Below are 55,031 nucleotides of genomic sequence, written 5' to 3'. Positions count from 1 at the left end.
CTGACGGGGCGCAGGGTCTGGTCGAATGCCGATCTGTTCGACGCGCAGACGCTGACGCTCGACATCGGACTGCGCTCCAGCTTCTGAGCGCCGGTGCTGGCCACGGCTGCCCAGCGTGCTAGGCTTTGCGGCAATCGACAAACAGGGACGAGGAAGAGCCGGAATGGCGCTGAAATATCTGCACACGATGGTCCGGGTGAAGGATCTCGAAAAGAGCATGGCCTTCTACGAGCTGCTTGGGCTCAGGGAGACGCACCGCAAGGAAAGCGAAGGGGGCCGCTTCACGCTCGTCTTCATGGCGCCTCCGGGTCAGGAGGAGTGCCCGGTCGAGCTGACCTGGAACTGGGATGGCGATGATGCGCTGCCCTCGGACAGCCGCCATTTCGGCCATCTCGCCTACCGCGTCGACGACATCTATGCCACCTGCCAGCACCTGCAGGACAATGGCGTGACCATCAACAGGCCCCCACGCGACGGGCACATGGCCTTCGTGCGCTCGCCCGACAACATCTCGATCGAGCTGCTGCAGGCCGGAGATGCCCTGCCCCCGCAGGAGCCGTGGTCCAGCATGGAGAACACCGGGCACTGGTAGGCCCGGACAGGATCCCGCCGCCCCTGCGCGGCGGGGTCAGTAGATGTAGCGGATCTGGTCGGTCCAGTAGCGTTCGATCCGGCGCAGCGACATGGTGATGTCATCGATGCCGGTCTGGTCGAGCACCCCGCGCGACAGCATGCCCGCGGCATGGCCCTCGAACAGCTTGTCGACGATGTCGCGGATGCGGCGGCCCTGATCGGTCAGCCGCACGCGGACCGAGCGCCGGTCGATCTGGCAACGCTGGTGGTGCATGTAGCCCGCCTCCACCAGCTTCTTGAGATTGTAGCTGACATTGCTGCCTTGGTAGTAGCCGCGCGATTTCAGCTCTCCGGCCGTCACCTCGTTGTCGCCGACGTTGAACAGCAAGAGCGCCTGCACGGCGTTGATCTCGATCACGCCGACGCGCTCGAACTCGTCCTTGATCACGTCGAGCAGGAGCCTGTGCAGCCGCTCCACCAGCGTCAGACTGTCGAGATAGCTCATCATGAAGGCCACGTCCCGCGCGCTGCGCGGTGCCAGCTCGAGAGAGGAATGCACACTCATTATAGGTCTCCGTTCTGTCCGCCCATCAGGCAGCAATGGGGCAGAATGACGAAGAAACCGTTAAATCGCGTGGATCTGCCTCAGCGGGGCCGCGTCACCCCGCGCGCCCCTTCGGCGATCTCGGCCACCAGCGCGCCATACGGCTCGGGGGGCTGCTTCGCCCCGGCGACCCAAGCATAGAGGTCGTGGTCGTTCTCGGACAGAAGCCGGTCGTAGAGCGCGAGATCGGCATCGCTCATATCTGCGAGACGGCGCTGGGCGAAATCCTGCAGGATCAGGTCCATCTCCTTGATGCCGCGCCGCATGGAGCGCATCCGCAGCCGCCGCACGCGGGTGTCGCGCGGCTCGTCGGCGGGGGCCGCGGGCTCGATCGGCAGCGCGCTCACGCGCCCGCCTCGAGGCTGCGCCGAAGCCGCTTTTCCAGCCGCGCCATGCGTTCGGCGGCCTGCATCATCTCGGTGCGCAGCACGCGCATCTCGGACAGGACATCCGACAGGTGCGGCGCCGTCTCGGCATGCGGCGCCTCGGGCCCGTCGCCGCGCCCGGTCAGCAACCAGCTCAGCGAGACGTTGAGCATGCCCGCCAGCATCTGCAGCCGGTTGGCGCGCGGCTCGTCCATGTCGTCCTCCCAGGCCTGCAGCGTGGAGATCTCGACGCCGAGCCGCGTCGCCAGCGCCTCCTGATCGAGCCCCGCGCCCTCGCGCGCGCCGGCGAGCCTGTCGCCGAAGGTGGCGGCCGTCTCGCTGTAGTAGCCTTCGTCCTGCATCGCGCATTCCTCCTGCCTGTGGCGGCCGCTTGATGACGGCCCGCCCCCGCCATATGACATGGGCGGCGCGTCGTTTCCAGAACGGGCGCGACCAGTCCCGCGCAGCCAGCGACATCCCGGAGCCCGTCATGCCGTTTCTCTCCGACACCCTCTCGCGGGTGCAGCCCTCGCCCACCATCGCCATGACCAACAAGGCCGCCGAGCTGAAGGCGCAGGGGCGCGACATCATCGGGCTGTCGGCTGGAGAGCCCGATTTCGACACGCCCGCCCATATCGCCGAGGCCGGGCGCCGCGCCATCGCGGAAGGCAAGACCCGCTACACCGCCGTCGACGGCATCCCCGAACTTAAGCACGCGATCTGCGCCAAGCTCAAACGCGACAACGGCCTCGACTACGCGCCTGCCGAGATCAGCGTCGGCACCGGGGGCAAGCAGGTGCTCTACAACGCGCTGATGGCGACGCTGAACCCCGGCGACGAGGTGATCATCCCCGCCCCCTACTGGGTCAGCTACCCTGACATGGTGCGCCTCGCGGGCGGCACGCCCGTCACCGTGGCCTGCGGGCTCGACACCGGCTTCAAGATTACGCCCGAACAGCTCGAGGCGGCGATCACGCCCGCGACCAAGTGGTTCGTGTTCAACTCCCCCTCGAACCCCACCGGGGCGGGCTATGCGTGGGAGGAGTTGGCGGCACTCACCGAGGTTCTGCTGCGCCATCCCCATGTCTGGGTGATGACCGACGACATGTACGAACACCTGACATTCGGGGATTTCCGCTTCTGTACGCCCGCGCAGGTCGAACCCGCGCTCAAGACGCGCACGCTGACCGTCAACGGCGTCTCCAAGGCCTATGCGATGACCGGCTGGCGGATCGGCTATGCCGCGGGGCCGGAGCCGCTCATTCGCGCCATGGCCAAGGTGCAGTCGCAATCGACCTCGAACCCCTCCTCGATCAGCCAATGGGCGGCGGTCGAGGCGCTCGACGGGCCGCAGGATTTCATCGCCGACAACAATGCCGTCTTCGCGCGGCGGCGCGATCTCGTGGTCGAGGGGCTGAACGCCTGTCCGGGCGTCACATGCCCGGTGCCCGACGGCGCCTTCTACGTCTATCCCGACATCTCGGGCTGCATCGGCAGGACGAGCGCGGGTGGGACCGCGATCGAGACGGACGAGGATTTCGCGACGGCGCTTCTGGAGGAGGAAGGCGTCGCGGTGGTGTTCGGCGCGGCCTTTGGTCTTTCGCCGAATTTCCGGGTGAGCTACGCTACATCCGACGCGGCGCTGAGCGAGGCCTGCGTCCGAATTCGCCGCTTTTGCGAGGGGCTGCGCTGAGCAAGGGATCCAGATGACCGACCTGTCCGGCTATTATTTCCGCGTAAAGGAAACGGGCGGCACCATGTACCGTATCGGCGACGAGACCCGCCACCGCCGGGTCGATCTCGAACAGGTCGCGGTGATCAACACCCGCAACGGCGACATCCGCGGCCCGGGCAACCGCCCCCTCGCGCCCGAGGATCAGGCCGCCGCCGAACGCTGGCTCGCGCAGCGCCGCGAGATCCTCGCCGCGCGGCAGATCGACGACATCCACCGCGCCATCGATCACATGAACCTCACCGCGCAATGGGTGCAAAGCCAGGCCGGGCCCGAGGATCTCGACGCGGTGACCGAGCCCTTGCTGCTGGCCATGCACGATCTGCGCACCATCCTCGTGCGCAAGAAGGCCGACCGGGTCGAGGCCGCGCGCAAGGAGGGCTGAGGTCAGTCGCGCGCCTTGCGGCCCTTGCCGCGGAACACCCGCCACAGATAGAGGCCGACGATCACCGCGATGACGCCGTTGGTCACCGGGTTGAGCCAGCCCTGCACCCGCTCGTATTGCGATTCCAGCAGGTAGCCCGCGCCGAACAGCGCGCCGACCCAGATCATGCTGCCCGCGGTGGTATAGACGAGGAACCGGCCCAGCGGCATGTGCTGCAGCCCCGCCGGCACCGAGATCAGCGTGCGCACCGTGGGGATCATGCGTCCGAAGAACACCGCCGCGGCACCATGCCGGTCGAACCAGTCCAGCGCCTGCTCGATGCTGTGCCGATCGAGGGTCAGCCAGCGCCCGTGCCGGTCGATCCAGTCCATGATGCGCTCGCGCCCCAGCCTGCGGCCGACCTCGTACCACAGCCAGGCCCCGGCGACCGAGCCCACGACCCCGCCGAGAAAGGTCAGCACCGGGCCGGAGGAGCCGGTCGCAGCGTTGTAGCCCGCAAGCGGCATCACCAGCTCGGACGGAATCGGCGGAAAGACGTTCTCGAGGAACATGAGGGCCGCGACGGCAAAGGCGCCACCGGCGGCGATCCAGGTGGTAATGAAATCGAACATGCCCTGCCAACCCCCCGGGGGGCGGGGCGGTTCCTAGGCCGCGCCGATCCGCACCGAGCGCGACCAGAAGCGCCACAGCAGCATGATCGCCGCAAGTCCGAGCCCCACCACGAGGCCGAGCCAGACCCCCGCCGCGCCGAGCCCGGCGGGAAAGCCCAGCAGGTAGCCCGCCGGCATGCCGATGAGCCAGTAGCTGATCGCGGCGAGCACCATCGGCACGCCGGTGTCCTGCACCCCGCGCAACAGGCCCAGCGCCATGACCTGCAGCGCATCCACGATCTGGAACAGCGCCGCCAGCATCAGCAGCGAAATGCCGGTGGCGACCACCGCCTCGCGCGCCGGATCCTCCGGATCGACGAAGGCCGCGACGAAAGGCTCGGGAATGGCGACGAACATCAGCCCGATCAGCCCGGCGGAGACGATCGAAAGCGTCACCCCCGATTGCCCGATCATCCGCAGCGCCGCCTCGTCGCGCCGGCCCAGCGCCCGGCCCGCACGCACCGTCGCCGCCTGGCTCAGACCGACCTGGATCATGAAGGCGACCGAGGTGACCTGCAGCGCGATGCCATGCGCGGCGAGCGGCACCGCGCCGATCCAGCCCACCATGATGCCGGTGGCGGTGAACAGCCCGCCTTCGGCAAGGCTGGTGAGCCCAATCGGCACACCCAGCCGCACCACCCGGCCCAGCACCTCCCAATCGGGCCGCCACAGCCGCCGCACGAGATCGTATTCCGGCAGCTTGCGCAGCGCATAGGCCACGAGCGCCACCGCCTGCAGCGCCGCCATGGAAAGCGAGGCGATGGCCGCGCCCTGGATGCCCAGCTCCGGCGCGCCCCAATTGCCGAAGATCAGCGCATAGTTCAGCACCGCGTTGCAGACCGCCATGCCGAGCGTGCTCCACAAAAGGATGCCCGTGTGCTCCAGTGCCGAGAGGAACGAGCGCATCACCATCGCCACGAGGCCCGGCACCATCGCCCAGGCCGCGATCCGCAGATAGGCCTCGCCCGCCGCCGCGACCTGCGGCTCCTGCCCCAGCGCGAGGAACAGGTCCTCGGCCCACATCAATGGTGGCACGAAGATGGCGGCATAGATCATGCCGACCCAGATCCCCATGCGCGTGACGCGCCGGACCATGACCGCATCCTCCGCCTCGGCCGCCGTCGCCACCACCGGCATCACCGCCCAGGCAAAGCCCGAGCCGACGATGAAGATCAGGAAATAGAGCGAGGTCGCCAGCGTCGCCGCCGCGAGCGCGGTCACGTCGTACCAGCCGAGCATCACCGTATCGGTGACGTTCATTGCCATCTGAGCGAGGTTGGAGCCGATCAGCGGCAGCGCCAGCACGAGAAGCTTGCGCCCGTGCTGGGCGCGGGTGAGGGCCTCGAAGGGCTTTGCCGGGGCGGTGATCTCTGCCTGTGTCATGCGATCTGCCTACGCCGCGCGGGACCCGCTCGTCCAGATCGCGATTGCCTCGCGCGGCATTCGCCGCCGCGGGGCACGAGCCGCGTGGTGCCATCCCCCTTGCGCCATTCCCCCGTCGTCATAGGGTGGGCGCAACCCGGAGGAGAGAGAATGACCAAGTACCTGCTGGCCGCCTGGGCGGCGCTGCTCGCCAGCCCCGCGCTGGCCGAAAACCGCATCGACCTCGTGCGTCCCGACGCGCCCGAGCTTGCCGCCCATGGCGATCATGTCGTCGGCGTCACCACCATGCGCTTCACCCGCGAGGGCGTGCCGGACGTGGCGCGCGCCACCGAGGAGGAGGTTCCGGAGTACGACCGCGAGATCACCGTCGAGGTCTGGTACCCGGCGGCCCAGGGCACCGAACCCGGCGGCAGCTACACCGCGCTCTTGCGCGACGGCGTAACCGAGGTGCAGCTTCAAGGCCGCGCCGCGCGCGACGCCGAGCCCGTGGCGGAGGGCGCGTTCCCGCTGGTGATCGTCTCGCACGGCTATCCGGGCAACCGTTTCCTGATGAGCCACCTCGCCGAGAACATCGCCACCAAGGGCTATGTCGTGGCCTCCGTCGATCACCCGGATTCGACCTATGACGACATGGGCGCCTTCGGCTCGACGCTGGTGAACCGCCCGCGCGACCAAGCCTTCGTGCTGGACCGGATGGCCGATCTCGACGATTCCATCGGCGCGATCACCGACGGCGACACGGCGGCCGTCATCGGCTACTCCATGGGCGGCTACGGCGCGCTGATCTTCTCGGGCGCAGGGCTGACCGAAGACTTCCGCAGCTCGCGCTACGCCCCGCCGCAAGAGCTTTTGGAGATCAACGCAATGGGCGCCAAAACCATGGCCGACCTGCCGGACGATCGGGTCAAGGCCGTCGTCGCCATCGGCCCATGGGGCCGCAACCGCGACGCTTGGGACGCCGAAGGGCTGTCGGAGATCGACACGCCCCTGATGCTGATCGCGGGCGGTGTCGACGACGTGTCGGGCTATGATGCGATCCGTTCGATCTTCGAGGAGACCAGCGGCACGGAGCGGCACCTGCTGACCTTCGACGATGCCAACCACAACGCCGCCGCGCCGATGCCTGCGCCGGACGAAAGCTGGGAGGTCTCCGAAACCCTGGGATACGCGCCCTTCGACCATTATGCCGACGCGGTCTGGGACACGACCCGGATGAACAATGTCACCCAGCATTTCGTCACCGCCTTTCTCGACCTGCACCTGAAGGGCGACGAGGCCAAGGCCGATTACCTCGACCTCGTGCCTAACAGCGCCGATGCGGTCTGGGACCGCGCCGAGGACGGCACGCCGAACGAGGGCGACAGCTACTGGGCCGGTTTCCCGAACCGCACCGCCAAGGGGCTGCGCTTCGAAACCCTGCCCGCCGGGGAATGACCCAAGCGCCGCGCGCCACGGCGCGCGGCCGCCACCGGAGAACCCGGCACAAAATGTGAACACCATCGCCGCGCCCCGGCGTTGCCCCCGGCCCCGCCTCCGGGTTATATGGCCGTCACCCCAGAACAAGAGCAGTGCCCATGCCCGACGATCTCCTCTCCGGCGCCGAGCCCGCCTATGACGCCTCCTCCATCGAAGTCCTCGAAGGGCTGGAGCCCGTCCGGAAGCGGCCCGGTATGTATATCGGCGGCACGGATGAGCGCGCGCTGCACCACCTCGTGGCCGAGGTGCTCGACAACTCCATGGACGAGGCCGTGGCCGGTCATGCCAACCGGATCGAGGTCGAGCTTCTGGCCGATTATTCGGTGGTGATCCGCGACAATGGCCGCGGCATTCCGATCGACCCGCATCCGAAGTTTCCGGGCAAGTCGGCGCTCGAGGTGATCCTCTGCACGCTGCACGCGGGCGGCAAGTTCTCGGGCAAGGCCTACCAGACCTCCGGCGGCCTGCACGGTGTCGGTGCCTCGGTGGTCAACGCGCTGTCGGACTCCATGGTCGTGCAGGTCGCGCGCAACCGCGAGCTCTACGAACAGAGCTTTTCGCGCGGCGTGCCGCAAGGCCCGGTGGCCAGGATCGGCGCCGCCCCCAACCGGCGCGGCACCACCGTCACCTTCCACGCCGACGAGGAGATCTTCGGCCATCACCGCTTCAAGCCCGCGCGGTTGATGAAGATGGTCCGTTCCAAGGCCTATCTCTTCTCGGGCGTCGAGATCCGCTGGAAGACCGAGATCGACGACGGCGAGACGCCCCGCGAGGCCACCTTCCACTTCCCCGGCGGCCTCGCCGACTATCTCGCCGAGACATTGGGCAAATCCTCGACCTATTCCGACAAGCCCTTCGCCGGCACGGTCGAGTTCTCGGAAAAGTTCAACGTGCCGGGCAAGGTCGAATGGGCCGTGAACTGGACGCCCTCGCGCGACGGCTTCACCCAGTCCTATTGCAACACCGTGCCCACGCCCGAGGGCGGCACGCATGAGGCGGGCTTCTGGGCCGCGATCCTCAAGGGCATCCGCGCTTACGGCGAACTCGTCAACAACAAGAAGGCGGGCCAGATCACCCGCGAGGATCTGACCACCGGCGGCTGCGCGCTGGTGTCGTGCTTCATCCGCGAGCCTGAGTTCGTGGGCCAGACCAAGGACCGGCTGGCCACCACCGAGGCGCAGCGCCTCGTGGAGAATTCGGTGCGCGACCATTTCGACAACTGGCTCGCCTCCGACACCAAGTCCGCGGGCGCTATCCTCGATTTCCTCGTGCTGCGCGCCGAGGAGCGGCTGCGCCGCAAGCAGGAGAAGGAAACCGCCCGCAAGACCGCGACCAAGAAGCTGCGCCTGCCCGGCAAGCTGGTCGATTGCTCGGCCAGCAACCGCTCGGGCACCGAGCTGTTCATCGTCGAGGGCGACTCGGCGGGCGGCTCGGCCAAGATGGCGCGCGACCGCAAGACGCAGGCGCTGCTGCCGCTCAGGGGCAAGATCCTCAACGTGCTGGGGGCGGCCTCATCGAAGCTCGGCTCCAACCAGGAGATCAACGATCTGACGCAGGCGCTGGGCGTCGGGCTCGGGCCGAAGTTCAATGTCGACGATCTGCGTTACGACAAGATCATCATCATGACCGACGCCGACGTCGACGGCGCGCATATCGCGGCGCTGCTGATGACCTTCTTCTTCAGCCAGATGCGCCCGATGATCGACCACGGTCACCTCTACCTCGCCTGCCCGCCGCTCTACCGGCTGACCCAGGGGCCCAAGCGCCTCTACGTCTCCGACGACGCCGAGAAGGAGCGGATGATGCAAAAGGGCCTTGGCGGCAAGGGCAAGATCGACGTGCAGCGCTTCAAGGGTCTGGGCGAGATGGACGCCAAGGACCTGAAGGAGACGACGATGGACCCCGGATCGCGCAAGCTGATCCGCGTGTCGATCAGCGACGACGAGCCGGGCGAGACGGCGGATCTGGTCGAGCGGCTGATGGGCAAGAAGGCGGAACTGCGGTTCCAGTACATTCAGGAGAATGCGCGGTTCGTGGAAGAGCTGGATGTGTGAGGTTAGAAGTGGGCTTTAGTATTGGAAAGTTTGTCTATGAGTGCCTCAAACACCACCCCGACCAAAAGCTGACTGCTCGAGAAATTGCGCAGTGGATAATGAAAGCGCACCCACTAGAGTGCGAAGAAAAGAAGCTTCGCAGTAAAGCACGCGTAACACCAATAGATACAGACGATGCACTGCTGCAGCAAATTGTGGCTGAGATTGGCTCTCAGCGTCCAAGGCTGCAGGCAGTCCATCCTGATGTGAAGACGACAGAGGGCCGCCCCCGCCGATACTACTCGACCAAGAAGAGTGATGCTGAGGAAGTCGCAATAGCAGAAGAAACCGGCTCAGAAGTCGAAACTAACGCCTCTACGTTACCGTTCACAGAAAACGATCTTTACCCCCTTCTATCGCAGTATCTTGCTACTGAACATGGTGTTTATACTAAGAGAATAGATGAGCGTCGTTCGTCGAACAGAAAAGGACAGAACGGGAATAGATGGCTTTATCCTGACCTAGTCGGCATGGAAGACTTGAGCAGAAAGTGGCATGCGGAAGTAAAGGATTGCGCAATAGAATACTTCGACAAAAAGACGAAGCTCTGGTCATTCGAGGTAAAAAAGCTACTAAATAGCAGCAATGTTCGGGAATGTTACTTTCAAGCCGTTAGCAATAGTTCATGGGCGAACCTTGGCTATTTGGTAGCAGCAGAGATCGAAGGTGCCGATACGGTTAGAGAACTACGGATGCTTTCTAGTCTCCATGGTATTGGCGTAATGAAACTAGATCGCGAAAACCCCTCAGAAAGCCAGATCTTTGTTCCAGCGAAGGAAAGGCCTGGGGTTGATTGGAACACTGCCAACCGCTTGGTTGAAGAGAACCCAGACTATCTAGAATTCGTAAGACTTGTTCGACAATTCTATCAAACCGGTGACCCTCGAAAACGCGATTGGGATTACTACGAGAAGCGGTAGTCTAATTACGCCACCACCCCGTGATCCATCCGGACCACCCGGTCCATCCGGCTCGCCAGCTCCAGGTTATGCGTCGCGATCAGCGCCGAAAGCTCCGTGCCGCGCACCAGCGCCATCAGCGCGCCGAAGACCCGATCGGAGGTATCGGGATCGAGGTTGCCGGTCGGCTCATCCGCCAGCAAGAGCCGCGGCGCGTTGGCCAGAGCGCGGCAGAAGGCCACGCGCTGCTGCTCGCCGCCTGACAGCGCCGCCGGCCGGTGATCGGCGCGGGGGGCGACGCCGACCTGATCGAGCAACTCGCGCGCGCACGCCTCGGCCTCGCGGCGCGGCGTGCCTGAGGCAAGCTGCGGCAGCACGATGTTTTCGAGCGCGGTGAACTCGGGCAGCAGGTGGTGGAACTGGTAGATGAAGCCGACATCGGCGCGGCGCACCTGCGTGCGGCGGCGATCCGAGAGCTTGGTCATCTCCCGCCCGCCGATAGCAACATGGCCCTCGTCCGGCGTGTCCAGAAGCCCCGCGATGTGCAGAAGCGTCGACTTGCCCGCGCCTGAGGGCGCGACGAGAGCCACGACTTCGCCCGGCTGGATCACCAGATCCGCGCCGCGCAGCACCTGTACCTCGGAGGGCTTGCCGCGGTTGTAGGTCTTGGTGAGGCCGGAGAGCTTCAGGATCGGATCACTCATAGCGCAGCGCCTCGACCGGGTTCATCCGCGCCGCGCGGCGGGCAGGAAACAGGGTGATGACCCATGACAGGGTGAGCGACAGGGCCACGGCGGAGAGCACGTCGCCCAGCTCCAGCTTGGCGGGCAGCGCGTAGATGCCGCGGATCGACGGATCCCAGACACCGCCGCCGGAGAGGTAGTTCACCGCCGCGAAGATCGGGTCGATCCAGATGGCAAACGCACAGCCCAGGATGACGCCCATGAGCGTACCGATGGTGCCGATGCCCGCGCCGCAGATGAAGAACACCCTGAGCACCGAGCCCTCGGTCAGCCCCATGGTGCGCAGGATGCCGATGTCGCGCCCCTTGTTCTTCACCAGCATGATCAGCCCGGAGATGATGTTCATCGAGGCGATCAGCACGAGGATCGACAGGATCACGAACATCACGTTGTCCTCGACCGTGAGCGCGCGCAGGAAGGCGCCCGCGCTATCGCGCCATGTCCACACGAAGGCCGTCGGCCCCGCCGCATCCATGATCTCGGGTACGAGATCCTGCACGTTGTCGGGGTCCTCGACCATCACCTCGATCTCGCCCGCCACGCCGTCGCGGTTGAAGAAGAGCTGCGCCTCCGACAGCGGCAGGTAGGCGCGCGTGCGGTCGATGTCGTAGCGCCCGGCGGTAAAGATGTAGGTCACCTCATAGGCCGAGACGCGCGGGCTCTGCCCCATCGGGGTCTGCGCACCGTTGGGCGACAGGATGCGCACCTTGTCGCCGATCACCGCGCCCAGCTCCCGCGCCACGCCGGAGCCCAGCGCGATCCCCTCGCCAAAGCGCGCGATGTCGCCGATGCCGGTCTCGGGATCGGCGATGCGCGGCAGGGAGGCGAGATCCTCGGCCCGGATGCCGTAGATCTCGACGCCCGCGTTGCCACTGTCGAAGCTCGCCATCACCTGCCCGCGCACCACAGGGGCCGCGCGAGTGACGCCGTCGATCTGCATGAGCCGCTCGGACAGCCCCTCGTAATCCTCGATCACCCGGCGGGTGATGTCGGTGCCCTCGATCACGCTGTCCTGGTAGACGGTGACATGGGCATTGGCGCCGAGGATCGTGTCGATGAACTCCTCGCGGAAGCCCGCGCGCACCGACAGCGTCGCGATCAGCGCAAAGACGGCGAGGGTGATGCCGACGAGGCTGATCCAGGTCATGACGCTGACCCCGCCCTCGGCGCGGCGGGCACGGATGTAGCGCCAGGCGATCATCCACTCGAAGGCGGAAAACGGGGCGGTGCGGTTGGCCATGAAGGGTCCTTTGAGATGCGCGCGGACCTTGGAGTCGGTCGCAGGCGGGGTCAAGCCGCGACGCCGCCGCCTCACGCCACGGTGCTTGACGCATGGCCTAGGCGAGGGTCAGCTTGGCCGCGGGAAAGGTCATGGCCGGCGCGTTGCGCCCGCCGGACCGCATTTGGGGGGAGGAGCGCCGATGCGCGCCGTGATCTGCCGCGCCTATGGCGGCACCGAGCATCTGGAGATCGTCGAGCGCGCCTTGCCCGAGCCGGGACCGGGCGAGATTCGCGTCGGGCTCTGCGCCGGAACGGTCAGCGCCGGCGACTGGCGCATCCGCTCGCTCAGCGTGCCGCCGGGCTACGGGCTGGTGCTGCGCGCCGCCTTCGGCTGGACCGGCCCGCGCCAACCGGTGCTGGGCACCGCCTTTTCCGGCGTGGTCGAGGCAGTGGGCGAAGGCGTGACCCGCTTCGGCCCGGGCGACGAGGTGTTCGGCTCCACCGGCATGAAGATGGGCGCCCATGCCGAGGCGGTGGTGCTGCCCGAGACGGGTGCCGTGGTTCACAAGCCGCATGTGCTGATCCATTCCCAAGCCGCCGCCCTGCCCTTCGGCGCGACCACGGCGCTGCAGTTCCTGCGCGATCGCGGCAGGCTCAAGGCCGGGCACAGGCTCTGCGTCGTCGGCGCGTCGGGCGCGGTCGGCACCGCGGCGGTGCAGATCGGCCGGGCGATGGGCGCGCATGTGACGGCCGTCTGCTCGGCGGCCAATGCCGATCTGGTGCGCGATCTGGGCGCGCGCGAGGTGATTGCCCATGACGAGGGAGAGGACCCTTTCGCCGAGGAAAACCGCTTCGACGTGATCCTCGACACGGTGGGTCAGGCGCCCCTGAAGCGGCGGATGCGGGCGCTGCGCCGCCGGGGCCGGCTGCTGCTGGTCTATGCGGGGCTGGGCACAGAGATCGCGTCGCGCTTCGTGGGCCGCGGCGGGCGACGGGCGCGCGGCGGGGTGGCCAAGGAAAGCCGCGCCGACATGGAGGAGATCGCCCGGCTCATCGAGGCGGGCGACCTGCGCGCGGTGATCGACAGCCGCTACCGGCTGTCGCAGATCGCGCAGGCCTATGACCGGGTGGCGACGGGCCGCAAGCGCGGCGCCGTCGTGCTTCTCCCCGACGACATCTAGCCTTCAAAGATAGGCATAGATCCGGGCGATCTTCTCGACCGCCTGCTCGGGCGGCAGCTCCTCGCTCTCGCCGGTGCGGCGCGAGACCAGCTCGACCACGCCGTTCTTGAGCCCCTTGGGCCCGACGGTGATCCGCCACGGCAGGCCGATCAGGTCCATGGTGGCGAACTTGGCGCCCGCGCGCTCGTTGCGGTCGTCATAGAGCGGGTCGAGGCCCAGCGCCTGCAGCCCGGCATAGATGCCCGCGCAGGCGGCATCTGTCTCGGCGTCGCCCTGGCGCAGGTTGACGATGCCTACGTGGAAGGGCGTCACGCCCTCGGGCCAGATGATGCCCTTATCGTCGTGGCTCGCCTCGATGATCGCACCGACGAGCCGGCTCACACCGATGCCGTGGCTGCCCATCTCGACCGGCACGCGCTGGCCTTCGGCATTGGTCACGGTCGCGCCCATCGCCTCGGAATACTTGGTGCCGAAGTAGAAGATCTGCCCGACCTCGATCCCGCGCGAGGAGCGGCGGCGCTCTTCGGGCACCGCGTCGAACAGCGCCGCGTCATGCGTCTCGTCGGTGCGCGCATAGGGCGTGGTCCATTCAGAGACGATCTGCTTGAGCTGGTTCGGATCCTCGTAGTTCACCACCCGGTCGGCGAGCTGCAGGTCGAGGATGGCGTTGTCGTAGAAGACCTCGCTCTCGCCGGTCTCGGCCAGCACGAGGAACTCATGCGTGTTCTCGCCGCCGATCGGCCCGGAATCCGCGCGCATCGGGATCGCCTTAAGCCCCATCCGCTCATAGGTGCGCAGGTAGCTCACCATGTGGCGGTCGTAAGCCTCCAGCGCGCTCTCGCGGTCGACGTCGAAGTTGTAGCCGTCCTTCATCAGGAACTCGCGGCCGCGCATCACGCCGAAGCGCGGGCGCATCTCGTCGCGGAACTTCCACTGGATGTGATACAGCGTCTTGGGCAGGTCGCGGTAGGAGGAGATGTAGCTGCGGAAGATGTCGGTGATCATCTCCTCGTTGGTGGGACCATAGAGCAGGTCGCGCCCGTGCCGGTCCTTGATGCGCAGCATCTCCTCGCCATACGCCTCGTAGCGCCCGCTCTCGCGCCACAGGTCGGCCGATTGCAGCGTCGGCATCAGCAGCGGGATATGCCCGGCCTTCTGCTGCTCCTCGTCGACGATCCGCTCGATGTTGCGCAGCACCTTGAGCCCCAGCGGCAGCCAGGAATAGATGCCGACCGCGGCCTGCTTGATCAGACCCGCGCGCAACATGTAGCGGTGGCTGATGATCTGCGCCTCGGCGGGCGTTTCCTTGAGCACGGGCAGGAAATAGCGGGTCAGACGCATCGAGGAATCCTATTGTCAGAGAGCCGGGTCGGCCGGGGAGCGGACGAATTCCCCTGTAGGGGAGTGCCGCGCACCTGACAAGCGCCGTCCCGCCCTGCCCTCGCGCCGGTTGCACGGGGCCAAAAGGCTTGCGTGCCACCCTCCGGGCGGCGACATAGGTGGGACACCCCCGCAAGGAGCGAATTTCGTGGCACTTCCGATCCAGCAGCAGGCGCGCATCTGGGCCGTCATCGCCGCCGTGACCTTCGTCCTGCTGTGGCTCCTGGGCGACGTGATCCTGCCGTTTCTTCTGGGCGGCGCGCTGGCCTACCTGCTCGACCCGCTGGCCGACCGGCTGGAGCGGCTGGGGCTGAGCCGGACATGGGCGGTGGCGGTGATCGCGCTGGGCGTGGTGCTGGGCTTCGTCGCAGCCGTGCTCCTGCTGATCCCGACGCTGATCCGGCAGACGAGCCAGCTGGTGCAGACCGCGCCCGATCTGGTCTCGGGGCTGCGCGACGGGCTGGCCGCGCGCTTTCCCGAGCTGATGGACGAAAGCTCCACCATCCGCGGCCAGCTCGACGCGATCGGCGCGGGACTTCAGGCGCGCGGCGGCGAGATCCTCGAAAGCGTGCTGACCTCGGCCATGGGGGTGATCAACCTTCTCGTGCTCTTCGTCGTCGTCCCCGTCGTCGCGGTCTACCTGCTGGTAGACTGGGACCGGATGGTCGCGCGGATCGACGAGCTTCTGCCGCGCGAGCACGCGCCGACGATCCGCCAGCTGGCACGCGAGGTCGACCGCACGCTTGCCTCCTTCGTGCGCGGACAGGGCCTCGTCTGCCTGATCCTGGGCACCTATTATGCGGTGGCGCTGGCGCTGGTGGGGCTCAACTTCGGCCTCGTGGTCGGCGCGGTGGCCGGGCTCGTCACCTTCATCCCCTATGTGGGCGCGCTGGTGGGCGGCGTGCTGGCGATCGGGCTGGCGCTGTTCCAGTTCTGGGGCGACTGGGTCTGGATCGGTGCCGTGGCGGGGATCTTCGTCGCGGGCCAGATGATCGAGGGCAACATCCTGACCCCGCGCCTGGTCGGCGGTTCGGTCGGGCTACACCCGGTCTGGCTTCTCTTCGCGCTGGCGGTGTTCGGCACGCTGTTCGGCTTCGTCGGCATGCTGGTGGCGGTGCCCTTCGCGGCGAGCCTCGGGGTCTTCGCCCGCTTTGCCGTCTCGCGCTACCAGGACAGCACGCTCTATCGCGGCACCCCCACCGCGATGCCGCCGCCCGTGGCACCGCCGGGCGCGCCCGCGACCCCGCCGGAGGGCGCATGGCGTGGCAACTGAGCCTCGATCTGCCGCTGGCGGTGGCGCTGGGGCCCGAGGATTTCATCCTGTCCGATGCCAACCGCGCCGCGCACCGCATGGTGACGGCGATGGGCTGGCCCGAGGGCAAGCTGGCGCTGATCGGCCCGCCCGGTTCGGGCAAGAGCCACCTCGCCCGCGTCTGGCAGGCGACCAGCGAGGCGATGATCCTGCTGGCGCATGATCTCGGCCCCAGCCTGCCGCCCCCCGCCCCGGGGGCCGCGATCGTGGTCGAGGACATCCAGCGCCTTCCCCCCGCCTCCGAGGAGACGCTGTTTCACCTGCACAACCGGCTCGCCGCCTCCGGCGGGCGGCTGCTGCTCACCGCCGACCGCGCGCCCGCCCGGCTCGACATCCGCCTGCCCGACCTGGCCTCCCGGCTTCAGGCGACGGCGGTGGCGCGGATCGCCGATCCCGACGACCGGCTTCTGCGCGCCGTTCTGGCCAAGCATTTCGCCGATCGCCAGCTGGTGCCCATGGCCGAGGTGATCCCCTTTCTCGCTGCCCGGATCGAACGCAGTTTCGCCAGCGCCGCCGCCGTGGTCGCCCGGCTCGACCGGATGGCGCTGGCCGAAGCCCGACCCGTGAGCCGGGCGCTGGCGCGCAGGGCGCTGGGCACATCGCTGGACATTCCCGCCGGGCGGGCGCGATAGTGGGGCGACCCTTCATCCCGACGTTGCAAAGATGCGCCAGACAGCACCCATGACACAGGCCGATTTCCTCACTGCGGGCTTTCCCGAACCGGTGGCGCTCGATGCCGATCTCACCGGGCCCGCGCGTTTCGTCAATCGCGAGCTGAGCTGGCTCGGCTTCAATTTCCGGGTGCTGGAGGAGGCCGAGAACCCTCGCGTGCCGCTCTTGGAACGGCTGCGCTTCCTGTCTATCTCGGCCACCAATCTCGACGAGTTCTACACCGTGCGTGTGGCGGGCCTGCGCGAACTGGCGCAGGCCGGCAACGCCACGCCCGCGATGGACGGGCTGACCCCGGCCGAGCAGCTGCGCCGGATCGACCGCGAGGCGCGCGCGCTGATGGCGCGCCAGCAGGAGATCTTCAAGGCGCTGTGCGACGAGATGGCGACGCATGGCATCACCATCCTGAAACGCGCGGATGTGGCCAAGAAGGACATGGCCTTTCTCTCGGACGCCTTCCTCAACCGCGTCTTCCCGGTGCTCTCGCCCCTGGCGATCGACCCGGCGCATCCCTTCCCCTTCATCCCCAACGAAGGGCTGGCGCTGGCGCTCTCTCTGGAGCGCACCTCCGACAAGAAGCCGCTGCGCGCGCTCTTGCCGGTGCCCGCGCAGATAGACCGCTTCGTGCAGCTGCCCTCCGAGGAGGGGCAGCGCTACCTGCCGCTCGAAGAGCTGCTGCTGCTCAACCTCGACCAGCTGTTTCCGGGCTACAAGGTGAAGGGGCACTGCACCTTCCGCGTGCTGCGCGACAGCGATCTGGAGGTCGAGGAGGAGGCCGAGGATCTGGTGCGCGAGTTCGAGGTCGCGCTCAAGCGGCGCCGGCGCGGCGAGGTGGTGCGCATGAAGCTCTCCGCCGGCGCGCCGCCCGCGCTCAAGGCCACCATCATGGAAGAGCTGCACATCCGCGACGCGGAGGTGATGGAGGTCGAGGGGCTGATCGGCATCGGCAATCTCAAGGAGCTTGTCACCGACGCGCGGCCCGATCTTCTGTGGCCGCCCTTCACCCCGAGGGTCCCTGAGCGGGTGCAGGACCACGACGGCGACATGTTCGCGGCGATCCGGCAAAAGGACATGCTGCTGCACCACCCCTACGAGACCTTCGATATGGTCAACCGCTTCCTGCAGCAGGCGGCGACCGACCCGGACGTGGTGGCGATCAAGCAGACGCTCTACCGCACCTCGCGCAATTCGCCCATCGTCGAGGCACTGTGCGAGGCGGCCGAGGACGGCAAGTCGGTCACCGCGCTGGTGGAGCTCAAGGCCCGCTTCGACGAGGCCGCCAACATCCGCCAGTCGCGCCGGCTGGAGCGCGCGGGCGCGCATGTCGTCTACGGCTTCACCCAGTACAAGACCCACGCCAAGATCAGCACGGTGGTCCGGCGCGAGGGGGACGGGCTCGTCACCTACACCCATTTCGGCACCGGCAACTATCACCCGATCACCGCGCGGATCTATACCGACCTGTCCTTTTTCACCTGCGACGCGGCGCTGGGCCGCGACGCGACCAAGGTGTTCAACTACATCGGCGGTTCGGCCGAGCCCTTGGGCCTCGAAAACCTCGCCATCTCGCCGCTGACGCTCAAGGCGCGGCTGCTGGAGATGATCGCGACCGAGGCCGAGCACGCGCGCGCGGGCCGCCCAGCCGAGATCTGGGCCAAGCTGAACTCCATCGTCGAGGCCGAGGTGATCGACGCGCTCTACGCCGCGAGCCGCGCGGGCGTGAAGATCTCGCTCGTGGTGCGCGGCATCTGCGGGCTGCGCCCCGGCATCGAGGGGCTTTCGGAGAACATCCGGGTGAAATCCATCGTCGGACGGTTTCTAGAACACAGCCGCATCGTCTGCTTCGGCAACGGGCGCGGCCTGCCGTCGAAGAAGGCGCGGGTCTTCGTCTCATCGGCCGACTGGATGGGCCGCAACCTCAACCGCCGGGTCGAGACGCTGGCCGAGATCACCAACCCGACCGTCAAGGCGCAGATCACCGATCAGATTATGGCGGCCAACCTCGCCGACGTGGCGCAAAGCTGGGTCATGGGCCCCGACGGGCGGTTCAACCGCGCCGACTGGCCAGAGGACGGGCGCGCCTTTTCCTGCCACCGCTTCTTCATGGAGAACCCCTCGCTTTCAGGCCGGGGCACCGCAGGCGCAGGCGACGTGCCGCAGCTGACCCATGCGCATGACGAGGTCGAGCGGACTCTTTCGTAGAGAATTCAAGGCATCGTCCATTTTTCCTTTGCCCCCGCCGGACAGGCCGTTAAGACCGCGCCCGATGCGGAGCGTTGACTCCGCAAGAAGCCGGGCCACATGCTGCGGCAGGATCATGAGGGGGCTTCATGAACGAACACAGCGACGCGCAGGGCGGCGACTGGGGGCCTTTCGGCCGACCGCTGTTCGATGATCCCACCTCCCGCGCGCTCAGCCGGGTCGGCGTGGTCGACGTGGGCTCGAACTCAGTCCGGCTCGTGGTGTTCGACGGCGCGGCCCGCTCTCCTGCCTATTTCTACAACGAAAAGATCATGTGCGCGCTGGGCGAGGGCCTCTCCGAGACGGGCCGCCTGTCGCCCCGGGGCCGCGAGCGGGCGCTGAAAGCGCTCAAGCGCTTCGCCACGCTGGCCGTGGGCATGAACATCACGCCGCTCACCGCCGTCGCCACCGCCGCCGTGCGCGAGGCCGAGGACGGGCCGGAGTTCTGCGAGGAGGTGCTGCGCGAGACCGGCATCGAGATCCACGTCATCTCGGGGGACGAGGAGGCGCGGCTTTCGGCGCAGGGCGTGCTGCTGGGCTGGCCCGGCTCCTACGGTATGGTCTGCGACATCGGAGGCTCCTCGATGGAGCTTGCCGATATCGACGACGGCAAGGTGGGCCGTCGCCTGACCTCGGCGCTGGGCCCCTTGAAGCTCAAGGAGGTGAAGGGCGGGGACGCAGGCCTCGACGACTACATCAAAACCACGATCGACGAGATCCACGCCGAGATGAAGAACGAGACCGGCATGCGGCTGTTTCTCGTCGGCGGCTCTTGGCGGGCGATCGCGCGCTGCGACATGACGCGGCGCGACTACCCGCTCACCGTGCTGCACGAATACCGCATGACGACCGAGTCCGTGGCCGAGACGCGGGCCTACATCAAGGCCGAGGACCCCGAGGAACTGCGCGGCCGCGCCGGGGTCTCGTCCGACCGGATAGCGCTGGTGCCGCTGGCGATCCGGGTGCTCGACCGGCTGGTGAAGGTGTTCCAACCCAAGGATATCACCATTTCCTCCTACGGCATCCGCGAGGGCATGCTCTACGAGCAGATGCCCCCCACCCTGCGCGACCGCGACCCTCTGATCGAGGCCTGCCGCTTCGCCGAGGCCAAGGACGCGCGGATGCCCGGCTTCGGCCCGGTCCTGTTCGATTTCGTGCGCCCGCTGTTTCCCCATGCCGATTGGCAGCGCAAGCGCATCATCAAGGCCGCCTGTCTGCTGCACGACGTGAGCTGGCGCGCCCACCCCGACTACCGCCCGCAGGTCTGCTTCGACAACGCCACGCGTGCCAACCTCGGCGGGCTCAAGCATTCAGAACGGATCTTCCTCGGGCTGGCCCTGATGCACCGCTATTCCAACAAGCGCGAGGGCGCGCGCTACAAGCAGATGTTCACGCTGGTCTCCGAGGAGGACAAGCGCGAGGCCGCCGTTCTGGGCAAGGCGATGCGTCTGGGCGCGATGCTGTGGCTCGGAGCCGAGACGGTGCCGGGCAACCTCGCCTGGAACGCGGTGGACAAGACGCTGACGCTCGATCTTGATCCGCGCGCACGCTCGCTGTACGGCGAGGTGGCCGAGCAGCGGTTCAAATCACTGGCCTCGACGCTCGATGCCACCGGCGAGGTGCGCATCCGCGACTAGGCCAGTAGATCGGACAAGCGCGACAGCGGGCGGCCTTCTCCTTGCGAAAGCCGCCCCGGCGCGGCCCAGCCGACGCCGCGAAACGCCATGCCCGCCGCCCGCGCCGTCGCCTCGTCGACCTCGGTGTCGCCGACATAGATCGCGCCCTGCACGCCCAGGTCCCCGATCACCGCGCGCAGATGGCCCGGATCGGGCTTGCGCGTGGGCACGGCATCGGCGCCGCGCACCGCGTCGAAGAGATGGTCGAGACCGAGCTTCGCCAGCACCGTTTCGGTGAGCGCCTGCGGCTTGTTGGTGCACAGCCCGAGCCGCCAGCCCGCCGCCTTCAGCGCGGCGAGATCCTCGGCGACATGCGGAAAGATCGTCGTGCGCGCGACGGGGGCATCGGCATAGGTGGCAAGATAGGCTTCCGTGAGCACCTCGATGTCCGAGGGTGCGGCGGGAATGCGCTGCCGCCACAGCAGATCGGCCACGAGCCGGTGCGCGCCGTTGCCGATCAACCCGATCACCACCGCGTCCTCGGTCGGCTCCAGCCCATGCGCCACGAAGGTTTGGTTCACCGCCCGGGCGATGTCCGGCCCGCTGTCGATCAGCGTGCCGTCAAGATCGAATACAGCGGCGCGCGGGCCGCCTTGCGCTGGCGTCATGGGCGTGTTCCGTGTGGCATTGCAGCAGCTTAGGCGCTGCACTGGCCCCGGCACAAGTCAGATATCGAATTCCGGCGCGTCCGGGTCGGGCGTGAATTCGGGCGCCTCTCGCTTGCGGCGCAGGATGATGTCGCCATTGTCGAGGATCTCGGGCGCCTCGTAATTGGCGATGTCGTCGATCCGGTCGAGCACCCCCATCAGCGCCGGGCCCATCTCCGACAACAAGGCCCGCAGATGCGGCTCGGCCATCTCGGCGAAGCCGCGGAAATCCTCGATGGCGGGCTCCATCTCGCCCAGCAGCCCGTCGAAGAACAGCTCCGCGCCGCGCTGCATCAGGCCGAGGCCCTCCTCCTCGCCGGGGGCCTCCTCGATCTGGGCTGTGGCGGGACCGGCGATGAGCGCGGCAATGATGGCGGCGTGAAGCGTCTGTCTCATGCCCCCGATCTAGGCGGCGGGGACGGGCTTTCCAGACAGGTCGAGATCGAGCGTGACAGGAAAATGATCGGAGGCCGCGAGCAAGGCCGCGCTCAGTTTGGCATCGGCATAGATCTCGGGATCGTCGAAGGGGTGCCAGATGCGCCAGCGGGGGCCGCAGGCGCACAGGTCGGGCGAGATCATCGCGTAATCAAGGAGGGCCGAGAGAATGCGCCAGTCGGGCGGCACGGCAAAGCGCGCGGTGGCCGGCTGGGCCGCCATCGGATGCGCAAGCGCGAGCCGGGCATGCGGATCGTGAAGCCGGCGCTCCGGCGGGGCCTCCTCGCCCAGCACGATCTCGATGCCCGAGCGGCCGAACAGCCGCTCCTGCGCATCGAGGCCGGGGCCGTCGTTGAAATCGCCCATCACCACGAGGCTGTCGCCCGCGTCGAGATGATCCTCGATCCGCGCCCGCAGCCAGCCGCATTGCGCGAGCTGCTTGCGGCGGTTCTCCACCGCGATGCGCTGAAGGTCGCGCGCATCGTCGGCACCATGCGGGGCCTTGGACTTGGCATGCACCCCGATCAGCCGCAGCACCGCCCCCTCCGCCTCGACCACGAGCTCCAACGGCGGCTTGGACCATGCGATCCGGCTGTCGCCCTTACCCGCGTGCAGATCGAACCGCGGGGCGCTTGCGCTGGCGCGCGGATCGTGGCGGGCGCGCAGCCGGTCGGGATCGTAGAGAAAGGCGATCTCCTGCTGGGTATGGCTGCGAAACCCGATCAGCGCCTCGCGCGTCCTCAGCCCGGCTTGGGCTGCGAATGTCTCGAGCGCGCGAACCCCGTCGCGCTTGCCGCCCGTATCGGGGGCCTCGACCACCACGATCCCGTCCGCGTCGAGCGCGTGCATCACATGGGCGATGCCGTCCAGCTGCTGCGCGCGGGTGATGCCATAGCGCGCGGAGTCGCCCATGTCATGCTGCGGCTGGCCCGCATCGTCGAACAGCCGGTCAAACCAGGCGACGTTCCACGTCGCCAGCCGCATCAGGCGCGGCCTTCGTCGCCGCCCGGCGCGGTGGTGACGACCCGGTCCGCCCCCTGCCCTTCGGAGATCCGCTCCCAGGCACGGTTGGCGGCGATGAGACGGCTTTCGGCCATCTTCATCGCCTCTTCGGGCAAGCCGCGCGCAATGAGCCGGTCGGGATGGGTCTCGCGCACGATGCCGCGCCAGGCATCGCGGATCTCGGCCATGTCGTCATCGGGCGAAACGCCCAGCACGTCGTAGGGATCGGGCTCGGCATCGGGGACGAAACGCGCACGCAGCCGCGCGAAGCTGCGCGGGTCGATCTCGAAGATCTCGGCGACGCGCTGCAGAAAGGCGTTCTCGGCGGGGTGATAGTCGCCATCGGCGAGGGCTATGTGAAACAGCCCCTCCATCAGGTCGCACAGGGGACCCTTGTCCTTGCCGAACATCGCGGCGATCTTGGCGGCGTAATCCTCGAAGCCCGCCACGTCGGTGCGCGCCATGTTGAAGACGCGCGCGGCGTTGGTCTCTTCTTCGGGCGGGATGGTGAAAACCTCGCGGAAGGCCGCGACCTCGCCGCGCGTCACCTGCCCGTCGGCCTTGGCCATCTTCGCGCCCAGCGCGATGACGGCGATGGCGAAGGCCACCGAGCGTTCGGGCGGGGTGCGCAGCCGATCGAAGATCGAAGCGAGGCTTTCGCCCTGCCTCAGCGCGGAGAGGATCTCGGCTATGCGTGTCCAGATCGACATGGGCCCACCTTAGCGCCGCGTTGCGGCATTGTCAGAGTCGTTTCTGCAGGATGGCAAGATCGAGCCAACGGCCGAACTTGCGGCCGACCTGCGGCATGTATCCGCTTTGCTCGAAGCCCATCCGCTCGTGAAAGGCGATCCCGGCCGTGTTCTCGGCCGTGACGCAGGCGACCATGACATGCTTGTCGGCGGAGCGCGCCGTCTCGAACAGACGCCCCATCATCAACCGGCCCGCGCCGCGCCCGTGCAGGCCGGGGGCGAGCAGGATCGTGTGCTCGACCGTGTGGCGGTAGCCATCCGTGCCGCGAAAGGGAAACCACCGGGCGAAGCCTTGCACGCCCGCCTCGTCCCAGACGAAGAAGGGGTCGCCATTGCCGATGATCTGCGCGATCTCCGCCTCGCTGCGCTCGGTGGCGTTGAAGATCGAGGTCGTCTCGCGGATCACGCGGTTCCAGATGATGCCGAGCGCGGGCGCGTCGTCGGGCGTGGCGGGGCGGATCATGTCGGTCTCCGGGAACTGAGTCGGCGCCCGTGATGTCGCGTCCCGCCGCGCGCCGCAAGTGCCCTTGCAGGCATTGCGCGCCGCGCAAGGGCCGGATCGGCGTCGCGCGGCCCTGCCCGCCCTTTCGCGCGAGGCGCACGCGCCACGCGAGGCGACGTTGCGCTCGACCGGGGTACGGATTGTCGCGCCGCCCTTCGCGCGCGCGTCAATCGTGCTTATGTTGAGGGCATGAAACAGCTTCGCCCCCTGCTCGCGTTCATGGCCCTCGTCTGGGCCGTTCCCCTCGCTGCCGCGCAGGAGGCCCCGGATCTTCTCCTGCGCTGGGCTGAGGAGCCGCGCGCGGCCTACCCCGTGGGCGAGGCGGAGCTCGATGATTTCGAATTCATCGCCCGCCCGATCGTGGTCTTCGCCGACGGCGCGACGGATCCGCAGTTCCAAAGGCAGATGGGCTTTCTCGCCGAGCGGATCGACGAGCTGGCAGTGCGCGACGTGATCGTGCTGATCGACACCGACCCCGACGCGCGCAGCCCGATCCGCCGCAGCCTGCGCCCGCGCGGCTTCGCGGTGATCCTGATCGGCAAGGACGGGCGCATCGCACAGCGCAAGCCTGCCCCCTTCACCGGGCGCGAACTGATCCATGCCATCGACAAGCTGCCGCTGCGCCAGCAGGAGATCCGAGACGCGAACCGCCCTCTCGATGGCGCGGGGGCGCAGGCACTGCCACTGCGCTGACCGAAGCGGCGGGGACCGGGCAGGCCCCTGCCCCGCCGTATTTCATGCAAAAAGGCCGCCGGGGGTTCCCCCGGCGGCCCGTCATGTTCCATACGCCCGGCCCAAAGGCCGGATGCGCGTGGCTCAGTAGCAGCCGTTCGCGTTCGGGTTGGTCACGCAAGGCGCGATGCCGCCGATCGCACCGCCGATGAGCGCGCCGTTGACGGCGTTTTCGCCGACCACCTGCGCGGTGGCAGCGCCCGCGAGGGCGCCGGTCGCGGCGCGCTCACCGGGGGTCGCGCCACAAGCGGCGAGGATGGCGGCGACGCCGAAGGCGCCAAAGAGTTTGAACTTGGAAGTCATTTTCGGTCTCCGAAAGTGAAGAATGGTGCCCCAGATGCGGCGATCACTGCCATGTTGACAGGCTCTGCGCAAGGGAACAGGCTGCTTGGCCCTGCCGCTTCGGCATCATCGCCACGGCATGGGCGGCAACCCGCCGCTTGCGAGGCGCGGGGTTCACCAGTCCCCGTCTTCGTCGTCGTCCTCCTGCATCGTCCCGCCGAAGACATCCGGGAAGCTGTGCCGCGCCACCTCGACATCGATGCGCAGCAGCGCGTCGTAATCCTGCGGATCGAACGGGTCTTCGGCGGGCACCACCTCACGCCCGAACAGCCAGCTCAACCGCGCGGCGTCGAGATTGCCGCGCACGAAGGGCTCTTCGCCGAACTGCGCCCAGAGCGCGGCCATGAAGCCCTCATCGGCGCGGCGGTCGGGCGGGCGCCGATCGCGGAAGCGCTCGCGGCGGATGATCTTGGTCGGACCGTCCTTGGCCGCGCGGCGGATGGTGAACTGGAAATCTGTGCCGGACAGCCGGCCGGGAAATCCGCGGTGTTTTTCCATGTCAGTCGTGTCCTCGGGCTGCGCCGCGAGATCTGCGGCAGCCCGTGTGATAGACGGCCCCGCCGCGACGCGCCATACCATGCGAACCCCGAACGGGCGGAGGCGATCGACGGCAACCGGTGATGTGGGCGAAATCGGAAGGGTCAGCTTCCGGCGTGGCGCCAGCCGGCGCGGCGCGCCTCGGCCTCGTTGCAGAACCAGCGCTCGCCCGAGGCGGTGTCGATCTTGGTGCGCCCGTAGAAGGGATCGCCCGGCATGTGGTAGATCCGCCCGCCGCCCGAGACGTTGCCCTTGATCGCGCAGCCGCCCGCCTCGACCCGCTCCTTTGGCGCGGCCGTGCTACGCCCTTCGCGCTTGGCGCGCCGCCAGTCCCAGGGCGCCTCGACCTCGCCGCGCCAGATGCCGCGCCCCGCTTCGCGGGCCTCGGCTTCGCTTTCGAGGTAATCCTCGGAGTATTCCACATAGGCCAGCGCGAGACCTTCGGAGACCAGCGTCTCGCCGATGTCGTCCCCCCCGACGGCGCAGCGCGCGACGATGCGCTCGTAACGGTCGATGTCGACCGTCTCGCAGACCGCCTCGCGGCCCGCGAAGCGCAGCGAAGCCTCCTGCGTCACCCAGTCGCCGCAGGCCCAGACCGCCCCGGAGCCCGTGCCACAGCTTTGCGCGCTCTCGGGTGCATCGACGCCATGCAACCGCACCCGCGCCCCGCCGACATCGAGCGTGTCGCCGTCGATCACTGCAACCGGGCCGGCGGGGCCGGTGGTCGGGGCGGGCTCGGGGCTGCACAGGCCGAGAAAGGCGAGGAACGCGAAGCAGGGCATGACAGGGATGTCGGCGCTTTTTCCCGCTTCGGCAAGTGCTGGCTTAACTTAAAGTTAAGGAATTCCTGCTTCCCGCGAGTCTCAGCGCTGCGCCACACGCCACGCGGGGTGAATCCACGGCTTTTCGTCGAGCGGGTCGAGCCTGCGCCCGAGGATATGGTCCGAGGCCTTCTCGCCCACCATGATCGAGGGCGCGTTGAGATTGCCGTTGGTGATGCGCGGAAAGATCGAGCTGTCGGCCACGCGCAGCCCCTCGACCCCGATCACCCGGCATTCGGGATCGACCACCGCACCCGCATCGTCGCGCGCGCCCATCCGGCAGGTGCCGCAGGGGTGATAGGCGCTCTCCACATGCTCCTTGATCGCCGCGTCGAGCTCCGCGTCAGTCTGGAATTCGTCGCCCGGCAAGATCTCGTGGCCGCGATAGGGCGCAAAGGCGGGCTGGCTGAAGATCTCGCGCGTCAGCCGGATGCAGGCCCGGAAATCGGCCCAGTCCTGTTCGGTCGACATGTAGTTGAACAGGATCTTCGGCGCGTCCTCCGCCTTGGCCGAGGCCAGTGTCACATGGCCGCGCGAGCCCGAGCGCATCGGCCCCACATGTGCCTGAAAGCCATGCCCCTCGGCCGCCGCCTGCCCGTCGTAGCGCACGGCCATGGGCAGGAAGTGATACTGGATGTCGGGATATTCGATGCCCGCGCGCGAGCGGATGAAGCCTGCGCTCTCGAACTGGTTCGAGGCGCCCAGCCCCGAGCGCGTCAGCATCCACTGCGTGCCGACCATGCCCTTGCCCCAGAGGTTCCAGTGGCTGAAGAGCGAAACGGGCTGCGTCGCGGCCATCTGGACGTAGAGTTCAAGGTGATCCTGCAGGTTCTGCCCCACGCCCGCGCGGTCGGCCTTCACCTCGATGCCATGCTCGGCCAGATGCGCGGCGGGGCCGATGCCCGACAGCATCAGCAGCTTGGGCGAGTTGATCGAGGAGGCGGCGACGATCACCTCGGCGCGCGCGCCGATCACCTCGGTCCTGCCCCCGCGCGAGACCTCGACCCCGGTGGCCCGGCCCTCCTTGATCACCACGCGATGCGCCAGTGCCCGCACCAGCGTGCAGTTGTCGCGCTTGAGCGCCGGGCGCAGATAGGCATTGGCGGCGGACCAGCGGGTGCCCTGCCAGATCGTCGCCTCCATCGGGCCGAAGCCCTCCTGCTTCTCGCCGTTGTAATCATCGGTGAGCTGGTAGCCCGCCTGCCCGCCCGCCTCGACGAAGGCGCGGGTCAGCGGGTTGTCGCGCGGGCCACGGGTGACATGCAGCGGCCCGTCATGGCCGCGCCGGGCCGGATCACCGCCATGGCCGCCGTCGTGCCAGTTCTCCATCCGCCGGAAATAGGGCAGCACGCCCGCGTAGTCCCAGCCTGTCGCTCCCATCTCGGACCATGTGTCGAAATCGCGCGCGTGGCCGCGCACATAGACCATGCCGTTGATCGAGGAGGAGCCGCCGATCACCTTGCCGCGCGGCGTGGCGAGACGGCGGCCGCCCAGATGCGGCTCGGGCTCGGAGCGGTAGCCCCAGTCGTAGCGCGCCATGTTCATCGGATAGCTGAGCGCGCCGGGCATCTGGATGAACGGCCCCGCATCGGTGCCGCCATGCTCGATGACGATGACGCTCTTTCCCGCCTCGGAGAGGCGATAGGCCATGGTGCAGCCGGCGCTGCCGGCCCCGACGATCACGTAGTCCGCTTCCATCACATGCATCCCGATTCGTGGGGGTCACGGCCACCCTTGGCCGCGCCCGGTCGTTACAGATCGCCCCCTCGGGGCTCAGTAGGGCGCCTCGACCTCGCCCATGGCGACGTAGACGGTCTTGAGCTGGCTCCAGTGTTCGATCGCCACCTGCCCGTTCTCGCGGCCCACGCCGGACATCTTCATGCCGCCGAAGGGCGCCTCGACCGGCGTCAGGTTGTAGGTGTTGATCCAGCAGGACCCGGCCTGCAGCTTGGCCACGACGCGATGCGCGCGCGCCAGATCGCGGGTGAAGACGCCCGCCGACAGGCCGTAGACCGTGGCATTGGCGCGCTCGAGCGCTTCTTCCTCGGTCGCAAAACCGAAGACCGACATGACGGGGCCGAAGATCTCCTCGCGCGCGATGGTCATGTCGTCGGTCACATCCGCGAAGACCGTGGGCTCGATCCAGTAGCCGCCGTCCTCCGCCATGCCCTCGGGGCGACCGCCGCCCGCGACCAACCGCGCACCCTCATCGCGGCCCCGGGCGATGAAGCCCTCGACGATCTCACGCTGGCGCGCGCTGACCATCGGGCCGAAGTTGGTGGCCTCGTCGAGCGGATCGCCCATCTTCACGCCGCGCAATCGCCCGGAGAGCCGCGCGAGAAAGGCCTCGCGGATGCCGTCCTGCACGAAGACGCGCGTGCCGTTCGAGCAGATCTGCCCGGTCGAGTAGAAATTGGCGTTGATCGCCGCCGAGACGGCGTCCTCGACATTGGCGTCGTCGAAGATCACCAGCGGCGACTTGCCCCCGAGCTCCATCGTCACCGACTTCATGCCGTCCGCGGCGGCGGCATAGACGCGCCGGCCCGTCGGCACCGAACCGGTGAGCGAGACCTTGGCGACGCGCGCGTCCTCGACCAGCTTTGCGCCGACCTCGCCATAGCCCTGCACCACGTTGAACACGCCCGGCGGTGCGCCCGCCTCGACGAGGATCTCGGCCACCTTGAGCGCCGAAAGCGGCGTCGTCTCGGAGGGTTTGAAGACCATTGTGTTGCCGCAGGCGAGCGCGGGCGCCGCCTTCCAGCAGGCGATCTGTGTGGGGTAGTTCCACGCGCCGATGCCGACCGTCACGCCCAGCGCCTCGCGGCGGGTATAGATGAAATCCTCGCCCATCTGGATGTGCTCGCCCGAGAGCGTCGCCGCCAGCCCGCCGAAATATTCGAGCGCGTCGGCGCCCGAGGTGGCGTCGGCCACCAGCGTCTCCTGCAAGGGCTTGCCCGTGTCGTGCGTTTCAAGCTCCGACAGCTCGCGATTGCGCGCGCGGATGATGTCGGCGGCGCGGCGCAGGATGCGGCCGCGCTCCGTGCCGGTCAGCGCGGCCCAGGCGGGCTGGGCGCGCTGCGCCGCCGCGATCGCCCGGTCGACGAGATCGGGCGTCGCGGCGTGCAGATCGGCGATGGTCTCGCCGGTGGCCGGGTAGATCACCGGCAGCGCCGCGCCGGACGCGTCCTCGACGTAGGCGCCATCGATGAAGTGGCTGGCCTCGGGCTGGGTCGGATAGCTCATGTCGGTTGCCTTCGGAATCAGGGAGGATCACTCGCCGCGCGGGAAGCGCTGGCTCTCCTCGAGAATGTTGAGGTCCATGTGGTTGCGCATGTACCGCTCGGAGGCGGCGCGCAGCGGCTGGTAGTCCCACGGGTAGTAGCCGCCCTGCCGCAACGCCTCGTAGACGACCCAGCGGCGGGCTTGGCTGGCACGAACCTGCGCGTCGACCAGATCGAGGTTCCAGCGTTCGGCCGCCATGGCGCGAAACCGCTCCATCGTCTCGGCATGGGCCGGATCGGCGGCGAGGTTCGCCCGCTCCTCGGGGTCGGCGTCGAGGTCGAAGAGCTGCTCGGGATCGACCGGGCAGGCGGTGTATTTGAACCGCCCCTCGCGCAGCGCGATCATCGGCGCGATCGAGCCCTCGGCGGCGTATTCGATCGCCACCGGCGTCTCGCGCCGCTCGCCCTGCCCCAGCGGCACGAGGCTTTCGCCATCGGTCCATGGCGTGACCTCGGACATGTCGACGCCCGCGAGGTCGCACAGCGTCGGCGTCACGTCGATCGCCGAAACCGGATCGGTGACGAGACCCGGCTCCATGCCCGCCGCCGAAATCATCAAAGGCACCCGCGCGGAGCCCTCGTGAAAGCTCATCTTGAACCACAGCCCGCGCTCGCCCAGCATGTCGCCATGGTCCGAAACGAAGACCACGACCGCCTCCTGCCGCGTGTCCTCGAGCACCTGCAGGATCTCGCCCAGCTTGTCGTCGATGTAGCTGATGTTGGCGAAATAGCCCTGGCGCGCCCGGCGGATCTGCTCGGGCGTGATGTCGAACTTCTCGTGATCGGCGGCGTCGAGCAGGCGCTTGGAATGCGGGTCCTGATCCTCGTAAGCGATCGGATCGGTCCCGGGATCGAGATGCTCGCAATCCTCGTAGAGATCCCAGTACTTGCGCCGCGCGACGTAGGGGTCGTGCGGGTGGGTGAAGCTGACCGTCAGGCACCAGGGCCGGGCGTCGTGGCCGCGCGCGAGGTCATAGAGCTTGGTCTTGGCCTGATGGGCCACGTCGTCGTCATATTCGAGCTGGTTGGTGATCTCGGCCACCCCGGCACCGGTGACCGAGCCCAAGTTGTGATACCACCAGTCGATCCGCTCGTCCGGCTTGCGCCAATCGGGCGTCCAGCCGAAATCGGCGGGGTAGATGTCGGTTGTGAGCCGCTCCTCGAAGCCGTGCAGCTGGTCGGGGCCGACGAAATGCATCTTGCCCGAAAGGCAGGTCTGCCAGCCGGCGCGGCGCAGGTGATGCGCGAAGGTGGGGATGTCGGAGGGGAACTCGGCGGCGTTGTCATAGACGCCCGTGCGGAAGGGCAGCTGGCCCGACATGAACGAGGCCCGCCCCGGCGCGCAGAGCGGGCTGCCGGTATAGGCGTTGGCGAAACGGGTCGAACGCGCGGCGAGCGCCGTGAGGTTGGGCGCGTGCAGCCAGTCGGCCGGGCCGTCGGGAAACAGCGTGCCGTTGAGCTGGTCGGCCATGACGATGAGGATGTTGCGGGTCGGTGTCATTTCAGCTCCAGTTCGAACGCAGCGAGCAATTGCCGCGTGGCGGCGGGGCCGTCGGCCGGTCCGCCGGCAAGACCCTGCTTGAGGTACATCCCGTCGATCAGCGCCGCGAGACGCTCGGCGGCATCCGCGGCCCCCGCCCCCAGAAGCGGGCGCAGGTCATGCGCGAGGTTCGAGCGCAGCCTTCGGTGATAGATCCGCAAGAGCCGCGCCGCGGGCGCGGAGGTGCGCGCGAGGACATAGAAATTGAGCCAGGCCGCGATCACCTCGGGCCGGAAGTTGGAGGGGCCGAAGTTGGCGCGCAGGATCGCCGCGACGCGCGCGCGCGGGTCCCCCTTGGCGGCGACAAGCGCCTCGCGCACCTCGGTGGAATACTCCGACAGCAAATGCCGCATCGCGGCGAGGAAGATCCTGTCCTTGTTGCCGAAATAGTGATGCGCCAGCGCCGAGGACATGCCTGCGCGCTTCGCGATCCGCGCCACCGTGACGTCGAGCGAGCCCTGCGCGCCGATCTCCTCGATCGTCGCTTTGACCAGTGCGGCGCGCCGTATAGGTTCCATCCCAAGCTTGGGCATCAAGGGTCTCCAGATCCGCCCCGGCTCATCGACCGGGTTGCAACCGCGACCCTAATCGGCTTTTTATTGACGCGTCAATCAAGAACCAGAATACCACAGGAAGGACGACCATGATGCTCCGCACCACGATCAGCGCGCTGGCGCTGACCACCGTCGCCACCGGCGCCCTCGCTCAGGAAGCCGCCGAATGCCGCGACGTCGTGATGTCCGATGTCGGCTGGACCGACATCACCGCGACGACCGCCACCACCGTCATCGTGCTCGAGGGCCTAGGCTACGAGCCCGAGATCAAGGTGCTCTCGGTGCCGGTGACCTTCACCTCCATGTCCGACGGCGACATCGACGTGTTCCTGGGCAACTGGATGCCCACGCAATCGAGCGAGATCGCCCCCTATACCGAGGACGGCAGCATCGAGACGGTGCACAAGAACCTCACCGGCGCGAAATACACGCTGGCCACCAACGCCGCCGGCGCCGCGCTCGGGATCGCGAACTATGCCGATATCGCCGAGCATGCCGATGCGCTCGACAACACCATCTACGGCATCGAGCCGGGCAATGACGGCAACCAGCTGATCCTCGAGATGATCGAGACCGGTGCCTTCGGCCTGTCGGAATTCGAGGTCAAGGAAAGCTCCGAGCAGGGCATGCTGGCGCAGGTCGACCGCGCGTCGAAGCGCGACGAGCCGGTGATCTTCCTCGGCTGGGAACCCCACCCGATGAACGCCAGCTACGACATGACCTATCTCGAAGGTGGCGACGACTGGTTCGGCCCGAACCTCGGCGGTGCCGAGGTCTACACCGTGACCCGCAAGGGCCTCGTGGAGGACTGCCCGAACTTGGGCGCGCTGCTCGGCAATCTCGAGTTCAGCCTCGAGATGGAGAACGAGATCATGGGCGCGATCCTCAACGACGGCATGGACCCGCAGGAGGCCGCGCAGCAGTGGCTTGCCGCCAACCCCGAGGCGGTCGAGCCCTGGCTCGAAGGCGTGACCACGCTCGACGGCGGCGAGGCGCTGCCCGCGGTCAAGAGCGCCATCGAGGGCTGACGCTCGCAAGAAAGGCGCGGCACCGCGCCCCCTCCCCCGGCCCGATCGGGCCGGGGTCCAGATTTCCGGCCGCCCCGCCCCGGGCCGCGGCCCCCGCCCATCCGATCCGCGGCGAAACGCGCCGCATTTCCCCAGACGGAGACCCCGATGAGCAGACCCGACCGAGGCGCCGCCCCATGGAGATGAGCATTCCCAAGATCCCGGTGGGCGACTGGGCCGCCAATGGCTTCGACTGGCTGGAGACCAATCTCGCCATCGTCTTCGACACGTTGTCATGGCTGCTCGAAGGCATGATCGACGGCATCCTGTGGCTCCTGCAGACGCCGCCCGAGCTTGTCGTCATCGCCGTCTTCGTCGGCCTCACCTACGCGCTGCAACGCCGCTGGCAGCCCGCGCTTCTCGTGGCTCTGGGCTTTCTTTTCGTGCTCAATCAGGGCTACTGGGAGGAGACGACCGAAAGCCTGACGCTGGTGCTCTCGGCCTGCGTCGTCTGCATGGGCGTCGGCGTTCCCATCGGCATCGCCGTGGCGCACCGCCCCAAGCTCTACGCCTGGGTCGCGCCGGTGCTCGACCTGATGCAGACGCTGCCGACCTTCGTCTACCTGATCCCGGCCATCGTCTTCTTCGGCATCGGCATGGTGCCGGGGCTCATCGCCACGGTGATCTTCGTGCTGCCCGCGCCGATCCGGCTGACGCAGCTCGGCATCTCCAGCACGCCGACCTCGCTCGTGGAGGCCGCGCAGGCCTTCGGCGCGACGCCGCGGCAACTGCTGTGGAAGGTCGAACTGCCATCGGCCTTTCCGCAGATCATGACCGGGCTGAACCAGACCATCATGCTGTCGCTGTCGATGGTCGTCATCGCCGCCCTCGTCGGCGCCGACGGGCTCGGCGTGCCGGTGGTGCGGGCGCTCAATTCGGTCAACACCGCGCTCGGCTTCGAGAGCGGCTTCGTCATCGTCGTGGTCGCCATCATGCTCGACCGCGCTTTGCGCGTGAAGCGAGGGTAAGACAGACATGACCGACACCACCCCCCGCAACGCCGTCGAGTTCGACGCCGTCAACATCGTCTTCGGCGACAAGCCGGAGACCGCCCTGCCGCTGATGGACGAGGGGCAAGAGCGCCCCGAGATCGCCGAGAGGACCGATCAGGTGCTGGGCGTCCACGACTGCACCCTCGACGTGCCCGAGGCCGAGATCCTCGTGCTGATGGGCCTGTCGGGCTCGGGCAAGTCGACGCTCCTGCGCGCCGTCAACGGGCTCAACCCGGTGGTCCGCGGCGACGTGCGCGTGCGCATGAACGGCGAGATGACTTCCGTCACCCAGGCCAACAAGAAGACGCTGCGCGAGATTCGCCTGCATCACGTCGCCATGGTGTTCCAGCAGTTCGGCCTGCTGCCGTGGCGCACGGTGCGCGACAATGTGGGCCTCGGGTTGGAGCTCGGCGGCATGTCGAAGGCCGAGCGCCGCGACCGGGTCGAGACCGAGCTGGAGATGGTCGGCCTCGCCGACCGCGCGGACGCGCTGGTGGGCGAGCTTTCGGGCGGCATGCAGCAGCGCGTGGGCCTTGCGCGCGCCTTTGCCACCGACGCGCCGATCCTCTTGATGGACGAACCCTTCTCGGCGCTCGATCCGCTGATCCGCTCGCGGCTGCAGGACGAGCTTCTGGACCTGCAGGCGCGCAAGCAGCGCACCATCATCTTCGTCAGCCACGATCTCGACGAGGCCTTCAAGCTCGGCAACCGCATCGCCATCATGGAAGGCGGGCGGATCGTCCAGTCGGGCACCCCGCGAGAGATCTTCACCAAACCCGCCAACGGCTACGTGCGCGACTTCGTGGCCCATATGAACCCGCTCGGCGTGCTGTGCGCCCGTGACGTGATGGACCCCGACGCGACGCTCGCCGCCGAGGGGCAGGTCGAGGCGACGACGCCGATCCTCGAGGTGATGGCGCGGATCCACGCCACCCCCGCCCCGCTCGACGTGGTCGAGAACGACCGCGTCATCGGGCAGGTCAGTCCGGGCTCGATTCTCGAGCGTCTGGGCGAGCTTCCGACCGACTGACCGGCATGGCATCGGGCGCGACGGCGGTGGCCGCCCGTCGCGCCCGCGCCTCGCGCCATGTGATGAACATCACCGCGCCCATGATGATCGCGCCGCCCAAGACCGTGAACGGGTCCACCGGCTCGCCGAACAGGATCGCGCCGATCGCCACCGCCCAGACCAGCTGCAGGAACGTTACCGGCTGCGTGACCGTGAGCGGTGCCGCGGCAAAGGCGCGCGTCATCGCGTAATGCCCCGCCGTCCCCAGCCCCGCCGCGCCGAAGAGATAGGCCAGCGCCTCCACCCCCGGGGCTTCCCAGACCGGCAGCGCGAAGGGCAGCAGGCCCAGCGGCACCATCAGCGACAGCATCGCCACGATCACCTCCGCCGGCAGCTCCTCGGAGAGCCGCTTGACCACGAGATAGCCCGAGGCGATCAGCATCGCCGTGCCCATCATCGCGATATGGCCCGGATCGATCTCGCGCAGACCGGGGCGCAGCACCACCAGCGCCCCGATGAAGGCCGCCACCACCGCCGCCACGCGGCGCGGCGGTAGCCGCTCGCCCATCAAAAGCGCCGCCCCCACCGTCACCCAGATCGGGTTGAGGTAGTTGATCGCCGTCACCTCGCCCAGGGGAATGCGCGCGATGGCATAAAACCACAGCCCCACGCCGCAGGCGTGCAGCACCGCGCGCAGGCCCAGAAGCCGCCACAGTCGCGGCGTGATCCGCGCGCGGCGCAGCGCGGGCAGCATCGGCAGCAGGAAGGGCAGCCCCAGCGCAAAGCGCAGCACCGCCGTCTGCGCCGCCGGCAGCGCGGTGCCGACCGCCTTGATCAGCACCGTCATGGAGACGAAGCACAGCCCCGCCGCCAGCATCCAGCCGACACCGATGAGGGGCGAGCCCTGGGGGCGCGAAACATATGCTGACGTCATGCAATTCTCCCGGCGGCTACAGGACGGCAAAGCGCGCGGGGATGCAAGCGCATCAAGGGCGCGTCGGGCCTAGCCGCCCCAGATCAGCCCGGCGGCAATGCTCCACATCACCAGCGCGATGATGGCATCGAGCACGCGCCACGCGGCGGGGCGGGCAAAGACTGGGCGCAGAAGCCGCGCGCCATAGCCCAGCGCGAAGAAGAACAGAAACGAGGCCAGCACAGCGCCGGAGCCGAAGGCCCAGACCCGCCCCTCGAAGCGCGAAGCGACCGAGCCCAGCAGCACCAGAGTGTCGAGATAGACATGCGGGTTGAGCCATGTCAGCGCAAGGCAGGTCAGCACCGCGCGCCGCAGCCCCGCCGTGCCGTCATCGGCGGCCCGGAGCGCCTCGCCGCCGCGCCACGCGGCCAGCGCCGCGCGAGCGCCGTAGACCAGCAAGAAGGCCGCCCCGCCCCAGCGCAAGAGCGGCGCGATCCATGGCGCGGCCTCGGCCAGCGCGGCAAAGCCCGAGACACCGGCGGCGATCAGCACCGCGTCCGACAGCGCGCAGGTCATCACCACGGCAAGCACGTGATCGCCCCTGAGCCCCTGGCGCAGCACGAAAGCATTCTGCGCCCCGATGGCGAGGATCAGCGACAGGCCAAGCGCGAGCCCGGCGGCGAAGGCGGAGAGAAAACCGGCGTCCATGCGCCTGCCTTAGCGGCGGCCCCCACCCGCCGCAATCCTCAGAACGGCACGTCGTCCGCCGCGTCCGAGGCCACGACGAAACGCGCCACCACCTTCTTCTGCCCGGCCTTGTCGAAGGCGATGTCGAGCTTGTCGCCCTCGACCCCCACCACCTCGCCATAGCCGAACTTCTGGTGAAACACCCGGTCTCCGGCCGTGAAGGAGGACACCGCCGTCATGTCGATGGTGATGTTCTTGGCCTCGGCGGGCTGGCGCATCTGCCGCGCTTGCCCGCGCGCCTGCAGCCGCCGCCAACCGGGAGAGTTGTAGACATCGGCCTTGGCCGCGTTGTCGTGCAGCCGCGAGCCCTGCGCCTCCTGCACCGCCGGAGAGGCCTGCGACGACATCCCCGCGGCACCGTAGCCGCCGCCATAGAGCCCCGGCGGGGTCAGCACCTCGACATGCGCCTCGGGCAGCTCGTCGATGAAGCGCGAGGGCAGCTGGCTTTGCCACTGGCCATAGACGCGGCGGTTGGCGGCAAAGGAAATCGTGCAGACCTGCTCTGCGCGGGTGATGCCGACATAGGCCAGACGCCGCTCCTCCTCCAATCCGCGCAGCCCGCTTTCATCCATCGAGCGCTGGCTCGGGAACAGCCCGTCCTCCCAGCCCGGCAGGAACACCATCGGAAACTCGAGGCCCTTGGCGCCATGCAGCGTCATGATCGAGACCTTCTGCCCCTCGTCGTCCTGCGCGTGATCCATGATCAGCGCGACGTGCTCGAGAAAGCCCTGCAGGCTGTCGAAGCTTTCCAGCGCCTTCACCAGCTCCTTGAGGTTTTCGAGCCGCCCCGGCGCCTCGGGCGTCTTGTCGTTCTGCCACATGCCGGTGTAGCCGCTCTCGTCGAGGATCATCTCGGCCAGCTCGACATGGGTGTCGCTCTCGTTGACGACCTGCGCGTGCCAGCGGTCGAGTGCCTCGACGAGGGTGGTCAGCTCCTTGAGCCCCTTGCCGCCCAGAAGCTTGGTCTGCACCACGATGCGCGCGCCCTCGACGAGGCTGACGCCATTGGAGCGCGCGGCGCGCTGGATCGTCTGCACCGCCTTGTTGCCAAGGCCCCGCTTGGGCGTGTTGACGATGCGCTCGAAGGCGAGATCGTCGTCGAGCGACACGGCGAGGCGGAAATAGGCCATCGCGTCACGGATCTCCAAACGCTCGTAGAAGCGCGGCCCGCCGATCACGCGATACGGCAGACCGATGGTGAGGAACCGGTCCTCGAAGGCGCGCATCTGGTGGCTGGCCCGCATGAGGATTGCCATGGAATCGAGGCCCACGGGGGCCATGCCGCGCGTGCCGCGCTGCGCCGCCTCGATCTCCTCGCCGACCCAGCGCGCCTCCTCGTCGCCGTCCCAATGGCCGATGAGACGGACCTTCTCGCCCTCCTCGGCCTCGGTCCAGAGCGTCTTGCCCAAGCGGCCCTTGTTGGCGGTGATCAGCCCCGAGGCCGCGCCGAGGATATGCGGCGTGGAGCGGTAGTTCTGCTCCAGCCGGATCACCTCCGCGCCCGGGAAATCCTTTTCGAAGCGCAGGATGTTGCCCACCTCGGCGCCACGCCAGCCATAGATCGACTGGTCGTCGTCGCCGACGCAGCAGATGTTCTTGTGCCCGCCCGCGAGCAGCCGCAGCCACAGGTACTGCGCCGCGTTGGTGTCCTGGTATTCGTCCACGAGGATGTAGCGGAACCAGCGGCGATACTGGTCGAGCACGTCCTCGCGGCTTAGGAATATCGTGACCATGTGCAAGAGCAGGTCGCCGAAATCGACGGCGTTCAGCTCCCTGAGCCGCAGCTGATAGGCGGCGTAGAGCTTGGCCCCCTTGCCGTCATAGGCCGAGGCATCGGCGGTGGGCACGTTCTCGGGCGTCAGCGCCCGGTTTTTCCAGTCGTCGATGATGCCTGCCAGCATCCGGGCAGGCCAGCGCTTGTCGTCGATGTTCTCGGCCGCCACCAGCTGCTTGAGCAGCCGGATCTGGTCATCGGTGTCGAGGATGGTGAAGTTCGACTTCAGCCCCACCAGCTCGGCATGGCGGCGCAGCAACTTGACGCAGATGGCGTGGAAGGTGCCGAGCCATGGCAGCCCCTCGACCGCCTCGCCGAGCATCTTGCCGATGCGCTCCTTCATCTCGCGCGCGGCCTTGTTGGTGAAGGTCACGGCAAGGATCTCGTTGGGCCGCGCGCGGGCGGTGCGCATCAGATGCACGATTCGTGCGGTGAGCGCGCGGGTCTTGCCCGTCCCGGCCCCCGCCAGCATCAGCACCGGGCCGTCCATCGTCTCGACCGCGAGACGCTGCGCGGGGTTCAGCCCGTCGAGATAGGGGGCGGCGCCGCCCGGTTGCGCCATGGCGCGGCGCGACAGGGGCGTTGAGGCGGCCTCGAAGGCCTCGTCGTCGGAAAAGCTGCTCATGGGGCCAATCTAGCGGTCCTGCCCTCCGAAGAAAAGCGGCGTTCCACCTATGTTCGCAATGCGGCGGTTTCGCGGCAACTGGCCTGAAAACACGCCATTTTCTCCGCCGGGTCCGAGGCTGTCAGGCGCCGTGTTAACATCCCGGAAGCACGATCCTGCCAATCTGGGGCCAGACAAACAGGATGCCCGCCATGCCCGTCACCACCGACCGACGCCGCCGCTCACGCCCCTTGTTCAACAAGCTGCTGATGCCGTTTCTCGGCCTCGTCACCGTGGCGATGTGCCTGTCGGTGATCTACCTGCCCAGCCCCATCGTGGAGCGGATGCTGCGCGACGATGTGCATCGCGAAGCCCGCGAATGGCGCGTGCGGGTGATCGAGGCGCTCGATCAGGGCAGCGAGACCTTCGCCCGGGGCGCCACCACCGCGGATGACGAGCGCTGGCTGTCGCAGCTCACGACCCTGTCGGCCATCTACCGCTTCAAGCTGTTCGATGCGGATGGCCGGGTGTTCTGGTCCAGCCGGCCAAGCGACATCGCGACGGTGAACGACAAGCCCTATTTCGAGAACGTCGTCGCCACCGGCGTGTTCTACTACAAGAGCGACCTCAAGCCGATGGAGGAGGTGGACGGGCATCTTCACGCCCTGTCGAACCACCATCACGGCGAAGACAACTTGCTGCTGGTGGCCGAAATCTACGCCCCGATCCTGCAGAACGGCCGCTTCGTCGGCGCGATCGAATTCTATACGGATCTGACGGACCTGCACGCGATCTTCGTCGACCGGCTCAAAAAGATCTTCATCGCGCTCTCCGTCGTCTCGCTGATCATGCTCGGCGCAACCAGCCTGGTGATCCGCAGCTCGGGCCGCGCGCAGCTGCGCGTCATTCACAACCGCGCCGAGAACGAGCGGAAGATGATGGAAGAGCAGATGCGGCTGGCGCGCAATGTCCGGCTCTTGGGCGAGCTGAACGAATGGCTGCAATCCTCGCGCTCGCTGGGGGAGCTGTTCGAGATGGTCGGCCGCTTCATGAGCCACATCCTGCCGGGCAGCGAGGGTAGCGTCTATGTCTACTCCAACTCGCGCGACGTGCTGGTCGGTTCGGCCAGCTGGAACGGCGGGCATCATTGCGATCACATCCGGGCCGAGGATTGCTGGGGCCTGCGCCGGGGCCGGACCTATGCCTTCGGCAGCGCCGAGGTGGATTTCCCTTGCGGCCATTCCGAGACCCAGGACGATCGCCCCTCCTTCTGCTTTCCGGTGTTGGCGCATGGCGAGACGGTGGGCTTGCTGCACCTCAAGGCCAAGGACGGCGTGACGCTGGAGGATTTCCGCGCCAGCCAGAAGCTGGCCCAGATGTGCGCCGAGCAGATCAGCCTCGCCATTGCCAACGTCCAGATGCGCGACCAGCTGCACGACCGCTCGATCCGCGATCCGCTCACCGGGCTCTACAACCGCCGCCACCTGACCGAGACGCTGCGCCGCCAGCTCGACCGCGCCCACCGCGAGGACCGGCCCCTGTCGATCCTCTCGATCGACGTCGATCACTTCAAGCGGTTCAACGACACCCACGGGCACGACGCGGGCGACATGGTGCTGCGCGCCGTGGGGTCGGTGCTCGAACAGCTCTGCGACGGCGACGAGACGGCCTGCCGCATGGGCGGAGAGGAGTTCATGCTGCTGCTGCCCGATCTGAGCTTGCAGGCGGCGGCATTGCGCGCCGAGGCGCTGCGCAGCGCGATCGAGCGGATCACCGTGCGCTACGGTGAGAAGAACCTGCCGCGCATCACCGTCTCGATCGGCGTCGCGGTCCATCCCGAGGATGGCACGATGCCGCAACAGCTGATGAAGGCCGCCGACGACGCGCTCTATGACGCCAAGGGCCGCGGCCGCAACCAGGTGGCCCTGGTGGGTGAGGACGACCCTGCCCTTGCACAGGGCGCCACGCTGCTCGCGGCGCATCGCGAGGGGGCGCCCGCGCCGGAGGATGACGCGGCCTGATCCTCCGTTAGCGCTATCAGTTGCGGATGGGCCGGGCCCGTCCACAGCATCTCGGGGCTATACTGCACCGCAGAAACTCCTAGACTGCGCCCGACCAGACGGAAGGGGTGGACATGGCCGAATTCGAGAAGATCCTCATTGCCAACCGCGGCGAGATCGCGATCCGCGTGATGCGGGCCGCCAACGAGATGGGCAAGAAGACCGTCGCGGTCTATGCCGAGGAAGACAAGCTCAGCCTGCACCGCTTCAAGGCGGACGAGGCCTATCGGATCGGCGAGGGGCTGGGCCCGGTGCAGGCCTATCTCTCGATCGAGGAGATCATCCGTGTCGCCAAGATGTCGGGCGCCGACGCGATCCACCCCGGCTACGGCCTGCTCTCGGAGAACCCCGAATTCGTCGACGCCTGTACCGCCGCCGGCATCACCTTCATCGGCCCCAAGGCGCAGACCATGCGCGAGCTCGGCGACAAGGCCAGCGCCCGGCGCGTGGCGATCGAAGCGGGCGTGCCGGTGATCCCCGCGACCGAGGTGCTGGGCGACGACATGGACGCGATCCGCCGCGAGGCGGCCGAGGTCGGCTATCCGCTCATGCTCAAGGCAAGCTGGGGCGGCGGCGGGCGCGGCATGCGCCCGATCCTCGACGAGAGCGAGCTCGAGGAGAAGGTCCGCGAGGGCCGGCGCGAGGCCGAGGCCGCCTTCGGCAATGGCGAGGGCTATCTCGAGAAGATGATCCAGCGCGCCCGCCACGTCGAGGTGCAGATCCTCGGCGACACCCATGGCCAGATCTACCACCTGTGGGAGCGTGACTGCTCGGTCCAGCGCCGCAACCAGAAGGTCGTCGAGCGCGCGCCCGCCCCCTATCTCTCCGAGACCCAGCGCGAGCGCATCTGCAACCTCGGCAAACAGATCTGCCAGCACGTGAATTACGAATGCGCCGGCACGGTCGAGTTCCTGATGGACATGGATTCGGGCGAATTCTACTTCATCGAGGTGAACCCCCGCGTGCAGGTCGAGCACACGGTGACCGAGGAGGTCACCGGCATCGACATCGTGCGCGCGCAGATCCTCATCGCCGAGGGCAAGTCGATCGTCGAGGCCACGGGCTGCGCCTCGCAATACGACGTGCAGCTTGACGGCCATGCGCTGCAGTGCCGGGTGACGACCGAAGACCCGCACAACAGCTTCATCCCCGACTATGGCCGGATCCAGACCTACCGCTCGGCCACCGGCCCGGGCATCCGGCTCGACGGCGGCACCGCCTATTCCGGCGCGGTGATCACCCGCTTTTACGATTCGCTGCTGACCAAGGTCACGGCGCGCGCCCAGACGCCCGAGATGGCGATCGCGCGTATGGACCGGGCGCTGCGCGAGTTCCGCATCCGGGGCGTCTCCACGAACATCGACTTCGTGATCAACCTGCTCAAGCACCCGACCTTCCTGTCGAACCAGTACACCACGAAGTTCATCGACACGACGCCCGAGCTGTTCGATTTCGACCTGCGCCGCGACCGCGCGACGCGGCTGCTCACTTACGTCGCCGACATCACCGTCAACGGCCATCCCGAGACCGAGGGCCGTGTGCGCCCCGCCCGCGACGCCAAGCCGCCCCGCGCCCCCGCCCCGCGCGGCACGGAGATCACCCCCGGCACGCGGCAGATCCTCGACGAGCGGGGCCCGCAGGCCGTGGCCGACTGGATGAAGGCGCAAAAGCAGCTTCTCATCACCGACACCACCATGCGCGACGGCCATCAGTCGCTCTTGGCCACGCGGATGCGCTCGATCGACATGGTGCGCGTGGCGCCGAGCTATGCCGCCAACCTGCCCGGCCTGTTCTCGGTCGAATGCTGGGGCGGCGCCACCTTCGACGTGGCCTACCGCTTCTTGCAGGAATGCCCCTGGCAGCGGCTGCGCGACATCCGCAAGGCCATGCCAAATGTCATGACGCAGATGCTGCTGCGCGCCTCGAACGGGGTGGGCTACACCAACTACCCCGACAACGTGGTGCAGGGCTTCGTGAAGCAGGCCGCGACCTCCGGCGTCGACGTGTTCCGCGTCTTCGACAGCCTGAACTGGGTCGAGAACATGCGCGTCGCGATGGATGCGGTGATCGAGGCCGAGAAGGTCTGCGAAGGCACGATCTGCTACACCGGCAACATGCTCGACCCGGCGCGCGACAAGTACGACCTGAAGTACTACGTCGAGATGGCCAAGGAGCTCGAAAAGGCCGGCGCCCATGTGCTGGGCGTCAAGGACATGGCCGGCCTGCTGAAGGCCCCCGCGGCGACGCAGCTCTTCACCGCGCTGAAGGAAGAGGTCGGCCTGCCGATTCACTTCCACACGCATGACACCTCGGGTGCGGCGATCTCGACCGTGCTGGCGGCCTCGGCGGCGGGGGTCGATGCGATCGACGCGGCGATGGACAGCTTCTCGGGCAATACCTCGCAGCCGACGCTGGGCTCGATCGTCGAGGCGCTGAGCCAGACCGAGCGCGACACCGGGCTCGACATCGAGGCGATCCGCGAGATCTCCAACTATTTCGAGCAGGTCCGTGCGCATTACGCCGCCTTCGAGAGCGGGCTGCAGGCCCCGGCCTCCGAAGTCTATCTGCACGAGATGCCCGGCGGGCAGTTCACTAACCTCAAGGCGCAGGCGCGCAGCCTCGGTCTCGAGGAGCGCTGGCACGAGGTCGCCAAGACCTATGCCGAGGTGAACATGATGTTCGGCGACATCGTGAAGGTCACGCCCTCCTCCAAGGTGGTGGGCGACATGGCGCTGATGATGGTGAGCCAGGGGCTCACCCGCGAGCAGGTCGAGGATCCGAACCACGACGTCTCCTTCCCCGACAGCGTCATCGACATGATGAAGGGCAACCTCGGCCAGCCGCCGGGCGGATGGCCCGGCGCGCTGCAGGCCAAGATCCTGAAGGGCGAAAAGCCCCTGAAGGACCGCCCCGGCAAGCATCTCAAGCCGGTCGATTTCGACGCCGCGCGCGCCGAAGCCGTCGCGGCCACGGGCGAGGCTACGATCGATGACGAGGATCTCAACGCCTACCTGATGTATCCGAAGGTCTTCACCGACTACGCCAAGCGGCACCAGCAATACGGCCCCGTCCGTACCCTGCCGACGCGGACCTTCTTCTACGGCATGGAGCAGGGCGAGGAGATCTCGGCCGAGATCGATCCGGGCAAGACGCTGGAGATCCGCCTGCAGGCGGTGGGCGAGACCACCGACGAGGGCGAGGTCCGGGTGTTCTTCGAACTCAACGGCCAGCCGCGCACGATCCGCGTGCCCAACCGCAAGGTCGCGGCCAAGACCGCCAAGCGCCCCAAGGCCGAGCCGGGCAATGCGGGCCATGTCGGCGCGCCGATGCCCGGCGTGGTCTCGACCGTGGCGGCGCAGGTCGGCATGAAGGTCAAGCAGGGCGACATGCTGCTGACCATCGAGGCGATGAAGATGGAGACCGGCCTGCACGCCGAGCACAAGGGCACCATCAAGGCGGTGCATGTGACCCCCGGCGCGCAGATCGACGCCAAGGATCTTCTGGTCGAGATCGAGTGACCCGGCTCGGCGCGGTCAGCTTCCTCGTGCCGGAATACGAAGAAGGCATCGCCTTCTTCACCGGCCCGATGGGGTTCGACCTCGCTGAAAACGTCCCAATGGGCACGAAGCGCTGGGTCCGGGTGGTGCCGCCTTCGGGTGGGACGGGGCTGATCCTTGCCCGCGCCGACGGCCCCGAGCAGCGCGCGGCCATCGGCGCGCAGGGGGGCGGTCGGGTCTGGCTGTTTCTGGAAACCGATGACTTCGCCCGCGACGCCGCCCGCATGACAGAGGGCGGCGTCGTCTTTGAGGAGGCGCCGCGACATGAACCCTATGGCACCGTGGCCGTGTTCCGCGATCCATGGGGCAACCGTTGGGACCTGATCGAACCCAAGGCCCCGGCCTGATACGCAAGGTACGGCGATACACCCCGCCCTTCTTGTACGAGGCGAATTTTCCGCGGCGGGCGTCGATTTTCCGCTTGCACCCCCCCGCCCGCTTGGCTACATCCGCCACACGAAACGGAAGCGGGTGTAGCTCAGGGGTAGAGCATTACCTTGCCAAGGTAAGGGTCGAGAGTTCGAATCTCTTCACCCGCTCCAGTTTCGCCTCCCCCCCAAGGATCAGTTGACAGCCGCGCCGCAAGCGCGGCTTTTTCGCTTTCGAAACGATGCTTTTCGGCTTCCGCGAGGTCGCACGAATTTTCCGCTTTGCCCCCTTGCACCCCCTCGCCCGCTTGGCTAAATCCGCCCCACGAAACGGAAGCGGGTGTAGCTCAGGGGTAGAGCATTACCTTGCCAAGGTAAGGGTCGTGAGTTCGAATCTCATCACCCGCTCCAGTTTCGGCCTCCCCCACATCGTTGAAGCGGCCCTTGGCCCCGGCGACGTCGCCGCCTATAGGTGCGGCGCAACCAGCTGAGGGATGACATGCGGACCGCCAAGATCACCCGCACCACCGCCGAGACCGCGATCGAGGTCGAGATCGACCTCGACGGCACCGGCGCCTATGACAACCAGACCGGCGTCGGCTTCTTCGACCACATGCTCGACCAGCTGTCGCGCCATGCGCTGATCGACATGAAGGTGCGCGCCAAGGGCGACCTGCATGTCGACGATCACCACACGGTCGAGGACACCGGCATCGCGCTGGGCCAGGCGCTGAAACAGGCGCTGGGCGACAAGACCGGCATCCGCCGCTACGGCGCGTGTCATCTTGCGATGGACGATGCGCAGGTGCGCTGCGCGCTCGACCTCTCGGCCCGGCCCTTCCTGATCTGCAACCTCGATTTCCGCTCTGCCAAGATCGGCAGCTTCGACACGGATCTGGTGCAGGAGTTCTTCCAGGCGATCGCCACCCATGGCGGCATCACGCTGCATATCGACCGCCTCCACGGCCACAACGCCCACCACGTGGCCGAGGCCGCGTTCAAGGCCGTCGCCCGCGCCCTGCGCGAGGCGGTGGAGCCCGATCCGCGCCGCGCGGACGCCATCCCCTCGACCAAGGGGGCGCTATGAGCCTCACCGCGCTGATCGATTACGAGAGCGGCAACCTGCACTCGGCGCAGAAGGCCTTCGAGCGCATGGCGCGCGAGGGCGATGCAGGCGAGGTGATCGTCACCTCGCGCCCCGAGGACGTGGCCCGCGCCGACCGGATCGTGCTGCCCGGCGACGGGGCCTTCCCGCATTGCCGGAACGCGCTCTCGGCCCAACCCGGCCTGCACGAGGCGCTGGTCGAGGCGGTCGAGGTGAAGGGGCGGCCCTTCCTCGGGATCTGCGTCGGCATGCAGCTTCTGGCCGAGGTCGGCCATGAATACGAGCGGACCGAGGGCTTGGGCTGGATTCCCGGCGAGATCGTCAAGATCGATCCCGCCGATGCCGCGCTCAAGGTGCCGCACATGGGCTGGAACGATCTGGTCATCGACCGTCCCCACCCGGTTCTGGAGGGCATCTCGACCGGCGATCACGCCTATTTCGTCCATAGCTGGCAGTTCCGCCCAAGCGAGACCGACACGCTGCTCGCGCATGTCGATTACGGCGGCGCGGTCACCGCAGTGGTGGGACGCGGCAACGTGGTGGGTGCACAGTTCCACCCCGAAAAGAGCCAAGCGGCGGGCTTGCGGCTCATCGCCAATTTCCTGAGCTGGACCCCCTGACCGCAAAAGGCCCGCGCAAGGCGCGGGCCTTTCGCTTCCGAGGGACATCGCTCACTTCAGGAAAGCGGCGAGATCCTCGTAGAAGCGGTCGGCATGGGTCGCGGTGAGCCCGTGCGGCGCGTCGTCGTATTCCTTGAGCGTCGCCTTCTGCCCGATCAGCCTCGCCGCGCGGCGGCCCGAGGGGTCGGCGGGCACGGTCTCGTCCTTGGCGCCGTGCACCACCAAGGTCGGCACGCCGAAGGCGTTCATGTCATCGGTGAAATCGGTCTTGCCGAAGGCGTCGACGCAATCGAGCGTGGCCTTGGGGCTGGCCTGCATCGCCATCATCAGCGACCAGTGCAGCACGCCTTCGCTGACCTTGTTGCCATAGAAGCTCTTGAAGAACTCGGATAGGAATTCGGGCCGGTCCTTGCGCAGGCCCTCTTTCATCCCCTCGAACACGTCGGGCGTGACGCCGTCGGGGTTCTTGTCGGATTTGAGCATGCCCGGCGCGATCGAGGCGATCAGCCCGGCGGCGCGCACATTGCGCCCCTCGTGGCGCGACATGTAGCGCGCGACCTCGCCGCCGCCCATCGAGAAGCCGACGATGGCCGCGTCCCTGAGATCCAGCTCGCGCATCACCGTGTCGAGATCGTCGGCCATGGTGTCGTAGTCATAGCCCTGAAACGGCTGGCCCGAGCGGCCAAAGCCGCGGCGGTCATAGGCGACGACACGGTGGCCCGCTTCGGCCAGGCGCACCGCCTGGTATTCCCAGCTGTCGGAATTGAGCGGCCAGCCGTGGATCAGCACCACGGGGCGGCCTTCGCCCCAATCCTTCACATAGAGCTGGGTCTGGTCCTTGGTGGTGACGAGGGGCATGAGATGTCCTTCCCTTTTCAACTGCGAAAGAAAGAACCGGCAGGCCCCCCGTGCTGTTCCGGCCTATTGCAGCTTCTGCCAGACTCCGCCTTCGCGGCAGAAGCCCAGAACGCAACCCGAGACCGACAGACGATTGCCGGTCATCACCAGCTTGGAATTATAGGTCTTGCCGGTATCGGGGGCGAAGACCTTGCCGCGATACTCGCCGCCTCCGACGGATATGGTCTCGGAGATGATGTTGCGCCCGAGGTTGGGCGAGGCGATCTCGGCGCCGCCGGGGCCATAGGCCTTCACCAGCTGCCCGCAAAGCTGCGCGCCGCAGGGCGCGACCTGCACGAGGCCGCTGTTGCCGTTGTCGTCCGGCGCCGTGCGCCATGTGCCTTGCAGCGGGTCGGCCATCGCGCCCCCCGCCATCCCGATCAGCGCACAGACTGCGATCGCCAGTCTCTTCATGGTTGTCTCCTCCCTAGAGATGGAGCGAGCAGACGATGCTGCCGGACCGCGTGGCAAGGCTGACGCGGCGTTGCATCCGCGCCCCCCTCGTGCCACAGCGCGAGCGCACATTCTGCCTTCGGAGACCGCGCCATGATCCTCTACCCCGCCATCGACCTCAAGGACGGCCAGGCCGTGCGCCTTCTGCGCGGCGAGATGGACAAGGCCACGGTGTTCAACGACGACCCGGCGGCGCAGGCGCGCGCCTTCGTCGAGGCCGGGACCGAGTGGCTGCATCTCGTCGATCTCAACGGCGCCTTCGCGGGCGCGCCGGTCAACGGCGATGCGGTCGAGGCGATCCTCGCTGCCTGCCCCGGCGTGCCGGCGCAGCTCGGCGGCGGCATCCGCGACATGAAGACCATCGAGACCTGGATCGACAAGGGCCTCGCCCGCGTGATTCTCGGGACGGTGGCCGTGGAAAACCCCGACCTCGTGCGCGAGGCGGCCAAGGCTTTCCCGGGCAAGGTGGCCGTGGGGCTCGATGCGCGCGAGGGCCGCGTGGCCACGCGCGGCTGGGCCGAGGAGACCGACGTCATGGTCACGGATCTGGCCAAAAGCTTCGAGGATGCGGGCGTAGCCGCGATCATCTACACCGACATCGCCCGCGACGGCGCGATGGCGGGGCCGAACCTCGCCGCGACCGAGGCCCTCGCGCGCGCGGTCTCGATCCCGGTGATCGCCTCTGGCGGGGTCTCATCGCTGGACGATCTCGCAGCCTTGAAATCGACCGGCGTGATCGCGGGGGCGATTTCGGGCCGCGCGCTCTACGACGGCGCGATCGACCTCGCGCAGGCGCTGGCGTTGCTCAAGGGCTGAGACAAAGAGGCGCCGCACGGCCTTTCGCGCGGCGCCCCCGGTTCATCTTTCTTCAAATACGCATGGCGCGCCGTCCGTCACGCGCGCGCCGGGGCGGATTCACTCCCCCGCCGCGGCCTTGGCGAACTTCTCCAGCGCGTCTTCCATCTTCTCGATGGCCTCGAGATCGTCATCGACGTTCAGATCGTCGAAGGTCTCCTCGACCTCCTCATAGGCGATGTGCACCTGCCCCGAGCCGTCGTCATAGGCGAGGATCTTGAGCGGCAGGTAGAGCCCGGCGAGCGGATCCTCCTGCATCACCGGCGTGCCGAGCTGCGGGTTGCCGAAGATCAGCAGCTCGCTGTCGGCCAGCGTCATGCCCGCCTTTTCCGCCCCGCCGCCATGATCGACGCGCGCGAAGACGGTGGCCCCTGCTTCGGTGACGGCAGCCTCCAGACGGTCCATCGCCTCGGCGACGGTACCGCTGGCTTGCATGGTCTCGATGTCGGCCATGGCGGGTGCGGCGAGGGCGGTAGCCGCGAGGCCCGCGAGAATCGTGCGTTTCATGTGAAATGCTCCCATTGTGCTGCCGCCCCAACGACGCGCGCGGGCCTTCCGTTCCGGCACTGGCCCCGCCGGGTCATGGGCGCTAGAAGGACCGCGACAGCCCGGAGGCCGCTCATGCTCAAAACCCGCATCATTCCCTGTCTCGACGTGGCCGATGGCCGCGTGGTGAAGGGCGTCAATTTCGTGGACCTGCGCGACGCGGGCGATCCGGTGGATGCCGCGCGCGCCTATGACGCCGCCGGCGCCGACGAGCTGTGCTTTCTCGATATTCACGCCACGCATGAGAATCGCGGCACGATGTTCGACCTCGTCCGCCGCACCGCCGAGAGCTGCTACATCCCGCTCACCGTGGGCGGCGGGGTGCGCAGCCATCACGACGTGCGCGCGCTCCTGCTGGCGGGGGCCGACAAGGTGAGCTTCAACTCCGCCGCCGTGGCCGACCGCACGGTCGTCACCGAGGCCGCGCAGCGTTTCGGTGCGCAATGCATCGTCGTGGCGATCGACGCCAAGACGGTCGAGCCGGGACGCTGGGAGATCTTCACCCATGGCGGGCGCAAGCCCACAGGCATCGACGCGGTCGAGTTCGCGCGCGACATGGAGGCGCGTGGCGCGGGGGAAATCCTGCTTACCTCGATGGACCGCGACGGCACGCGGCAGGGCTTCAACCTGCCGCTCACCCGCGCCATTTCGGAGGCGGTCGATATCCCTGTGATTGCAAGCGGCGGTGTCGGCACGCTCGACCACCTCGTCGAGGGGGTCACCGAAGGCGGCGCGAGCGCCGTGCTCGCCGCTTCGATCTTCCACTTCGGCACCTACAGCATCGCCGAGGCCAAGGCGCATATGCAGGCCGCCGGCATTCCGATGAGGATGGCATGAGCCTGAAAGCATTGTCCGAGACGATCCTGTCGCGCCGCGGCGCCGACCCCGAGACGAGCTGGACCGCGAAGCTGCTGTCCAAGGGGCCGGAGAAATGCGCCGAGAAGTTCGGCGAGGAGGCGATCGAGGCGGTGATCGAAGCGGTGAAGGGCGACCGTGAGAGGCTCACTTCGGAGGCCGCCGACGCGCTCTACCACCTGTTGGTGATGTGCGCCGCGCGCGACGTGAGCCTCGACGACATCGAGGCCGAGCTGTCCCGGCGCGAGGGCCGCTCGGGGATCGCCGAAAAGGCGGCGCGTTCGACATAAAAAAAGCCCGGGCCGTGCCCGGGCTTCAAGGTGTGGAACGAGGGACAGTGAAATGAAACGCATATGTTCCAGATACGCGCCTCCATGAAACATACTAAACCCGAAATGGTTCCACCGGCAGTCCATTTCGCGCATTCGTGAAGCCTGCGAGAGGCCCCTTGCGGGTCAGGAGCCGCGCGGCACGCGCACGGCATAGAGCGCCACGGCCGCGGCATTCGAGACGTTGAGCGAGCCGAAGCCGCCTGCCGCGTCGATGCGCACCAGCGCGTCGCAGGTCTCGCGCGTGCGCTCGCGCAGCCCTGGCCCCTCGGCCCCCAGGACCAGCGCCACCGGGCGGTCACGCCTGCCCTCGATGGCTTCCTCGATCGAGACCTCCGCCTCGCCGGCAAGGCCCAGCACGAGATAGCCCATCTCCTTGAGCCGGCCCATCGTGTCCGCGAGGTTGCGCACCCGCAGGTAGGGCTGCCGCTCCAGCGCGCCCGAGGCGGTCTTGGCCAGCGCCCCGGTCTCTGGCGCGGAATGGCGCTGCACGCCGATCACCGCGCGCGCGCCGAAGACCTCGGCCGAGCGCAGGATCGCGCCGACATTGTGCGGATCGGTCACCCGGTCGAGCAGCAAGAGCCGCGGCGGCCCCTCGCCCTCGCCGGCCAGAGCGACATCGTCGAGCGCCCCCCAGTCGAGCGGCTTCACTTCGAGCGCCGCGCCCTGATGCACCGATTCCGGGTCGATCGGCGCCGCGAACTTGCGCGGATCGGAGATCTCGGGCGTCATGCCGCTTTGCGCGATGGCCTCTTCGAGCTTGGCCTGCGCGTTGAGCGTCACCACGAGGCGCAGCCGTTCGCGGCGCGGGTTCTGGAGCGCGTCGCGCACGGCATGCAGGCCGAAGAGCCAGACCGTCTCGGCGGCCGAGGCGCGCTTGGACTGTTCCTTCTCGATCACCCATTTCGGCTTCTTCATGGCGCTCTCCGCTTGGCTCAGGCCCCGCCTGATTGCGCGTTCGTGCCCGCGAAGTCCAGCCACGGCTTCCGCGCCGCCGCGCCGTCACGACGCCGTCGCGGAAGCCGGATTTTGAGGTTGACGCCATCAGGTCAAGCGCCTATTCCCGCTCTCGCACCGGGTCGAGGCCCGGCTGCGGGCGACGAGCTGCAAGGTGCGGCAGCGGACTGTAACTCCGCCGGGGAGACCCACGCCTGGTTCGATTCCAGGGTCGCCCACCACTCCCCCCTTTCGCAAAAGATGCCGGTTTGACCGGGCCCGCCCCCCTTCCTAGGGTCATCCCGCAAGGGAGCGCGCATGGCATCGTTCGACATCGTCATCATCGGCCAGTCGGGCCGGATCGAGGCCGAGGCGCTGCTTCTGGCCGCTTCGCTGCGTGCCAACGCGCCGAGATTCGCGGGCCGCCTCATCGTGGCCGAGCCGCAGCCCGGCCCGCTCTGGACCGAGGATCCGCGCATGAGCGACGAGGGCCGCGCCATGCTCGCCGAACTGGGAGCCGAGATCCTGCCCTTCGAAAACCGGCACTTCGGCAGCGCCTACCCGCATGGCAACAAGATCGAGGCGCTCGCCGTCCTGCCTGCCTCCCCGTTTCTCTTCCTCGACAGCGACACGCTGATTCTCGGCGAGATCGGTGAGCTGCCGATCGCCGCCCTGCCCCCCGCCGCCTCGATGCGGCGCGAGGGAACATGGCCGGTCGAGGAGGTCTACTGGCCCGGCTACACCGCCAGCTGGAAATCGCTCTATGACCGATTCGAGCTCGATTTCGAAAGCTCGCTCGATCCGTCCTGGCCCGATGAATTCTGGAAGCGCTATCTCTATTTCAACGCGGGCTGGTTCTGCGGGCCGGATGCCCGTGCCTTCGGCGCGCTCTTCGCCGAATACGCGGTGACGATCCGCGACGATCCGCCAAGGGAGGTGGCGCTGCAGCCCTTCGATCCCTGGCTCGACCAGGTGGCGCTGCCGCTGGTGATCCATGCCCTGAGGGGTGGCCGCCCCGGCCCGGCGCTGGTCGGGCTCGACGGCGCGCTCACCTGCCACTACCGCACTTTTCCGCTGCTTTATGCGCGCGAGGCGGACGGCGTGGTCGCAGCACTCGAACGCGTGGCCGCGCCGAACCGGCTCAAGAAACTCCTGAAGCGGCACGAGCCGATCAGGCGCATGGTCTACCAGGGGCGGGGCGCCAAGGCGCGCGCGCTGTTCGACCGCGCGGCGCTGCCCGCCACCGAAAAGGAAATCCGAACCATCCTGCGCACCCATGGGTTCTGGATGAGATGACACCGCAAGGCAGGAGAGCGCGATGATCGAGGAGATGCTGTTTCAGGGCTGGAGCGGGATCATCCGCACCATCCTCGTCGGCGCGCTGGCCTATGGAGGGCTCGTCGCCTTTCTGCGCATCTCGGGCAAGCGAACTCTGGCCAAGCTCAACGCCTTCGACCTCGTCGTCACCGTGGCGCTCGGCTCGACGCTGGCGACGATTCTGCTGTCGGAAAGCGTGGCGCTGGCCGAGGGAATGACCGCTTTCGCCGTGCTGATCGGGCTGCAATATCTCGTGGCGAAAAGCTCGGTCGCCTCAGAGCGCGTGGCGCGGCTGGTGCGCTCGGAGCCGCGGCTGGTGATGCACAAGGGCGAGATCCTCTACGACGCGCTGCGCCGCGAGCGGGTCACCCACGAGGAGCTTCTCTCGGTGATCCGCAACAACGGCAGCGCGGCGCCGGAGGAGATCGCCGCCGTGGTGATCGAAAGCGACGGCTCCTTCAGCGTGATTCCCAAGCCCGAGGGCGGCGGATCGGCGGATTTCGCGATCGCCGACCTGCCGGGCCGGGGCTGAGCGCGGCTCAGTCGATCGCGAAGACGAGCGTCACCCCGGCCGAGACCTCCACCTCGCCCTGCGCGATCGGCACGCTTTCGGCGGCCGCCATGCGCATGCCCATCATCGGCTGCGGGCCCGAGGAGATGTTGCTTTCGGAGATCGACAGCACCTCTCCCAGCGCAACCTCCGCGCTCTGGGCATAAAGCGCGGCACGGGCCTGCGCATCCGCCACGGCGGCGCGGCGCGCCTCGTTTCGTGCCGCCGCCTGATCGGCCAGCATGAACTCGATCCCCTGCAGCCGGTTCGCCCCCTCGCCCACGGCGGCATCGAGCACCGCGCCGAGCGAATCGATCTCCTGCACCCGAAGCTCCACCAGCGTGCTCGCGACGAAGCCCTCGGGCTCGGACTGCCCATCGCGGGCGCGCGCGTAATCGCGGTCGAGGCTGAGTTGTCCGGTCTGCACGTCTTCGGGCGCGATGCCGGCCGCGCTCAGCTGGTCGAGCACGCGGGCCATGGCCGCGTTCATCGCGTCGAGCGCGGCGCGCGCCGTGGGGGCGGTTTCGCTCACACCGAGGCGGACGCGGGCCATTTCGGGCGCGGCGCGCACATGCCCCTCGCCCGCCACGGTGATGCTACGCACGGGCGCAAGGGTCGATTGCCCCGTCTGGGCCATGGCGGGGGCGACCATCTGGGCCATAGCGGGGACGGCAAGGCCGGTCACGAGGGCGAGAGCGGCAAGGCGGGCGAAAGTCATGGAATCCTCCTTTGGTCGCGCGCATCGAACGCCCAGCGGCGGAATGGTGCAAGGGGGCGCGATCACAACCTGCGGGCGGCGGGTTGCGCGCGCGGAAAGCTGCCTGCAAGATGCGGGCCGACTGGCGGGTCTGTTCCCGGACCCGGCCAGTGATGCTAAGGCCTGCCGCATGACACCGAATTTCGCCCTGTCGCTCTCGCTCGAGGGCCTGAAACTTCTGCACCGTGCTCCGGACGGCTGGAGCCGCGTGGGCGAAGTACCGCTCGACAGCCCCGATCTCGCGGGCGATCTCGCGCGGCTGCGCGACAGGGCGCTGTCGCTCGCGCCCGAGGGGCTGCGCACCAAGCTGCTCATCCCCGACGACCAGATCCGCTATCTCGAGCTGGAGGGCACGCTCGACGACGCGCAGGTCGCCGCCGCGCTCGAGGGGACGACCCCTTACGCGGTCGAGGAGCTGGTGATCGATCACCTCGCGCGCGATGGACGCACCCATGTCGCGGCGGTGGCGCGCGAGACGCTGGACGAGGCGGAAGGTTTCGCGCGCGAACACGCGCTCGGCCCGGTGGCCTTCGCCGCCACCCCCGCGCCGGACGGGTTTCCCGGCGAGCCATGGTTCGGCACGGTTGCGGGCCTCGCGGATCCGGTCGCGCGCGACGACGCGGCGGTGCAGGAACGGCCGGAGGAGACGCCCGCCCCCCTGCCATCGGAAGAGCCATCCCCCGATCCCGCGCCCGAAGCCTCCGCGATGCCTTTCGCCCCGGATGAGGCGGACGCGCCGGAGGACGAGGATGACAGCCCCGAAACGGACCTGGCGGCGCCCGCGCCGCTTGCCGAGCCCTCGTCCGAGTTGGCGGAGGCACCGGACGGCGCAGGGGACGGGCCCATGCCCCCGGAGGTCGAAACCGGCGCGACGGGCGACGCGGACGAGGATCTGCTCGACACGCCATCGGGTTCCGAGCCGGCAGCACCCCTGCCGCAGGCCGGGGCGCCGGTCATGCCCGACCTGCCGCATCCCTCGGGCGAGATCGAAGGCG

55 protein-coding genes and 3 tRNA genes (1 of these 58 running past the window's edge) are annotated in these 55,031 nt (G+C 67.9%); 30 read left to right on the top strand and 28 right to left on the bottom strand.

Annotated features, from left to right (window positions below; translation table 11 throughout):
• Positions 1-87 carry part of the coding region annotated (locus NHG85_RS01985) for a hypothetical protein (protein ID WP_253329293.1) on the top strand (this coding region is incomplete at its 5' end). Its footprint begins 1,000 nt before the window's first position, so 87 of the 1,087 annotated nt are shown.
• A gap of 76 nt (positions 88-163) precedes the next feature.
• Positions 164-592: a VOC family protein gene (locus NHG85_RS01980; RefSeq protein WP_253329291.1), complete on the top strand. Its 429-nt coding sequence runs from the start codon at positions 164-166 to the stop codon at positions 590-592.
• A gap of 36 nt (positions 593-628) precedes the next feature.
• Here NHG85_RS01980 and NHG85_RS01975 read toward each other — a convergent pair whose 3' ends face one another.
• The 3 genes from NHG85_RS01975 to NHG85_RS01965 form a co-directional block, all read right to left on the bottom strand.
• Positions 629-1,138, bottom strand: coding sequence for a MarR family winged helix-turn-helix transcriptional regulator (locus tag NHG85_RS01975; RefSeq protein ID WP_253329289.1), 510 nt, complete (start codon positions 1,136-1,138; stop codon positions 629-631).
• Positions 1,139-1,218: 80 nt separating this feature from the next.
• Positions 1,219-1,524, bottom strand: coding sequence for an FAD assembly factor SdhE (locus NHG85_RS01970; RefSeq protein ID WP_253329287.1), 306 nt, complete (start codon positions 1,522-1,524; stop codon positions 1,219-1,221).
• The gene (locus tag NHG85_RS01965) at positions 1,521-1,904 is read right to left on the bottom strand and encodes a helix-turn-helix domain-containing protein (RefSeq protein ID WP_253329285.1); all 384 of its coding nucleotides are present in this window, start codon (positions 1,902-1,904) and stop codon (positions 1,521-1,523) included. The genes NHG85_RS01970 and NHG85_RS01965 overlap by 4 nt, the downstream gene beginning before the upstream one ends.
• Before the next feature lie 128 nt (positions 1,905-2,032).
• Between NHG85_RS01965 and NHG85_RS01960 the strand changes: the two genes are divergently transcribed.
• Positions 2,033-3,235, top strand: coding sequence for a pyridoxal phosphate-dependent aminotransferase (locus tag NHG85_RS01960; protein ID WP_253329296.1), 1,203 nt, complete (start codon positions 2,033-2,035; stop codon positions 3,233-3,235).
• Positions 3,236-3,248: 13 nt separating this feature from the next.
• The gene (locus NHG85_RS01955; RefSeq protein ID WP_253329283.1) at positions 3,249-3,659 is read left to right on the top strand and encodes a hypothetical protein; all 411 of its coding nucleotides are present in this window, start codon (positions 3,249-3,251) and stop codon (positions 3,657-3,659) included.
• Between the two features lie 2 nt (positions 3,660-3,661).
• Here the strand turns inward: NHG85_RS01955 and NHG85_RS01950 are convergent, their stop codons facing one another.
• Positions 3,662-4,270, bottom strand: coding sequence for a DedA family protein (locus tag NHG85_RS01950; RefSeq protein WP_253329281.1), 609 nt, complete (start codon positions 4,268-4,270; stop codon positions 3,662-3,664).
• A 33-nt stretch (positions 4,271-4,303) separates the two neighbouring features.
• Entirely contained in the window at positions 4,304-5,692 is a 1,389-nt protein-coding gene (locus NHG85_RS01945; protein WP_253329279.1) for an MATE family efflux transporter, read from the bottom strand.
• Positions 5,693-5,842: 150 nt separating this feature from the next.
• Here NHG85_RS01945 and NHG85_RS01940 point away from each other — a divergent pair, with 150 nt between their 5' ends.
• The 3 genes from NHG85_RS01940 to NHG85_RS01930 all read left to right on the top strand — a co-directional run bounded on the left by NHG85_RS01940 (position 5,843) and on the right by NHG85_RS01930 (position 10,181).
• Positions 5,843-7,126: an alpha/beta hydrolase family protein gene (locus tag NHG85_RS01940; protein ID WP_253329277.1), complete on the top strand. Its 1,284-nt coding sequence runs from the start codon at positions 5,843-5,845 to the stop codon at positions 7,124-7,126.
• A 140-nt stretch (positions 7,127-7,266) separates the two neighbouring features.
• Positions 7,267-9,222, top strand: coding sequence for a DNA topoisomerase IV subunit B (parE, locus tag NHG85_RS01935; RefSeq protein ID WP_253329275.1), 1,956 nt, complete (start codon positions 7,267-7,269; stop codon positions 9,220-9,222).
• Positions 9,219-10,181, top strand: a complete 963-nt coding sequence (locus NHG85_RS01930) for a COG2958 family protein (protein ID WP_253329273.1) — start codon at positions 9,219-9,221, stop codon at positions 10,179-10,181. The genes parE and NHG85_RS01930 overlap by 4 nt, the downstream gene beginning before the upstream one ends.
• A 5-nt stretch (positions 10,182-10,186) precedes the next feature.
• Here NHG85_RS01930 and NHG85_RS01925 read toward each other — a convergent pair whose 3' ends face one another.
• Positions 10,187-10,864, bottom strand: a complete 678-nt coding sequence (locus NHG85_RS01925) for an ABC transporter ATP-binding protein (protein ID WP_253329271.1) — start codon at positions 10,862-10,864, stop codon at positions 10,187-10,189.
• Positions 10,857-12,143, bottom strand: coding sequence for a lipoprotein-releasing ABC transporter permease subunit (locus NHG85_RS01920; protein ID WP_253329269.1), 1,287 nt, complete (start codon positions 12,141-12,143; stop codon positions 10,857-10,859). The genes NHG85_RS01925 and NHG85_RS01920 overlap by 8 nt, the downstream gene beginning before the upstream one ends.
• A gap of 181 nt (positions 12,144-12,324) precedes the next feature.
• Here NHG85_RS01920 and NHG85_RS01915 point away from each other — a divergent pair, with 181 nt between their 5' ends.
• Positions 12,325-13,305, top strand: a complete 981-nt coding sequence (locus NHG85_RS01915) for an NAD(P)-dependent alcohol dehydrogenase (RefSeq protein WP_253329267.1) — start codon at positions 12,325-12,327, stop codon at positions 13,303-13,305.
• A 3-nt stretch (positions 13,306-13,308) separates the two neighbouring features.
• Here the strand turns inward: NHG85_RS01915 and proS are convergent, their stop codons facing one another.
• Positions 13,309-14,646, bottom strand: coding sequence for a proline--tRNA ligase (proS, locus tag NHG85_RS01910; RefSeq protein ID WP_253329265.1), 1,338 nt, complete (start codon positions 14,644-14,646; stop codon positions 13,309-13,311).
• A 187-nt stretch (positions 14,647-14,833) separates the two neighbouring features.
• Between proS and NHG85_RS01905 the strand changes: the two genes are divergently transcribed.
• The 4 genes from NHG85_RS01905 to NHG85_RS01890 all read left to right on the top strand — a co-directional run bounded on the left by NHG85_RS01905 (position 14,834) and on the right by NHG85_RS01890 (position 20,544).
• Positions 14,834-15,958 (top strand): AI-2E family transporter, encoded by a 1,125-nt coding sequence (locus NHG85_RS01905; RefSeq protein WP_253329263.1) that lies wholly within the window; start codon positions 14,834-14,836, stop codon positions 15,956-15,958.
• A complete protein-coding gene (locus NHG85_RS01900) occupies positions 15,943-16,629 on the top strand; it encodes a P-loop NTPase family protein (RefSeq protein WP_253329261.1) in 687 nt (228 codons plus the stop codon). The genes NHG85_RS01905 and NHG85_RS01900 overlap by 16 nt, the downstream gene beginning before the upstream one ends.
• A 49-nt stretch (positions 16,630-16,678) precedes the next feature.
• Positions 16,679-18,868 carry an RNA degradosome polyphosphate kinase gene (locus tag NHG85_RS01895; RefSeq protein ID WP_253329259.1) on the top strand — a complete coding sequence of 730 codons (2,190 nt, stop codon included), beginning with the start codon at positions 16,679-16,681 and terminating at the stop codon, positions 18,866-18,868.
• 128 nt (positions 18,869-18,996) lie between these two features.
• Positions 18,997-20,544, top strand: coding sequence for a Ppx/GppA family phosphatase (locus NHG85_RS01890; protein WP_253329257.1), 1,548 nt, complete (start codon positions 18,997-18,999; stop codon positions 20,542-20,544).
• Here the strand turns inward: NHG85_RS01890 and NHG85_RS01885 are convergent.
• From NHG85_RS01885 to NHG85_RS01865, 5 genes are read right to left on the bottom strand one after another with little or no spacing between them, the layout of a single operon-like run.
• The gene (locus NHG85_RS01885; RefSeq protein ID WP_253329255.1) at positions 20,541-21,191 is read right to left on the bottom strand and encodes an HAD-IA family hydrolase; all 651 of its coding nucleotides are present in this window, start codon (positions 21,189-21,191) and stop codon (positions 20,541-20,543) included. The two genes, NHG85_RS01890 and NHG85_RS01885, sit on opposite strands and share 4 nt — an antisense overlap.
• 57 nt (positions 21,192-21,248) lie before the next feature.
• Complete coding sequence (locus NHG85_RS01880) at positions 21,249-21,626, bottom strand: hypothetical protein (protein WP_253329253.1); 378 nt, start codon at positions 21,624-21,626, stop codon at positions 21,249-21,251.
• Positions 21,627-21,635: 9 nt separating this feature from the next.
• Positions 21,636-22,649 (bottom strand): endonuclease/exonuclease/phosphatase family protein, encoded by a 1,014-nt coding sequence (locus NHG85_RS01875; protein ID WP_253329251.1) that lies wholly within the window; start codon positions 22,647-22,649, stop codon positions 21,636-21,638.
• A complete protein-coding gene (locus NHG85_RS01870) occupies positions 22,649-23,377 on the bottom strand; it encodes a molecular chaperone DjiA (RefSeq protein ID WP_253329249.1) in 729 nt (242 codons plus the stop codon). Before NHG85_RS01870 ends, NHG85_RS01875 begins: the two co-directional genes overlap by 1 nt.
• A gap of 31 nt (positions 23,378-23,408) precedes the next feature.
• Entirely contained in the window at positions 23,409-23,879 is a 471-nt protein-coding gene (locus tag NHG85_RS01865; protein ID WP_253329247.1) for a GNAT family N-acetyltransferase, read from the bottom strand.
• Positions 23,880-24,107: 228 nt separating this feature from the next.
• On the opposite strand from NHG85_RS01865, the gene NHG85_RS01860 reads away from it, so the two are divergent.
• On the top strand, positions 24,108-24,611 hold the full coding sequence (locus NHG85_RS01860; RefSeq protein WP_253329245.1) for a DUF4174 domain-containing protein: 504 nt from the start codon (positions 24,108-24,110) through the stop codon (positions 24,609-24,611).
• A gap of 123 nt (positions 24,612-24,734) precedes the next feature.
• Here the strand turns inward: NHG85_RS01860 and NHG85_RS01855 are convergent, their stop codons facing one another.
• The 7 genes from NHG85_RS01855 to betI all read right to left on the bottom strand — a co-directional run bounded on the left by NHG85_RS01855 (position 24,735) and on the right by betI (position 31,704).
• Positions 24,735-24,953: a hypothetical protein gene (locus NHG85_RS01855; protein WP_253329243.1), complete on the bottom strand. Its 219-nt coding sequence runs from the start codon at positions 24,951-24,953 to the stop codon at positions 24,735-24,737.
• 153 nt (positions 24,954-25,106) lie between these two features.
• Positions 25,107-25,490 (bottom strand): hypothetical protein, encoded by a 384-nt coding sequence (locus NHG85_RS01850; protein WP_253329240.1) that lies wholly within the window; start codon positions 25,488-25,490, stop codon positions 25,107-25,109.
• A 143-nt stretch (positions 25,491-25,633) separates the two neighbouring features.
• Entirely contained in the window at positions 25,634-26,311 is a 678-nt protein-coding gene (locus tag NHG85_RS01845; protein ID WP_253329238.1) for a thermonuclease family protein, read from the bottom strand.
• Between the two features lie 81 nt (positions 26,312-26,392).
• Entirely contained in the window at positions 26,393-28,048 is a 1,656-nt protein-coding gene (gene betA, locus NHG85_RS01840) for a choline dehydrogenase (RefSeq protein ID WP_253329237.1), read from the bottom strand.
• Between the two features lie 75 nt (positions 28,049-28,123).
• The gene (gene betB, locus NHG85_RS01835) at positions 28,124-29,593 is read right to left on the bottom strand and encodes a betaine-aldehyde dehydrogenase (protein WP_253329236.1); all 1,470 of its coding nucleotides are present in this window, start codon (positions 29,591-29,593) and stop codon (positions 28,124-28,126) included.
• 27 nt (positions 29,594-29,620) lie between these two features.
• Complete coding sequence (betC, locus tag NHG85_RS01830) at positions 29,621-31,132, bottom strand: choline-sulfatase (RefSeq protein WP_253329235.1); 1,512 nt, start codon at positions 31,130-31,132, stop codon at positions 29,621-29,623.
• A complete protein-coding gene (gene betI / locus NHG85_RS01825) occupies positions 31,129-31,704 on the bottom strand; it encodes a choline-binding transcriptional repressor BetI (RefSeq protein WP_253329234.1) in 576 nt (191 codons plus the stop codon). The genes betC and betI overlap by 4 nt, the downstream gene beginning before the upstream one ends.
• 110 nt (positions 31,705-31,814) lie before the next feature.
• Between betI and choX the strand changes: the two genes are divergently transcribed.
• From choX to choV, 3 genes are all read left to right on the top strand, one after another.
• Positions 31,815-32,753 (top strand): choline ABC transporter substrate-binding protein, encoded by a 939-nt coding sequence (gene choX / locus NHG85_RS01820; RefSeq protein WP_253329233.1) that lies wholly within the window; start codon positions 31,815-31,817, stop codon positions 32,751-32,753.
• Between the two features lie 176 nt (positions 32,754-32,929).
• Positions 32,930-33,760, top strand: coding sequence for a choline ABC transporter permease subunit (gene choW / locus NHG85_RS01815; RefSeq protein ID WP_253329232.1), 831 nt, complete (start codon positions 32,930-32,932; stop codon positions 33,758-33,760).
• Positions 33,761-33,767: 7 nt separating this feature from the next.
• Complete coding sequence (gene choV / locus NHG85_RS01810; protein ID WP_253329230.1) at positions 33,768-34,814, top strand: choline ABC transporter ATP-binding protein; 1,047 nt, start codon at positions 33,768-33,770, stop codon at positions 34,812-34,814.
• On the opposite strand, the gene NHG85_RS01805 is transcribed toward choV, so the two are convergent.
• The 3 genes from NHG85_RS01805 to NHG85_RS01795 form a co-directional block, all read right to left on the bottom strand.
• A complete protein-coding gene (locus NHG85_RS01805) occupies positions 34,765-35,727 on the bottom strand; it encodes a DMT family transporter (RefSeq protein ID WP_253329228.1) in 963 nt (320 codons plus the stop codon). The genes choV and NHG85_RS01805 overlap by 50 nt on opposite strands.
• Before the next feature lie 69 nt (positions 35,728-35,796).
• On the bottom strand, positions 35,797-36,414 hold the full coding sequence (locus NHG85_RS01800) for a LysE/ArgO family amino acid transporter (RefSeq protein ID WP_253329226.1): 618 nt from the start codon (positions 36,412-36,414) through the stop codon (positions 35,797-35,799).
• Between the two features lie 38 nt (positions 36,415-36,452).
• Entirely contained in the window at positions 36,453-38,852 is a 2,400-nt protein-coding gene (locus NHG85_RS01795) for an ATP-dependent helicase (RefSeq protein ID WP_253329224.1), read from the bottom strand.
• A 191-nt stretch (positions 38,853-39,043) separates the two neighbouring features.
• On the opposite strand from NHG85_RS01795, the gene NHG85_RS01790 reads away from it, so the two are divergent.
• The 7 genes from NHG85_RS01790 (at position 39,044) to hisH (ending at position 46,541) form a co-directional block, all read left to right on the top strand.
• On the top strand, positions 39,044-40,852 hold the full coding sequence (locus NHG85_RS01790; RefSeq protein WP_253329222.1) for a diguanylate cyclase: 1,809 nt from the start codon (positions 39,044-39,046) through the stop codon (positions 40,850-40,852).
• Between the two features lie 113 nt (positions 40,853-40,965).
• Entirely contained in the window at positions 40,966-44,409 is a 3,444-nt protein-coding gene (locus NHG85_RS01785) for a pyruvate carboxylase (RefSeq protein WP_253329220.1), read from the top strand.
• Positions 44,406-44,795, top strand: a complete 390-nt coding sequence (locus NHG85_RS01780) for a VOC family protein (RefSeq protein WP_253329218.1) — start codon at positions 44,406-44,408, stop codon at positions 44,793-44,795. Before NHG85_RS01785 ends, NHG85_RS01780 begins: the two co-directional genes overlap by 4 nt.
• Before the next feature lie 120 nt (positions 44,796-44,915).
• Positions 44,916-44,990 (top strand) — tRNA-Gly (locus NHG85_RS01775).
• Between the two features lie 162 nt (positions 44,991-45,152).
• Positions 45,153-45,227 (top strand) — tRNA-Gly (locus tag NHG85_RS01770).
• A gap of 88 nt (positions 45,228-45,315) precedes the next feature.
• Positions 45,316-45,903, top strand: a complete 588-nt coding sequence (hisB, locus tag NHG85_RS01765) for an imidazoleglycerol-phosphate dehydratase HisB (protein ID WP_253329215.1) — start codon at positions 45,316-45,318, stop codon at positions 45,901-45,903.
• Positions 45,900-46,541: an imidazole glycerol phosphate synthase subunit HisH gene (gene hisH / locus NHG85_RS01760; protein WP_253329213.1), complete on the top strand. Its 642-nt coding sequence runs from the start codon at positions 45,900-45,902 to the stop codon at positions 46,539-46,541. Before hisB ends, hisH begins: the two co-directional genes overlap by 4 nt.
• A gap of 51 nt (positions 46,542-46,592) precedes the next feature.
• Here the strand turns inward: hisH and NHG85_RS01755 are convergent, their stop codons facing one another.
• Together NHG85_RS01755 and NHG85_RS01750 are read right to left on the bottom strand one after the other, a co-directional pair.
• On the bottom strand, positions 46,593-47,399 hold the full coding sequence (locus NHG85_RS01755; RefSeq protein WP_253329211.1) for an alpha/beta fold hydrolase: 807 nt from the start codon (positions 47,397-47,399) through the stop codon (positions 46,593-46,595).
• 63 nt (positions 47,400-47,462) lie between these two features.
• Positions 47,463-47,852, bottom strand: a complete 390-nt coding sequence (locus tag NHG85_RS01750; RefSeq protein ID WP_253329209.1) for a DUF2147 domain-containing protein — start codon at positions 47,850-47,852, stop codon at positions 47,463-47,465.
• 132 nt (positions 47,853-47,984) lie between these two features.
• Between NHG85_RS01750 and hisA the strand changes: the two genes are divergently transcribed.
• On the top strand, positions 47,985-48,707 hold the full coding sequence (hisA, locus tag NHG85_RS01745) for a 1-(5-phosphoribosyl)-5-[(5-phosphoribosylamino)methylideneamino]imidazole-4-carboxamide isomerase (protein ID WP_253329207.1): 723 nt from the start codon (positions 47,985-47,987) through the stop codon (positions 48,705-48,707).
• A gap of 99 nt (positions 48,708-48,806) precedes the next feature.
• On the opposite strand, the gene NHG85_RS01740 is transcribed toward hisA, so the two are convergent.
• On the bottom strand, positions 48,807-49,253 hold the full coding sequence (locus tag NHG85_RS01740) for a DUF302 domain-containing protein (protein ID WP_253329206.1): 447 nt from the start codon (positions 49,251-49,253) through the stop codon (positions 48,807-48,809).
• Positions 49,254-49,367: 114 nt separating this feature from the next.
• Between NHG85_RS01740 and hisF the strand changes: the two genes are divergently transcribed.
• Positions 49,368-50,129 (top strand): imidazole glycerol phosphate synthase subunit HisF, encoded by a 762-nt coding sequence (gene hisF, locus NHG85_RS01735; RefSeq protein ID WP_253329204.1) that lies wholly within the window; start codon positions 49,368-49,370, stop codon positions 50,127-50,129.
• The gene (locus tag NHG85_RS01730) at positions 50,126-50,437 is read left to right on the top strand and encodes a phosphoribosyl-ATP diphosphatase (protein ID WP_253329202.1); all 312 of its coding nucleotides are present in this window, start codon (positions 50,126-50,128) and stop codon (positions 50,435-50,437) included. The genes hisF and NHG85_RS01730 overlap by 4 nt, the downstream gene beginning before the upstream one ends.
• A 165-nt stretch (positions 50,438-50,602) precedes the next feature.
• On the opposite strand, the gene rlmB is transcribed toward NHG85_RS01730, so the two are convergent.
• Entirely contained in the window at positions 50,603-51,394 is a 792-nt protein-coding gene (rlmB, locus tag NHG85_RS01725) for a 23S rRNA (guanosine(2251)-2'-O)-methyltransferase RlmB (protein WP_253329200.1), read from the bottom strand.
• Positions 51,395-51,570: 176 nt separating this feature from the next.
• Here rlmB and NHG85_RS01720 point away from each other — a divergent pair.
• The 3 genes from NHG85_RS01720 (at position 51,571) to NHG85_RS01710 (ending at position 53,261) form a co-directional block, all read left to right on the top strand.
• Positions 51,571-51,654 (top strand) — tRNA-Tyr (locus NHG85_RS01720).
• 76 nt (positions 51,655-51,730) lie between these two features.
• Positions 51,731-52,708 carry a GT-B fold glycosyltransferase domain-containing protein gene (locus tag NHG85_RS01715; protein WP_253329198.1) on the top strand — a complete coding sequence of 326 codons (978 nt, stop codon included), beginning with the start codon at positions 51,731-51,733 and terminating at the stop codon, positions 52,706-52,708.
• Between the two features lie 22 nt (positions 52,709-52,730).
• Positions 52,731-53,261, top strand: coding sequence for a DUF421 domain-containing protein (locus tag NHG85_RS01710; RefSeq protein ID WP_253329196.1), 531 nt, complete (start codon positions 52,731-52,733; stop codon positions 53,259-53,261).
• A gap of 7 nt (positions 53,262-53,268) precedes the next feature.
• Here the strand turns inward: NHG85_RS01710 and NHG85_RS01705 are convergent, their stop codons facing one another.
• Positions 53,269-53,997: an SIMPL domain-containing protein gene (locus NHG85_RS01705; RefSeq protein WP_253329194.1), complete on the bottom strand. Its 729-nt coding sequence runs from the start codon at positions 53,995-53,997 to the stop codon at positions 53,269-53,271.
• Positions 53,998-54,166: 169 nt separating this feature from the next.
• Here NHG85_RS01705 and NHG85_RS01700 point away from each other — a divergent pair.
• Positions 54,167-55,031 (top strand): serine/threonine-protein kinase (locus tag NHG85_RS01700; protein ID WP_502213718.1); only part of this gene is annotated, 865 nt, incomplete at its 3' end.

This window comes from Limimaricola litoreus (genome assembly GCF_024159025.1).
Taxonomy (GTDB): Bacteria; Pseudomonadota; Alphaproteobacteria; order Rhodobacterales; family Rhodobacteraceae; genus Limimaricola; species Limimaricola litoreus.
The sequence above is the reverse complement of the archived record's forward strand: the minus strand, read 5'-3'. Positions and strand labels throughout refer to the sequence as shown.

Coding starts and splice junctions, on each gene's coding strand:
- NHG85_RS01980 (WP_253329291.1), top strand. CDS start 164: ATGGCGCTGAAATATCTGCACACGATGGTCCGGGTGAAGGATCTCGAA.
- NHG85_RS01975 (WP_253329289.1), bottom strand. CDS start 1,138: ATGAGTGTGCATTCCTCTCTCGAGCTGGCACCGCGCAGCGCGCGGGAC.
- NHG85_RS01965 (WP_253329285.1), bottom strand. CDS start 1,904: ATGCAGGACGAAGGCTACTACAGCGAGACGGCCGCCACCTTCGGCGAC.
- NHG85_RS01960 (WP_253329296.1), top strand. CDS start 2,033: ATGCCGTTTCTCTCCGACACCCTCTCGCGGGTGCAGCCCTCGCCCACC.
- NHG85_RS01955 (WP_253329283.1), top strand. CDS start 3,249: ATGACCGACCTGTCCGGCTATTATTTCCGCGTAAAGGAAACGGGCGGC.
- NHG85_RS01950 (WP_253329281.1), bottom strand. CDS start 4,270: ATGTTCGATTTCATTACCACCTGGATCGCCGCCGGTGGCGCCTTTGCC.
- NHG85_RS01945 (WP_253329279.1), bottom strand. CDS start 5,692: ATGACACAGGCAGAGATCACCGCCCCGGCAAAGCCCTTCGAGGCCCTC.
- NHG85_RS01940 (WP_253329277.1), top strand. CDS start 5,843: ATGACCAAGTACCTGCTGGCCGCCTGGGCGGCGCTGCTCGCCAGCCCC.
- parE (WP_253329275.1), top strand. CDS start 7,267: ATGCCCGACGATCTCCTCTCCGGCGCCGAGCCCGCCTATGACGCCTCC.
- NHG85_RS01925 (WP_253329271.1), bottom strand. CDS start 10,864: ATGAGTGATCCGATCCTGAAGCTCTCCGGCCTCACCAAGACCTACAAC.
- NHG85_RS01920 (WP_253329269.1), bottom strand. CDS start 12,143: ATGGCCAACCGCACCGCCCCGTTTTCCGCCTTCGAGTGGATGATCGCC.
- NHG85_RS01915 (WP_253329267.1), top strand. CDS start 12,325: ATGCGCGCCGTGATCTGCCGCGCCTATGGCGGCACCGAGCATCTGGAG.
- proS (WP_253329265.1), bottom strand. CDS start 14,646: ATGCGTCTGACCCGCTATTTCCTGCCCGTGCTCAAGGAAACGCCCGCC.
- NHG85_RS01900 (WP_253329261.1), top strand. CDS start 15,943: ATGGCGTGGCAACTGAGCCTCGATCTGCCGCTGGCGGTGGCGCTGGGG.
- NHG85_RS01895 (WP_253329259.1), top strand. CDS start 16,679: ATGACACAGGCCGATTTCCTCACTGCGGGCTTTCCCGAACCGGTGGCG.
- NHG85_RS01890 (WP_253329257.1), top strand. CDS start 18,997: ATGAACGAACACAGCGACGCGCAGGGCGGCGACTGGGGGCCTTTCGGC.
- NHG85_RS01885 (WP_253329255.1), bottom strand. CDS start 21,191: ATGACGCCAGCGCAAGGCGGCCCGCGCGCCGCTGTATTCGATCTTGAC.
- NHG85_RS01880 (WP_253329253.1), bottom strand. CDS start 21,626: ATGAGACAGACGCTTCACGCCGCCATCATTGCCGCGCTCATCGCCGGT.
- NHG85_RS01875 (WP_253329251.1), bottom strand. CDS start 22,649: ATGCGGCTGGCGACGTGGAACGTCGCCTGGTTTGACCGGCTGTTCGAC.
- NHG85_RS01870 (WP_253329249.1), bottom strand. CDS start 23,377: ATGTCGATCTGGACACGCATAGCCGAGATCCTCTCCGCGCTGAGGCAG.
- NHG85_RS01865 (WP_253329247.1), bottom strand. CDS start 23,879: ATGATCCGCCCCGCCACGCCCGACGACGCGCCCGCGCTCGGCATCATC.
- NHG85_RS01860 (WP_253329245.1), top strand. CDS start 24,108: ATGAAACAGCTTCGCCCCCTGCTCGCGTTCATGGCCCTCGTCTGGGCC.
- NHG85_RS01855 (WP_253329243.1), bottom strand. CDS start 24,953: ATGACTTCCAAGTTCAAACTCTTTGGCGCCTTCGGCGTCGCCGCCATC.
- NHG85_RS01850 (WP_253329240.1), bottom strand. CDS start 25,490: ATGGAAAAACACCGCGGATTTCCCGGCCGGCTGTCCGGCACAGATTTC.
- NHG85_RS01845 (WP_253329238.1), bottom strand. CDS start 26,311: ATGCCCTGCTTCGCGTTCCTCGCCTTTCTCGGCCTGTGCAGCCCCGAG.
- betA (WP_253329237.1), bottom strand. CDS start 28,048: ATGGAAGCGGACTACGTGATCGTCGGGGCCGGCAGCGCCGGCTGCACC.
- betB (WP_253329236.1), bottom strand. CDS start 29,593: ATGAGCTATCCGACCCAGCCCGAGGCCAGCCACTTCATCGATGGCGCC.
- betC (WP_253329235.1), bottom strand. CDS start 31,132: ATGACACCGACCCGCAACATCCTCATCGTCATGGCCGACCAGCTCAAC.
- betI (WP_253329234.1), bottom strand. CDS start 31,704: ATGCCCAAGCTTGGGATGGAACCTATACGGCGCGCCGCACTGGTCAAA.
- choX (WP_253329233.1), top strand. CDS start 31,815: ATGATGCTCCGCACCACGATCAGCGCGCTGGCGCTGACCACCGTCGCC.
- choW (WP_253329232.1), top strand. CDS start 32,930: ATGGAGATGAGCATTCCCAAGATCCCGGTGGGCGACTGGGCCGCCAAT.
- choV (WP_253329230.1), top strand. CDS start 33,768: ATGACCGACACCACCCCCCGCAACGCCGTCGAGTTCGACGCCGTCAAC.
- NHG85_RS01805 (WP_253329228.1), bottom strand. CDS start 35,727: ATGACGTCAGCATATGTTTCGCGCCCCCAGGGCTCGCCCCTCATCGGT.
- NHG85_RS01800 (WP_253329226.1), bottom strand. CDS start 36,414: ATGGACGCCGGTTTTCTCTCCGCCTTCGCCGCCGGGCTCGCGCTTGGC.
- NHG85_RS01795 (WP_253329224.1), bottom strand. CDS start 38,852: ATGAGCAGCTTTTCCGACGACGAGGCCTTCGAGGCCGCCTCAACGCCC.
- NHG85_RS01790 (WP_253329222.1), top strand. CDS start 39,044: ATGCCCGTCACCACCGACCGACGCCGCCGCTCACGCCCCTTGTTCAAC.
- NHG85_RS01785 (WP_253329220.1), top strand. CDS start 40,966: ATGGCCGAATTCGAGAAGATCCTCATTGCCAACCGCGGCGAGATCGCG.
- hisB (WP_253329215.1), top strand. CDS start 45,316: ATGCGGACCGCCAAGATCACCCGCACCACCGCCGAGACCGCGATCGAG.
- hisH (WP_253329213.1), top strand. CDS start 45,900: ATGAGCCTCACCGCGCTGATCGATTACGAGAGCGGCAACCTGCACTCG.
- NHG85_RS01755 (WP_253329211.1), bottom strand. CDS start 47,399: ATGCCCCTCGTCACCACCAAGGACCAGACCCAGCTCTATGTGAAGGAT.
- NHG85_RS01750 (WP_253329209.1), bottom strand. CDS start 47,852: ATGAAGAGACTGGCGATCGCAGTCTGTGCGCTGATCGGGATGGCGGGG.
- hisA (WP_253329207.1), top strand. CDS start 47,985: ATGATCCTCTACCCCGCCATCGACCTCAAGGACGGCCAGGCCGTGCGC.
- NHG85_RS01740 (WP_253329206.1), bottom strand. CDS start 49,253: ATGAAACGCACGATTCTCGCGGGCCTCGCGGCTACCGCCCTCGCCGCA.
- hisF (WP_253329204.1), top strand. CDS start 49,368: ATGCTCAAAACCCGCATCATTCCCTGTCTCGACGTGGCCGATGGCCGC.
- NHG85_RS01730 (WP_253329202.1), top strand. CDS start 50,126: ATGAGCCTGAAAGCATTGTCCGAGACGATCCTGTCGCGCCGCGGCGCC.
- rlmB (WP_253329200.1), bottom strand. CDS start 51,394: ATGAAGAAGCCGAAATGGGTGATCGAGAAGGAACAGTCCAAGCGCGCC.
- NHG85_RS01715 (WP_253329198.1), top strand. CDS start 51,731: ATGGCATCGTTCGACATCGTCATCATCGGCCAGTCGGGCCGGATCGAG.
- NHG85_RS01710 (WP_253329196.1), top strand. CDS start 52,731: ATGATCGAGGAGATGCTGTTTCAGGGCTGGAGCGGGATCATCCGCACC.
- NHG85_RS01705 (WP_253329194.1), bottom strand. CDS start 53,997: ATGACTTTCGCCCGCCTTGCCGCTCTCGCCCTCGTGACCGGCCTTGCC.